Origin of the sequence: Pseudomonas sp. GL-R-19 (assembly GCF_019956375.1) — a bacterium.
Classification (GTDB): Bacteria; Pseudomonadota; Gammaproteobacteria; order Pseudomonadales; family Pseudomonadaceae; genus Aquipseudomonas.
Genome location: NZ_JAHBDJ010000014.1, coordinates 56,897 through 101,966, shown reverse-complemented (window position 1 = coordinate 101,966; position 45,070 = coordinate 56,897). Strand labels below are relative to the sequence as shown.

38 protein-coding genes and 1 tRNA gene (1 of these 39 only partly in view) are annotated in these 45,070 nt (G+C 60.0%); 18 read left to right on the top strand and 21 right to left on the bottom strand.

All coding sequences use genetic code 11. The features are described 5' to 3' along the window. Nucleotides 1-42 precede the first annotated feature (42 nt). Entirely contained in the window at nt 43-1,983 is a 1,941-nt protein-coding gene (locus tag KGA83_RS09400) for a putative nucleotidyltransferase substrate binding domain-containing protein (RefSeq protein ID WP_108216947.1), read from the bottom strand. Nucleotides 1,984-2,236: 253 nt separating this feature from the next. On the opposite strand from KGA83_RS09400, the gene KGA83_RS09395 reads away from it, so the two are divergent. Further along, nucleotides 2,237-2,698: a response regulator gene (locus tag KGA83_RS09395; protein ID WP_108216946.1), complete on the top strand. Its 462-nt coding sequence runs from the start codon at nt 2,237-2,239 to the stop codon at nt 2,696-2,698. A 135-nt stretch (nt 2,699-2,833) separates the two neighbouring features. On the opposite strand, the gene KGA83_RS09390 is transcribed toward KGA83_RS09395, so the two are convergent. Beyond that, a complete protein-coding gene (locus KGA83_RS09390; protein ID WP_223529515.1) occupies nt 2,834-5,011 on the bottom strand; it encodes a malate synthase G in 2,178 nt (725 codons plus the stop codon). A gap of 545 nt (nt 5,012-5,556) precedes the next feature. On the opposite strand from KGA83_RS09390, the gene KGA83_RS09385 reads away from it, so the two are divergent. Further along, nucleotides 5,557-6,075: a glycine cleavage system protein R gene (locus KGA83_RS09385; protein ID WP_108216944.1), complete on the top strand. Its 519-nt coding sequence runs from the start codon at nt 5,557-5,559 to the stop codon at nt 6,073-6,075. A 215-nt stretch (nt 6,076-6,290) separates the two neighbouring features. Here the strand turns inward: KGA83_RS09385 and rarD are convergent, their stop codons facing one another. The 5 genes from rarD to KGA83_RS09360 form a co-directional block, all read right to left on the bottom strand. Next, nucleotides 6,291-7,178, bottom strand: coding sequence for an EamA family transporter RarD (rarD, locus tag KGA83_RS09380; protein WP_108216943.1), 888 nt, complete (start codon nt 7,176-7,178; stop codon nt 6,291-6,293). 216 nt (nt 7,179-7,394) lie between these two features. Next, nucleotides 7,395-8,369, bottom strand: coding sequence for a serine/threonine protein kinase (locus tag KGA83_RS09375; protein WP_108216942.1), 975 nt, complete (start codon nt 8,367-8,369; stop codon nt 7,395-7,397). Nucleotides 8,370-8,577: 208 nt separating this feature from the next. Beyond that, nucleotides 8,578-10,479 (bottom strand): PhoX family protein, encoded by a 1,902-nt coding sequence (locus KGA83_RS09370; protein WP_115947986.1) that lies wholly within the window; start codon nt 10,477-10,479, stop codon nt 8,578-8,580. A 67-nt stretch (nt 10,480-10,546) separates the two neighbouring features. After that, nucleotides 10,547-11,311: a TOBE domain-containing protein gene (locus KGA83_RS09365; RefSeq protein WP_108216940.1), complete on the bottom strand. Its 765-nt coding sequence runs from the start codon at nt 11,309-11,311 to the stop codon at nt 10,547-10,549. 63 nt (nt 11,312-11,374) lie between these two features. After that, nucleotides 11,375-12,115, bottom strand: a complete 741-nt coding sequence (locus tag KGA83_RS09360) for a ComF family protein (RefSeq protein WP_108216939.1) — start codon at nt 12,113-12,115, stop codon at nt 11,375-11,377. Nucleotides 12,116-12,208: 93 nt separating this feature from the next. Between KGA83_RS09360 and bioB the strand changes: the two genes are divergently transcribed. From bioB to KGA83_RS09310, 10 genes are all read left to right on the top strand, one after another. Beyond that, nucleotides 12,209-13,264 carry a biotin synthase BioB gene (bioB, locus tag KGA83_RS09355; RefSeq protein ID WP_110659825.1) on the top strand — a complete coding sequence of 352 codons (1,056 nt, stop codon included), beginning with the start codon at nt 12,209-12,211 and terminating at the stop codon, nt 13,262-13,264. 159 nt (nt 13,265-13,423) lie between these two features. Beyond that, entirely contained in the window at nt 13,424-14,602 is a 1,179-nt protein-coding gene (bioF, locus tag KGA83_RS09350; protein ID WP_223529513.1) for an 8-amino-7-oxononanoate synthase, read from the top strand. Next, complete coding sequence (locus tag KGA83_RS09345; RefSeq protein ID WP_108216936.1) at nt 14,595-15,326, top strand: alpha/beta fold hydrolase; 732 nt, start codon at nt 14,595-14,597, stop codon at nt 15,324-15,326. The genes bioF and KGA83_RS09345 overlap by 8 nt, the downstream gene beginning before the upstream one ends. Next, nucleotides 15,319-16,131, top strand: a complete 813-nt coding sequence (gene bioC, locus KGA83_RS09340; protein WP_108216935.1) for a malonyl-ACP O-methyltransferase BioC — start codon at nt 15,319-15,321, stop codon at nt 16,129-16,131. Before KGA83_RS09345 ends, bioC begins: the two co-directional genes overlap by 8 nt. After that, nucleotides 16,128-16,808 (top strand): dethiobiotin synthase, encoded by a 681-nt coding sequence (gene bioD / locus KGA83_RS09335; RefSeq protein ID WP_108216934.1) that lies wholly within the window; start codon nt 16,128-16,130, stop codon nt 16,806-16,808. Before bioC ends, bioD begins: the two co-directional genes overlap by 4 nt. A gap of 123 nt (nt 16,809-16,931) precedes the next feature. After that, nucleotides 16,932-17,228, top strand: a complete 297-nt coding sequence (locus KGA83_RS09330; RefSeq protein ID WP_108216933.1) for a pyrroloquinoline quinone biosynthesis protein PqqE — start codon at nt 16,932-16,934, stop codon at nt 17,226-17,228. 278 nt (nt 17,229-17,506) lie between these two features. Further along, nucleotides 17,507-19,312 (top strand): phenylacyl-CoA dehydrogenase, encoded by a 1,806-nt coding sequence (locus KGA83_RS09325; RefSeq protein WP_108216932.1) that lies wholly within the window; start codon nt 17,507-17,509, stop codon nt 19,310-19,312. 363 nt (nt 19,313-19,675) lie between these two features. After that, nucleotides 19,676-20,968 carry a GGDEF domain-containing protein gene (locus KGA83_RS09320; RefSeq protein WP_223529512.1) on the top strand — a complete coding sequence of 431 codons (1,293 nt, stop codon included), beginning with the start codon at nt 19,676-19,678 and terminating at the stop codon, nt 20,966-20,968. 85 nt (nt 20,969-21,053) lie between these two features. Then, a complete protein-coding gene (locus tag KGA83_RS09315) occupies nt 21,054-22,850 on the top strand; it encodes an acyl-CoA dehydrogenase C-terminal domain-containing protein (protein WP_223529511.1) in 1,797 nt (598 codons plus the stop codon). A gap of 213 nt (nt 22,851-23,063) precedes the next feature. Continuing rightward, on the top strand, nt 23,064-24,842 hold the full coding sequence (locus KGA83_RS09310) for an acyl-CoA dehydrogenase C-terminal domain-containing protein (protein ID WP_223529510.1): 1,779 nt from the start codon (nt 23,064-23,066) through the stop codon (nt 24,840-24,842). A gap of 227 nt (nt 24,843-25,069) precedes the next feature. Here KGA83_RS09310 and KGA83_RS09305 read toward each other — a convergent pair whose 3' ends face one another. Beyond that, on the bottom strand, nt 25,070-25,999 hold the full coding sequence (locus KGA83_RS09305; RefSeq protein ID WP_223529509.1) for a LysR family transcriptional regulator: 930 nt from the start codon (nt 25,997-25,999) through the stop codon (nt 25,070-25,072). Between the two features lie 169 nt (nt 26,000-26,168). Here KGA83_RS09305 and KGA83_RS09300 point away from each other — a divergent pair, with 169 nt between their 5' ends. The 4 genes from KGA83_RS09300 to KGA83_RS09285 all read left to right on the top strand — a co-directional run bounded on the left by KGA83_RS09300 (nt 26,169) and on the right by KGA83_RS09285 (nt 28,614). Further along, the gene (locus tag KGA83_RS09300) at nt 26,169-27,452 is read left to right on the top strand and encodes an aspartate aminotransferase family protein (RefSeq protein WP_115947990.1); all 1,284 of its coding nucleotides are present in this window, start codon (nt 26,169-26,171) and stop codon (nt 27,450-27,452) included. Between the two features lie 250 nt (nt 27,453-27,702). After that, a complete protein-coding gene (locus KGA83_RS09295) occupies nt 27,703-28,059 on the top strand; it encodes a type II toxin-antitoxin system RelE/ParE family toxin (RefSeq protein ID WP_108216926.1) in 357 nt (118 codons plus the stop codon). Continuing rightward, a complete protein-coding gene (locus KGA83_RS09290) occupies nt 28,052-28,372 on the top strand; it encodes a helix-turn-helix domain-containing protein (protein WP_108216925.1) in 321 nt (106 codons plus the stop codon). The genes KGA83_RS09295 and KGA83_RS09290 overlap by 8 nt, the downstream gene beginning before the upstream one ends. An 83-nt stretch (nt 28,373-28,455) precedes the next feature. Then, nucleotides 28,456-28,614, top strand: coding sequence for a YqaE/Pmp3 family membrane protein (locus KGA83_RS09285; RefSeq protein ID WP_003228885.1), 159 nt, complete (start codon nt 28,456-28,458; stop codon nt 28,612-28,614). Nucleotides 28,615-28,718: 104 nt separating this feature from the next. Here KGA83_RS09285 and KGA83_RS09280 read toward each other — a convergent pair whose 3' ends face one another. The 10 genes from KGA83_RS09280 to KGA83_RS09235 all read right to left on the bottom strand — a co-directional run bounded on the left by KGA83_RS09280 (nt 28,719) and on the right by KGA83_RS09235 (nt 39,693). Continuing rightward, nucleotides 28,719-30,545 (bottom strand): S9 family peptidase, encoded by a 1,827-nt coding sequence (locus KGA83_RS09280; protein ID WP_108216924.1) that lies wholly within the window; start codon nt 30,543-30,545, stop codon nt 28,719-28,721. Continuing rightward, nucleotides 30,511-31,683 (bottom strand): pyrroloquinoline quinone biosynthesis protein PqqE, encoded by a 1,173-nt coding sequence (gene pqqE, locus KGA83_RS09275; protein ID WP_108216923.1) that lies wholly within the window; start codon nt 31,681-31,683, stop codon nt 30,511-30,513. Before pqqE ends, KGA83_RS09280 begins: the two co-directional genes overlap by 35 nt. Further along, a complete protein-coding gene (gene pqqD / locus KGA83_RS09270; protein ID WP_108216922.1) occupies nt 31,655-31,930 on the bottom strand; it encodes a pyrroloquinoline quinone biosynthesis peptide chaperone PqqD in 276 nt (91 codons plus the stop codon). Before pqqD ends, pqqE begins: the two co-directional genes overlap by 29 nt. After that, nucleotides 31,927-32,679 carry a pyrroloquinoline-quinone synthase PqqC gene (gene pqqC, locus KGA83_RS09265; protein WP_008051584.1) on the bottom strand — a complete coding sequence of 251 codons (753 nt, stop codon included), beginning with the start codon at nt 32,677-32,679 and terminating at the stop codon, nt 31,927-31,929. Before pqqC ends, pqqD begins: the two co-directional genes overlap by 4 nt. A gap of 139 nt (nt 32,680-32,818) precedes the next feature. Further along, complete coding sequence (gene pqqB, locus KGA83_RS09260) at nt 32,819-33,730, bottom strand: pyrroloquinoline quinone biosynthesis protein PqqB (protein ID WP_108216921.1); 912 nt, start codon at nt 33,728-33,730, stop codon at nt 32,819-32,821. Nucleotides 33,731-33,808: 78 nt separating this feature from the next. After that, nucleotides 33,809-33,883 (bottom strand): pyrroloquinoline quinone precursor peptide PqqA, encoded by a 75-nt coding sequence (pqqA, locus tag KGA83_RS09255; RefSeq protein WP_003444522.1) that lies wholly within the window; start codon nt 33,881-33,883, stop codon nt 33,809-33,811. A gap of 158 nt (nt 33,884-34,041) precedes the next feature. Further along, entirely contained in the window at nt 34,042-36,471 is a 2,430-nt protein-coding gene (pqqF, locus tag KGA83_RS09250) for a pyrroloquinoline quinone biosynthesis protein PqqF (RefSeq protein ID WP_115947992.1), read from the bottom strand. A 48-nt stretch (nt 36,472-36,519) separates the two neighbouring features. Further along, complete coding sequence (locus KGA83_RS09245; protein WP_108216919.1) at nt 36,520-37,314, bottom strand: carbon-nitrogen hydrolase family protein; 795 nt, start codon at nt 37,312-37,314, stop codon at nt 36,520-36,522. A 12-nt stretch (nt 37,315-37,326) separates the two neighbouring features. Further along, on the bottom strand, nt 37,327-39,009 hold the full coding sequence (locus tag KGA83_RS09240) for a flavin monoamine oxidase family protein (protein WP_108216918.1): 1,683 nt from the start codon (nt 39,007-39,009) through the stop codon (nt 37,327-37,329). A gap of 222 nt (nt 39,010-39,231) precedes the next feature. Next, entirely contained in the window at nt 39,232-39,693 is a 462-nt protein-coding gene (locus KGA83_RS09235) for an Lrp/AsnC family transcriptional regulator (protein WP_007980298.1), read from the bottom strand. Between the two features lie 128 nt (nt 39,694-39,821). Here KGA83_RS09235 and KGA83_RS09230 point away from each other — a divergent pair, with 128 nt between their 5' ends. Then, nucleotides 39,822-40,502 carry a peptidase M41 gene (locus KGA83_RS09230; RefSeq protein WP_223529507.1) on the top strand — a complete coding sequence of 227 codons (681 nt, stop codon included), beginning with the start codon at nt 39,822-39,824 and terminating at the stop codon, nt 40,500-40,502. A 91-nt stretch (nt 40,503-40,593) separates the two neighbouring features. Here KGA83_RS09230 and KGA83_RS09225 read toward each other — a convergent pair whose 3' ends face one another. Further along, nucleotides 40,594-40,893, bottom strand: coding sequence for a DUF3077 domain-containing protein (locus KGA83_RS09225; RefSeq protein ID WP_108216916.1), 300 nt, complete (start codon nt 40,891-40,893; stop codon nt 40,594-40,596). A gap of 537 nt (nt 40,894-41,430) precedes the next feature. Between KGA83_RS09225 and KGA83_RS09220 the strand changes: the two genes are divergently transcribed. Then, a complete protein-coding gene (locus tag KGA83_RS09220; RefSeq protein ID WP_177413280.1) occupies nt 41,431-41,964 on the top strand; it encodes a hypothetical protein in 534 nt (177 codons plus the stop codon). A 219-nt stretch (nt 41,965-42,183) separates the two neighbouring features. Here the strand turns inward: KGA83_RS09220 and KGA83_RS09215 are convergent. Continuing rightward, nucleotides 42,184-42,260, bottom strand: a tRNA-Ile gene (locus tag KGA83_RS09215). A gap of 15 nt (nt 42,261-42,275) precedes the next feature. Continuing rightward, a protein-coding gene (locus tag KGA83_RS09210; protein WP_108216914.1) for a bifunctional diguanylate cyclase/phosphodiesterase crosses the window boundary here: on the bottom strand, nt 42,276-45,070 show its 3' portion. Its footprint extends 952 nt past the window's final position; only the last 2,795 of its 3,747 coding nucleotides appear in the window; its start codon lies off the right edge, out of view; the stop codon is at nt 42,276-42,278.

Below are 45,070 nucleotides of genomic sequence, written 5' to 3'. Positions count from 1 at the left end.
CTGGGAGGGTGGGACTCGCCGGGCGCAGCCATGAAAACAGGCTCATAACTGATACCGCAGGGTCAGGCTGCTTTGCAGGCGTTGTGCCTGGCGCAGGGACTCACGCAGGATGCGTCGGTCCAGATGATTGAGGCTGTCGGGGTCGACCCGATTAGAGTAAGGAAAATTCTCCCGGGTCTGTAGTTGATGTTGCTGCATGCGGGTTTGCTGGATGAAGTGATACGCCTCTTCGTACGCGGCGCCGTCCAGGGGATCGATGACCTCCTTGGCAACCAACTGGCGAAAACGCTCCAGCGTGTTGTTCGCTTCGATACCGTGGGCCAGGGCCAGCAACCGGGCGCCGTCGACGAACGGTGCCAGGCCCTGAATCTTCAGGTCCAGGGTGGCCTTCTCGCCATTTTTGCGCGCCAGCACGAACTCGCGGAAACGCCCTACGGGCGGGCGATTGCGCAGCGCATTCTCGGCCATCATGCGCTGGAACAAACGGTTGTCGCCGACCTGATCGAGAATGCCCCGGCGCAACTGCTCACAACCGTGCTCGCTGCCCCAGACCACGCGCAAATCGAAATAGATGCTCGAACTCAGCAGGTTCTCCGGGGTTGCCTCGCGGATAAACGCCGCAAAGCGCCGCGCCCATTCGGCCCGGGACAGGCACAGCTCGGGATTGCCGGCCATGATATTGCCTTTGCACAAGGTGAAGCCGCACAGCGCCAGGCTCTGGTTGATCTGCAGGGCGATGGGCAGCAGCTTGCCGCGAATCTCGGCGGCATGGGCCGCGTCCCTGGCTTCGAACAGAATGCCGTTGTCCTGATCGGTGTGCAGGGTCTGCTCGCGACGGCCTTCACTGCCGAAACACAGCCAGCTGAACGGCACGCCGGGGTCACCTTTTTCGGCGAGGGTCAGCTCGATCACCCGGCACACGGTGTGGTCGTTGAGCAAGGTGATGATATGGGTGATCTGCGTCGAAGACGCACCGTGGGCCAGCATGCGCTCGACCAGTTGACCGATTTCGCCCCGTAGCGCCACCAGGTTTTCCACCTTTTGGGCATTGCGGATAGTGCGCGCCAGGTGCACCAGGTCGACCCGCTGCAGGGAAAACAGATCGCGCTCGGAAACCACGCCGCACAAGCGTTGGTCCTTGACCAGGCAGACATGGGCGATGTGACGCTCGGTCATGGCAATCGCCGCGTCGAATGCACTGTGATCCGGCGACAGGAAGAACGGCGCCCGGGTCATGTGCCCTTCGATGGCTTCGCTGAAATCACAGCTGCCGTTAGCCACGGTCTGACGCAGGTCGCGCAGGGTGAAAATCCCCAGTGGCGCCTTGAGTTCATCGACCACCACGATGCTGCCGACCTGTTGTTCGTGCATCAACGTCACGGCCTCGCGCAACGGCGTGCGCGGGGCGCATGTCACCGGGTGGCGCATGGCCAATTCGCCCAGCCGGGTATTGAGCGAATACTGGGTGCCGAGGGTTTCCACGGCTTTTTGCTGCACTTGCTGGTTGACCTGATCCAGCAGGCTGCTGACGCAGCGCAGGGCGAAGTTGCGGAAAGTGTCCGATAGCGAAAACAGGCGGATGAACGCCGGTTTGTTCAATTGCAGGCAAAAGGTGTCCTCGCCAGCCAGGTGCTCGGTGCGGGTCGCCCGCTCACCCAGCAATGCCGCGAGGGGGAAGCATTCGCCGGTGGTGATCTCGAAGACCGTCTCGGTGCCACCTGTTGCCGTGTGCGGACGCTCGCCCACGACCCGGCCTTGCTTGACGATATAGAAGTGCTCGACCGGGCCATCGGCGGGTTTGATGATGCTCTCGCCGGGGGCGTAAAAACGCAGCTGACATTGCTCGACCAGATACGCCAGGTGAGCGTGTTCCATCTGGTTGAAAGGCGGGAAGCGCTGAAGGAATTGCAACGTACCCTGGATGTTCTGCAACACCGCGGTTTTCCCTGCCTGTGTGAAGGCGTCCGCTTTACTCATAACCATTACCGCAGTCTTTTTTGAATTGTTGTAGTCGGATGACCAGGACATGGTCGACCCCTGCGGTCGGGGTGCCCATTGGACGTAAGTCTAGGTAGGCAATCAGGGTGATGGAATGTCGGAAAAACCTTACGCAACTGTGAGAAAAACCTCTCTATCCTGCTATTGGAAAAATATCCGACGGGGTGCACATTAATAGTTCGCTGAGCGATGTCTCACCGCTGTGCCAGGGAATTGTATTGAACATATAGGGAAAGCCATGCCTGACCACGACATTTTGAGTGACGCCGAGCGCGAAGCGCTAAGCGCCGTCATGCTGGAACCTGACCTGCCGTCGCAACGGGTGCTGATCGTCGATGACGATAAAGACGCCCGCGAGCTGCTGTCAGATATCCTCGCGTCGGAGGGTATTCGCTGCAAGACAGCAGCCAGTGGCGAATCGGCACTCAAGATCCTGGTGGCCGAGGCAGAGATCAAAAAGCCCACGATCGGTTTACTGATCACCGACCTGCGAATGGGCCACGTTGACGGTTTGGATCTGATCCGTCAGGTACGTGAATCGCAAAGGGCGGCATTGCCGATCATCATTGTCTCGGGTGACGCCGACGTGAAGGATGCAATCGCCGCGATGCATTTGAGCGTGGTGGATTTTCTGCTCAAGCCGATTGAAGTCGGGCATTTGCTTGAGTTGGTCAAGCGTGAGCTTGGGATAAAGCCTTAGTTCAAAGGTGTCGGCCCTTGCACAATCTCTGTGGGAGCGAGCCGGCTCGCTCCCACCAGGGGTCGCGGGCAGCCCAAAAAGAAAAAGCCCTGAGCTTTCGATCAGGGCTTTTTCATGTCCGGCGTAAACGCTCAGTTACAGGCCATTGGCAGCCTTGAACTCGCGACGACGACGGTGCAGGACCGGCTCGGTGTAGCCGTTCGGCTGTTTGGTGCCTTCGACCACCAGTTCGACGGCTGCCTGGAAGGCAATGTTGCTGTCGAAGTTCGGGGCCAGCGGACGGTACAGCGCGTCGCCGGCGTTCTGGCGGTCAACCACTGGCGCCATGCGCTTGAGGCTTTCCATGACCTGGTCTTCGGTGACGATGCCATGGCGCAGCCAGTTGGCGATGTGCTGGCTGGAAATACGCAGCGTTGCACGGTCTTCCATCAGGCCGACGTCGTTGATGTCCGGCACTTTCGAACAGCCGACGCCCTGGTCGATCCAGCGCACCACGTAACCGAGAATGCCCTGGCTGTTGTTGTCCAGTTCGTTCTTGATCTGCTCAAAGGTCCACTGCGGGTTTACCGCCAGCGGGATGGTCAGGATGTCGTCTACCGAGGCATGCGCACGTTTGGCCAGCTCGGCCTGACGGGCGAACACGTCAACCTTGTGGTAGTGCAGCGCGTGCAACACAGCAGCAGTCGGCGACGGTACCCAGGCGGTGTTGGCACCGGCCAGCGGGTGGGCGATTTTCTGTTCGAGCATCGCCGCCATCAGGTCAGGCATGGCCCACATGCCTTTACCGATCTGCGCGCGACCTTGCAGGCCGGTGCTCAGACCGATATCGACGTTGGAGTTCTCGTAGGCGCCGATCCATTTCTCCGCCTTCATGTCCGCCTTGCGCACCATCGGGCCGGCTTCCATGGAGGTGTGGATTTCATCGCCCGTGCGGTCGAGGAAACCGGTGTTGATGAACACCACGCGCTCGCTCGCCGCCTTGATGCAGGCCTTCAGGTTGATCGTGGTACGACGCTCCTCGTCCATGATCCCGACTTTGAGGGTGTTGCGCGGCAGGCCCAGCACGTCTTCGATGCGACCGAACAGCTCATTGGTGAACGCGGCTTCTTCAGGGCCGTGCATTTTCGGCTTCACGATGTAGATCGAGCCGGTGCGGGTGTTTTTGCGCGAGGTGTTGCCGTTCAGGTTGTGCATCGATGCCAGGCAAGTCACCAGGCCATCGAGAATGCCTTCCGGCACTTCGTTACCGTCTTTGTCGAGGATCGCGTCGATGGTCATCAGGTGACCGACGTTACGCACGAACAGCAACGAACGACCGTGCAGGCTCAGTTCACTGCCATCGACAGCGGTATAGGTGCGGTCGGCGTTCATGGTGCGGGTAAAGGTCTGACCGCCCTTGGCGACGCTTTCCGAAAGATTGCCCTTCATCAGGCCGAGCCAGTTGCGGTAGATCACCACTTTGTCATCGGCATCGACGGCGGCAACGGAGTCTTCGCAGTCCATGATGGTGGTCAGCGCGGCTTCCATCAGGATGTCTTTGACACCGGCTGCGTCGGTCTGGCCAATCGGGGTGCTGGCATCGACCTGGATTTCGAAATGCAGGCCGTTGTTTTTCAGCAGGATCGCACTCGGTGCAGCGGCATCGCCCTGGAAACCGATCAGTTGCGCGTCGTTGCGCAGGCCGGTGTTGCTGCCGCCTTTAAGGGCGACCACCAGTTTGCCGTCGACGATCTTGTAGCCGGTGGAGTCGACGTGGGAGCCGGCTGCCAAAGGCGCCGATTCGTCGAGGAAGGCACGGGCGAAAGCGATGACCTTGTCACCGCGCACCTTGTTGTAGCCTTTGCCTTTTTCCGCGCCATCGGCTTCGCTGATGGCGTCGGTGCCGTAGAGCGCATCGTACAGCGAGCCCCAGCGGGCGTTCGAGGCATTGAGCGCGAAGCGGGCGTTCATGACCGGCACCACGAGCTGCGGGCCGGCCATGCGGGCGATTTCTTCATCGACGTTTTGCGTCGTTGCCTGGAAATCGGCCGCTTCTGGCAGCAGATAACCGATGTCTTGCAGGAAGGCTTTATAGGCCGCGGCGTCGTGTAGCTGACCGGCACGCGCCTGGTGCCAGCCATCGATACGAGCCTGGAAATCATCGCGTTTGGCGAGTAGGGCTTTGTTCTTCGGTGCCAGGTCATGGATGACCTTGTCGGCACCGGCCCAGAACTTATCGGCGGTGAGGCCGGTACCGGGAATGGCTTCGTTGTTCACGAAGTCGAACAGGACTTTGGCGACCTGCAGGCCACCGACTTGAACGTGTTCAGTCATTGCTTGCCTCACTCTGCTCAGCTATTTCGCTTTTCAGCTCTTCAATTTAACAATGAAGCCTTTGGCCATTTAAACCACAAACCCCTCTACCAGTACATGCCCATTACGGGCGGCTGGGCTGGGACCGATCAACGGCTTGGGGCCTTGCTGACAGGGCTTTCAGGGTTGTGGACGTGCCTGCGGCAGACATCGATCCAACGTTATGTAGTGCGCGCTGCGGCATACTACATGATGAATTGCGGTTGTGAAAATCAGACTAATTACGTCGTTCTGCGACCCCATGACGCATTGCGGTCACGGCGCGGAGCGGGATGTTCTCAAAAAACCAGTAGATTGTTCCAGTTAAATATCGAAAGTTGTACACGATTTGCTTTTCATTTCGATCGGCGGTGCCTTCATTCGCGAGCAGGCTCGCTCCCACAAAGGCCCGCGCAACTCCTGTGGGAGCGAGCCTGCTCGCGAAGGCGCCGGACCTGTCAGCACAGGTTCAACCCTTGCCTATACTTGGTTCTCTATAACAAAAGTCATGACCAGAGGGCTGCGCCATGGACCACCTCGTACTCACCGTATTCGCACCGGACAAGCCAGGGCAAGTCGAGCGCATTGCCCAATGCATCGCCGAACACGGCGGTAACTGGCTGGAAAGCCGCATGTCGCGCATGGCGGGACAATTCGCCGGGATTCTGCGGGTGGGGGTGCCGGCCGAGGCCTACGACGAATTGGTCGATGCCCTGCAGGGCTTGTCCGCCCAGGGCATTCGCGTGTTGATCGCCGAAAGTAGCATCGAACAATCCTGCACCTGGAAGCCGATCGCCATGGAACTGGTGGGCAATGATCGTCCGGGGATCGTGCGTGACATCACACGCTTGTTGAGCGAGCAGGGGGTGAACCTGGAGCGGCTGGTCACCGAAGTGCGCCCGGCACCGATGAGCAGCGAGCCGTTGTTCCATGCCGAAGCGATTCTTGCCGTCCCGGTGACGTTGTCGCTGGACGTACTGCAATCGCGCCTGGAAACCCTGGCGGACGACCTGATGGTCGAGCTGGTGCTGCGCAGTGAACCCTGATCGGGTTATCCAAGATAAACGTGCACCTGCCTGTGGATAACCTGTAGAGACACCCCGCCAGGCCACACCGGCCGGGGGTCTTCAGGATCTGATCAAAAAACCAGCAGTTTCAGCCACTTGCGCACAAACGGCGGGGATCACGCTGTGGATAACCTTGGGAAGGAATGATGCAGGCCACGGGAGACGTGGCCTGTAGAGTTTTGTGTGTTTTTTGATCAGCTGCGGCGGCGCAAACTTATCCACGCATCGACGCTGTAAACCGCCAGGCCGGCCCAGATGAACATGAACGCTACCAGGGTGCTGGACGACAGGTGCTCGCCAAACAGCAGGACCGCTTGCAGCAGCACCAGTGTCGGTGCCAGATACTGGAGAAAGCCCAGTGTCGTGTAGGGCAAATGCCGGGCAGCCGCGTTGAAGCAGACCAGCGGTACCAGCGTGATCGGGCCGGCGGCCACCAGCCACCAGGCCTGGGAGGTGGTCCAGAATTCGGCCTGGGCGCTGCTGGCCGCCGGATTGAGCAGCAACCAGCCGAGGGCGATCGGCACCAGCATCCAGGTTTCCACCACCAGCCCCGGCAGCGCCTTGACCGGTGCCTGTTTGCGAATCAGGCCATAGAAACCGAAGGTCAGTGCCAGCGCCAGCGACACCCACGGCAGGCTGCCCACTTGCCAGACCTGCTGCGCCACACCCACGGCCGCCAGACCGACGGCAATCCATTGCATGCGCCGCAGCCGTTCGCCGAGGATCAGCATGCCCAGCAACACGTTCACCAATGGGTTGATGTAGTAACCAAGGCTGGCCTCCAGCATGCGGCCGTTGTTCACCGACCAGACGTAGGTCAGCCAGTTGGCCGCAATCAGTGCACCGCTCAGGGCCAGGGTCGCCATCCTTCGCGGGTTCTCCCGCAGTTCGCGCCACCAGCCGGGATGCTTCCAGACCATCAGCAACAAGGCGCCGAACAGCGCCGACCACAGTACCCGGTGGATGATGATTTCCACGGCGGGCACGCTGGCGATGGCTTTGAAATAGAGGGGGAAAAGTCCCCAGATGATGTAGGCACTCAGGCCCAGAATGTACCCGCGACGCGGGTTGGCGGCTTGCATGCAGAATCCTTGCTTAGGCAGCTAACAAAGAGAAGGATTGTAAGGAGATTTGTCCGCGAATGTCCTGACTGAATAGGTAGGTCATTTGTGAACATCGGTCTCTGTAGGAGCGAGCCTGCTCGCGAAGAACGCAAGGGCAACGCGTCTATCCAGACAGCACGCGTTATCGTTGACGTCCATCGCGAGCAGGCTCGCTCCTACAGGGGGGCGGGTGAGTCAGAAGAGTTTCAGTGGCTCTTCTTGGAGCGCCGCCAGCTGTTCGCGCAACGCCAACACCTGATCACCCCAATAACGCTCGGTGCCGAACCACGGGAAACTGCGGGGGAAGGCCGGATCGTCCCAGCGGCGGGCAAGCCAGGCGCTGTAATGCATCAGGCGCAGGGCGCGCAACGGTTCGATCAAGGCCAGTTCACGGGGGTTGAAGTCGTGGAATTCGTTGTAGCCGTCCATCAGTTCCGACAACTGGCTCAGGCAATCCTGACGATCGCCGGCCAGCATCATCCAGATGTCTTGCACCGCCGGACCCATGCGGCAGTCGTCGAGGTCGACGATATGGAACATCTCGTCGCGGCACATCATGTTGCCGGGGTGGCAGTCACCGTGCATGCGGATGTTCTGGTGCGGCGTGTTGTTATAGGCATCTTCCACACGTTTGAGCAGATCGCGGGCTACCGATTCGTAGGCCGGCAGCAGGCTGCGGGGGATGAAATTGCCGTCGAGCAACGTGGTCAGCGAATCATGGCCGAAATTTTTCACCGCCAGTGCTTCACGGTGCTCGAATGGCCGGGTCGAGCCGACCGCATGCAGGCGCCCGAGCAACTGGCCCAGGCGATACAGTTGATCGAGGTTGCCCGGTTCCGGCGCGCGGCCACCACGGCGGGGGAACAGGGTGAAACGGAAACCGTTGTGCTCGTGCAGGGTTTCACCGTTATGGATCAACGGCGCCACGACCGGCACCTCGCAGTCGGCGAGTTCGGCGGTGAACTGGTGCTCTTCCAGAATCGCTTCGTTGCTCCAGCGTTGCGGCCGGTAGAACTTGGCGATCAGTGGCTCGGCGTCTTCGATACCGACCTGATAGACGCGGTTCTCGTAGCTGTTGAGCGCCAGGATGCGCGCGTCGCTAAGAAAGCCGATGCTTTCGACGGCGTCGAGTACGAGGTCTGGCGTAAGGGTTTCAAACGGGTGGGCCATGCTGACTCCTGCGCGCAGCAGGCTGCTGCGTCCGGCCAGGCATGGTAGCGCAGACGGGCGCTCTTTAGGGGCAGGGTTGAGAGATGTGTTGCTCGGGCTGGCGCCTTCGCGAGCAGGCTCGCTCCCACAAGTGATCTCCTGTGTGTCACAGATCGTGTTCACTCGGAAAACCCCATGTGGGAGCGAGCCTGCTCGCGATGAGGGCCTGTCAGGCGCCGACGATCCCGCCATCTTCCCGCGAAATCGCCATCACCGAAGACCGCGGCTTGCCATTGGGCAGATGCTCGGGGAAGGTCGAACCACCGTTTTCACCCGGGTGCTGGATCCCGACAAACAGGGTTTTCTGATCCGGCGAGAAGCTGATGCCGGTCACTTCACATCCTACCGGGCCAACCATGAAGCGGCGAATCTCGCCGGTTACCGGGTCGGCACAGAGCATCTGGTTGTTGCCCATGCCGGCAAAGTCTCCGGCGTTGCTCGAATCGCCGTCGGTGAGAATCCACAAGCGTCCGGCCTTGTCGAAGCCCAGGCCGTCCGGGCTGTTGAACATGTTCTGCGGCGTGATGTTCGACGATCCGCCTTTGGGTGTGCCGGCGTGAACCCCCGGATTACCGGCGACGACGAACAGGTCCCAGGCAAAGGTTTTCGAGCCGTGATCGTCACGCTCGGTGCGCCAGCGCAGGATCTGCCCGTAGACGTTCTTCTCGCGCGGGTTCGGTCCGCCCGCCGGTTGCCCGTCTTCGCCACGTTTGGCGTTGTTGGTCAGCGTGCAGTAGACCTGGCCATCCTTGGGGCTGACCACGATCCATTCCGGGCGATCCATGCGCGTGGCTTTCACCACGCTGGCGGCGAGACGGGCGTGGATCAGCACTTCGGCCTGATCGGCAAAGCCGCTGCTGGCGTCGATACCGTTTTTGCCGTGGGTCAGCTCGATCCATTCACCCTGGCCTTTCGGGTGATCGGCGTTGCCGTCGCCGGCATCGAAACGCGCCACGTACAGGGTGCCGTGATCGAGAATGTCGCGGTTGGCCTTGGGATTCTTGTGGTCGATCTTGTCGCGGCTGACAAATTTGTAGATGAACTCACCGCGTTCATCGTCGCCCATGTACACCACGGCATGACCGTTGCCGGTTTCGGCCAGGGCGGCGTTTTCGTGTTTGAAGCGGCCCAGGGCCGTGCGTTTGACCGGCGTCGATTTCGGATCGAACGGATCGATCTCCACCACCCAGCCGTGACGGTTGAGTTCGTTGGGGTTCTTGGCCATGTCGAAGCGCTCGTCGTGCGGGTGCCAGTTGATCTCTTTGCTGGTGGCCACCACGCCGTAGCGTTTTTGCGCCGGGTCGAATTTCTGCTCGGCGTTGCTGCTGCCGAAGCAGTCGGTGAAGTTCTCTTCACAGGTCAGATAGGTGCCCCACGGTGTCTTGCCGTTGGCGCAGTTCTGGAACGTGCCCAGAACGTTCTTGCCGTGGGGATCGGCACTGGTTTTCAGCAGGGCATGCCCGGCGGCCGGGCCGCTCAGGCTGATCGGTGCATTGCCGTGAATGCGGCGGTTGTAGCGTGAGCCCTGGACGAATTGCCATTGGCCGTTCTTGCGCTGCACTTCAATCACCGACACACCTTCGCAGGCCAGCGCCTTGCGCACTTCTTCCGCTGATTGCGGCATGCCGCCGTGGGCGTAGAGGTAGCGGTAGTTGGTGTATTCGTTGTTGATCGCCATCAGCGCCCGGTCTTTTTCCCCGGGAAACTCGAACAGGCTCATGCCGTCGTTGTTGTCGCCGAATTGGGCTTCCTGATGTTCGGCGCTGCCGTTGCCGCTCGGGTCGAACGCCGGGCCGTCCTTGTGCAAAGGCTGGCCCCAGCTGATCAGCACCGAGGACTTGTAGCCCGGTGGCAGGGTGATGGAGTCAGTGGTGGCGGCGGCAATGCTGTCAAAGCCCAGCAACTGGCTGTTACCGGCGCTGACGCTGGCAGCCATCACGCTGCGGCTCAGCAGGTTGCCGCCGAGGAACATCGCGGCGCCGCACAAGGCACCTGCGCTGATGAAGCCACGACGACTGAGGCCGACCATGGTTTCGAGGTCGGTGGACTGGTTTTCTTCTAATAGGCTCATTTCAGGCTCCCTGCGGATTTTGCAAACACCTTAATGGTGAGTAATGAACCTTTTGTTGCAGTTTTGCTTATAGCGGTGTGCCCAGCAGAACCCTGGACGGCGAAAACTCGACGCGCACCGGTTTGCCGCAGGTCAACCGCGATGCTTGCAGATGACTCGGTTCGGCCAGGGCGCATAGGGTCAGACCGTTGGGCAGGGTGATGCGCACTTCGCTGGGGCCGTCGTCGGCATCGAGAATTTTTTCGATGATGCCGCTGAGACAATTGTTTCCAGGCGTTTCGACAGAGTCTATTTGCAGCACGTCGAGCCAACCGGCCTTGATCAATGCCACGACGTCGGTGCCGATTTGCAGTTCCAGGCGCTCGGTGCTGTCGTGGGTGATTTGCGCGTCGACGATCAAGCCTTTGGCGACCTCAAGGCGAATCAGGTCGTTGCGCCCCTGAGGTTCAATCGCGATCACCTTGCCGTGCAACTGATTGCGCGCGCTGGTGCGCAGCATCAGGCGCCCGAGCAGGTCGAGGTCGCTCGCGTCTTCAGCGGCTTCCAGCACCTGGGCCTGCAAGGCTTGCAACTTCTGGTACAGGCGCAACACTCGCTCGCCTTCGTTGGACAGGCGCGCACCGCCACCGCCCTTACCGCCGACAATCCGTTCCACCAGCGGTTTCTGCGCCAGGTTGTTCAGCTCATCGATCGCATCCCAGGCGGCCTTGTAGCTCAGGCCTGCGCTTTTTGCCGCGCGGGTGATCGAGCCTTGTTCGGCGATGTGCTGCAGCAGGGCGATGCGCTGCGGACGGCGGACAATGTGCTGGGACAACAAGGTAGGCAAGGACATGACAAGTCGCTTTGGGTGGTGACGATGGTGAGGACGTTGGTCGCTTGGGTCGCGCGAGTCAAGTCAGGGTGTCTCACCGGGTTTGGGCGTGCGGGCCAGGCAATAGACGTCGACCCTCGCCGCACCGGTGTCCATCAGCAGGCGAGCCAGGGCCTGGGCCGTGGCACCCGTGGTCAGGACGTCGTCGACCAGGGCCAGGTGCTGGCCTTTGACGACGGCGCCGGGCGCCAGGGCGAAAGCGTTGCGCAGGTTCTTTCGGCGGGCTTCGGCGTTCAAGGCCTGTTGGGCATCGGTGTCCTGGGTTCGTAGCAGCAGCCGTTCGTCGCAAGGGATATCGAGACTCGTACCCAGCCACTGAGCCAGCATCGCCGCCTGATTGAACCCGCGCTGGCGCAGGCGTCGGTTGGCCAGTGGCACCGGGATCAGCAAATCGGGTCGCTCCAGGTCGTCTTCGAAGCGATGTTGCAGGTATTGAGCGAGAAGTTCGGCGAGCAGGCGGCCAAACGGCCATTTTGCATTGTGTTTGAAACGGGTGATCAGGCTGTCTACCGGGAAGCTGTAGGTCCAGGGGGTAATCACTTGTTCGAAGGCCGGTGGCTGCTTCAAGCAATGGCCGCAGGTCAGTCCCGCGGCCGGGAGCGGCAGGGCGCAGGTCTGGCAGTGATCACCGAGCCAGGGCAACTCGGTTTCGCAGGCCGTGCAGACAGGGGAGATGCCGTCGGCCGTTTCATCGCACAAAAGACATGGCTGTTTGTTTTTTGACCAGATGTAAACCGGTCCTTTGTATCGCGGTTGACAGCGCATCGCTCTTCCTTAAATATGCCGAAACATCTGTGAAGCGACTGTGACATTCCATTACCCAGCCGCATGCCAAAGCATAATTCAAAGGAAACGCCCATGAGCGCCAGCACCACTGCAACCCTGCGTCATGACTGGACTTTGGCCGAAGTCAAAGCACTCTTCGTTCAGCCATTCAACGACCTGTTGTTCCAGGCGCAGACGGTGCACCGTGCGCATTTCGACGCCAACCGTGTCCAGGTGTCGACCCTGTTGTCGATCAAAACCGGCGCTTGCCCGGAAGATTGCAAATATTGTCCGCAGTCCGGTCACTACAACACCGGCCTGGAAAAAGAAAAGCTGATGGAAGTGCAGAAGGTCCTCGAAGAGGCCGCGCGCGCCAAGGCTATCGGGTCGACTCGTTTCTGCATGGGCGCGGCGTGGAAGCATCCGTCGGCCAAGGACATGCCATACGTGCTGAAGATGGTCGAAGGCGTGAAAGCCCTGGGCCTGGAAACCTGCATGACCCTCGGCCGCCTGGATCAGGACCAGACCGAAGCGCTGGCCAAGGCTGGCCTCGACTACTACAACCACAACCTCGATACCTCGCCGGAGTTCTACGGCAGCATCATCACCACCCGCACCTACGGCGAGCGCCTGCAAACCCTGGCGTATGTGCGTGAATCGGGGATGAAGATCTGCTCCGGCGGCATTCTTGGCATGGGCGAGTCGCTGGACGACCGCGCCAACCTGCTGATCCAGCTGGCCAACCTGCCGGAGCACCCGGAGTCGGTGCCGATCAACATGCTGGTGAAAGTCGCCGGCACGCCACTGGAAAATGCCGACGACGTCGACCCGTTCGACTTCATCCGCATGCTCGCCGTCGCGCGCATCCTGATGCCGCAATCCCACGTGCGCCTGTCCGCCGGCCGCGAAGCCATGAACGAACAGATGCAGGCCCTGGCGTTCTTCGCCGGCGCCAACTCGATTTTCTACGGCGAAAAACTGCTGACCACCGCCAACCCGCAGGCCGACAAGGACATGCAACTGTTCTCGCGCCTGGGCATCCTGCCGGAAGCCCGGGAAGAACACGCCGATGAAGTGCATCAGGCGGCGATCGAGCAGGCACTGGTGGAGCAGAAGAGCAGCGAGCAGTTCTATAACGCTGCGGTTTGAGTCGAGCATTCATTCCCCTGAAGGAATGCAAAACCCCTGTAGGAGCGAGCCTGCTCGCGATGGCGTCATGTCAGTCGACATCCATGTCGATTGTCAGTCCGCATCGCGAGCAGGCTCGCTCCCACAGAGGACATGTGTCATTTGATAGTCGAGGCCTGCATGTCTTTCGATCTCACCGCACGCCTTGCTGCCCGTCGTGCCGAAAACCTCTACCGTCAGCGCCCGCTGCTCGAAAGCCCGCAGGGGCCGCAAGTGGTGGTCGATGGCCAGCCGTTGCTGGCGTTCTGTAGCAACGACTACCTGGGCCTGGCCAATCATCCGCAAGTGATCGAAGCCTGGCGAGCCGGCGCTTTGAAGTGGGGTGTGGGCGGAGGGGCGTCACATCTGGTCATCGGCCATAGCGCCCCGCACCATGCCCTGGAAGAAGCATTGGCCGACTTGACCGGTCGCCCTCGCGCGTTGCTGTTCACCACCGGTTACATGGCCAACCTCGGCGCGGTCACGGCGCTGGTGGGGCAGGGCGATACGGTGCTCGAAGACCGGCTCAATCATGCGTCGCTGCTCGACGCGGGGCTGCTGTCCGGCGCGCGGTTCAATCGTTACCTGCACAACGATCCGGTAAGCCTGGCCAAGCGCCTGGAAAAAGCCACCGGTAATACGCTGGTGGTCACCGACGGCGTGTTCAGCATGGACGGCGATATCGCCGACTTGCCAGCGCTGGCCCGAGAAGCCAAGGCCAAAGGCGCCTGGCTGATGGTCGACGATGCCCATGGTTTCGGACCGCTGGGTGCCAACGGTGGCGGCATCGTCGAACATTTCGGTTTGAGCCAGGATGACGTTCCGGTGCTGGTCGGCACCCTCGGCAAAGCGTTCGGTACGGCGGGTGCCTTTGTGGCTGGCAGCGAAGAGTTGATCGAAAGTCTGATCCAGTTCGCCCGCCCCTACATCTACACCACCAGCCAGCCACCGGCGCTGGCCTGTGCCACGTTGAAAAGCCTGGAACTGCTGCGCAGCGAGCACTGGCGTCGCGAGCATTTGCAGGCGCTGATCCGCCAGTTCCGCCACGGTGCCGAACAGATTGGCCTGGAACTCATGGACAGTTCCACGCCGATCCAGCCGATCATGATCGGCGACGCCGGGCGCGCGGTGCGCCTTTCGCAAATGCTGCGCGAACGCGGGTTGATGGTGACCGCAATTCGCCCGCCGACCGTACCTGCCGGCAGCGCCCGACTGCGGGTCACGCTGACGGCTGCCCACAGCGAGGCCCAAGTACGGCTATTGTTAAACGGACTGGCCGATTGTTTTCAACAGCTGCAGCCGGAGCCAAGCCATGCGTGATCGTCTGATTCTGCTACCCGGCTGGGGCCTTGGCGTTTCACCGCTGGAGCCTTTGGCGGCGGCCTTGCGCGGTCTGGATGAGCATCTGCTCGTTGAGATCGAGCCGTTGCCGGAGCTGGAGTCGAGCGATCCTGAAGAGTGGCTCGATGAGCTTGATTCGACCTTGCCGCAAGACGCCTGGCTGGGCGGTTGGTCTTTGGGCGGCATGCTCGCCTGCGAGTTGGCGGCCCGGCGTGGCGATCGTTGTTGTGGTGTGTTCACCCTGGCCAGCAACGCTTCTTTTGTCGCTCATGAACAATGGTCAAGCGCCATGCCCGGGGAAACCTTCGATGCGTTTCTGGCGGGATGTGCAGCCGATCCACGCGCGACATTGAAACGCTTTTCACTGCTCTGCGCCCAAGGCGCCGAAGACCCGCGCGGATTGTCGCGGTTGTTGCTCGGTGGCGCACCGAACACCGCCGCGCCGGTGCTGCTCAGTGGCCTGCAAGTGCTCGCGCAATTGGATACACGGCAGGCATTGCAATCGTTCCGCGGTCCGCAACTGCATCTGTTCGCCGGCCTCGACGGGTTGGTGCCGGTGGAAGCGGCGGGCGAGTTGTTGGCATTGCTGCCGGATGTCGAAATCGGTCTGATTGAACAGGCCGGTCACGCGTTTCTTCTGGAGGATCCCCACGGTGTGGCGGGGGCGATCCAGGCCTTTTTGCATGAGTCCGGCGATGACTGATTTATCCCTTCCCAACCTGCCCGGCGGCTTGCCTGACAAGCGCCAGGTAGCAGCATCATTCTCCCGCGCGGCGGCAAGCTACGACAGCGTGGCCGAGTTGCAGCGTGATGTCGGCAGCCAATTGCTCGGGCGCTTGCCGCAGGACTTCGTACCGCAACGTTGGCTGGATCTGGGCTGTGGCACCGGGCATTTCAGTCGTGCGCTGGGTGATCAATTTGCAGGCAGTCACGGCGTGGCGCTGGACATTGCCGAAGGCATGCTCGACCACGCCCGGCCATTGGGCGGTGCCACGCACTTCGTGGCCGGCGATGCCGAGCGTTTGCCGTTGCAGGATTCGACCTGCGACCTGATCTTTTCCAGCCTGGCGGTGCAGTGGTGCGCGGACTTCGACTCGGTGCTCGGTGAAGCCTTTCGGGTGCTGAAACCGGGCGGCATCTTCGCGTTTGCCAGTCTTTGTGCAGGGACGTTGTTTGAACTGCGCGACAGCTGGCGGCAGGTCGATGGCATGGTGCACGTCAACCGCTTCCGGGAGTTTGGTGTTTATCAGCACTTGTGTGCGGCCAGTGGGTTACGTGTCGTCAGTCTGCAAAACCAGCCGCATGTGCTGCATTACCCGGATGTGCGCAGCCTGACCCATGAACTCAAAGCGCTGGGCGCACACAACCTCAATCCCGGTCGACCGGGTGGCTTGACCGGCCGGGCGCGGATTTTGGGTCTGATTGAGGCTTATGAGCAGTTTCGTCAGGCCCAGGGACTGCCGGCGACTTATCAAGTGGTGTACGCCGTATTGGAGAAACCCTTATGAGCGCAGCCTATTTCATCGCCGGCACGGATACCGATGTCGGTAAAACCACGGTCGCTGCCGGGCTGCTGCATGCGGCGCGTTCGGCGGGATTGAGCACGGCGGCGGGCAAGCCGGTCGCTTCCGGTTGCGATGTGACGCCCAAAGGCCTGCGCAACGCCGATGCGCTGGCCTTGCTGGCGGAGTGTTCGCTGCCGCTGACGTATGCACAGGTCAACCCGGTGGCCTTTGAACCTGCGATTGCACCGCACCTGGCGGCGCGAGAGGCGGGCGTGGCGCTGACGGTGCAGTCGTTGCTGGCACCGATGCGGCAGATTCTGGGCATGCAGGCGGACTTCACCCTGATCGAAGGCGCCGGCGGCTGGCGCGTGCCGTTGGCGGATCAGGACAATCTGTCGGATCTCGCCATCGCGTTGCAGTTGCCGGTGATCCTGGTGGTCGGCGTGCGACTGGGGTGTATCAGCCATGCCTTGTTGACCGCCGAAGCGATTGCCCGGGACGGTTTGCAACTGGCGGGATGGGTGGCCAACATCATCGACCCGAAGACCTCGCGGCTGGAAGAAAACCTGGCCACCCTTGCCGAGCGCATCCCGGCGCCGTGCCTGGGGCGTGTGCCTAAACTCAAGGCCGTCACGGCCGAGGCAGTGGCCGAGCACTTGCAACTGGACCTGTTGGACTGACGTTTTTGCAATGCAGGTTTTGCCTATGATAAGGCACTGTGCCATTAGTGTTTTTGTCGGGTGTTTTGCCGGCCACTCTGCTTCAATGGCCGCTGTTGATCCTTTGAAAGGACGAGTTTTCCCATGGAGATCTCAGGAAACAGTGCATTTTATGCAGGTTGGAGCACCCCTCAGGCAGGGCAGAACCGTGTCGATCAAGCCGCCGGGCAGATCGCCAACATGACGATCGAGCGATCGGTCACCAGCCAGTCCTCCGAGGCGCAGGTCGATCGTCTGCGATCGGTTGATCGCAGCCAGCAATCGGACCTGGTCAGCAACGTGGTCGAAATGGCCCAAGGCAAGATTCAGGCAGAACTGGGCGTGAAAGTCGCCAAGGCAGCCGATGAAGTGCTTGGAACGTTGATCGATACCTTCGCTTGATTCTTTAAAGAATCCGCACCCTCCAGCGCCGCGCCTGTTCGCGGCGTTTTTCTGCGTAAGTCTTTCTTGCTCAACTAATCTTTTCAGTGTTGCGGGCTGCTTCGAAAGCGCGGCTGCGCTGTTGTGTGCCTGTGTGTCCAAGCCTGCGATGACGAACGGCAAAAGATCGACGCTTGACAAGATTTGGGCGTAAACGTATGTTTCAAACAACTGTTTGATCGCAACAACGAATCAATGCGGTCGTTCATTCCCGGTTACATCAGCAGAGGTTTATCGCTATGCCTGACTACAAGGCCCCCTTGCGTGATATTCGCTTCGTTCGTGACGAACTGCTCGGCTACGAAGCGCACTATCAGAGCCTTCCGGCTTGTGCCGACGCAACTCCGGACATGGTTGACGCCATTCTTGAGGAGGGTGCCAAGTTTTGTGAACAGGTACTGGCTCCGCTGAACCGTGTGGGCGACATCGAGGGTTGTACCTGGAGCGAGTCCGGCGTCAAGACCCCGACTGGCTTCAAGGAAGCCTACAAGCAATTCGTCGAAGGCGGCTGGCCAAGCCTGGCCCACGACGTTGCGCACGGCGGCCAAGGCCTGCCGGAGTCCCTGGGTCTGGCGGTCAGCGAAATGGTTGGCGAGGCCAACTGGTCGTGGGGCATGTACCCGGGCCTGTCGCACGGTGCGATGAACACCATCTCCGAGCACGGTACCCCTGAGCAGCAAGAGGCTTACCTGACCAAGCTGGTATCCGGCGAGTGGACCGGCACCATGTGCCTGACCGAGCCGCACTGCGGCACTGACCTTGGCATGTTGCGCACCAAGGCCGAGCCTCAGGCCGACGGTTCCTACAAAGTCTCCGGCACCAAGATCTTCATCTCGGCCGGTGAACACGACATGGCCGACAACATCGTCCACATCGTACTGGCCCGCCTGCCGGATGCACCGGCTGGCACCAAAGGCATCTCCCTGTTCATCGTGCCGAAGTTCATGCCGAACGCTGATGGTTCGGTTGGCGCGCGTAACGCCGTGTCCTGCGGTTCCCTGGAACACAAGATGGGCATCCATGGCAACGCCACTTGCGTGATGAACTTCGACGGCGCCACCGGTTTCCTGATCGGCCCGGCGAACAAAGGCCTGAACTGCATGTTCACCTTCATGAACACCGCACGTCTGGGTACCGCGTTGCAGGGCCTGGCCCACGCCGAAGTCGGTTTCCAGGGCGGCCTGAAATACGCTCGTGACCGTCTGCAAATGCGCTCGCTGACTGGCCCGAAAGCGCCGGACAAAGCCGCTGACCCGATCATCGTGCACCCTGACGTACGCCGCATGCTGTTGACCATGAAGGCATTCGCCGAAGGCAACCGTGCGATGGTTTACTTCACTGCCAAGCAGGTCGACATCGTCAAGTACGGCGTAGATGAAGAAGAGAAGAAGAAAGCCGACGCGCTGCTGGCCTTCATGACGCCAATCGCCAAGGCCTTCATGACCGAAGTCGGTTTCGAATCGGCCAACCACGGGGTGCAGATCTACGGCGGCCACGGCTTCATCGCCGAGTGGGGCATGGAGCAGAACGTTCGCGACAGCCGCATCTCGATGCTGTACGAAGGCACCACCGGTATCCAGGCACTCGACCTGCTGGGCCGTAAAGTGCTGATGACCCAGGGCGAAGCTCTGAAAGGCTTCACCAAGATTGTCCACAAATTCTGCCAGACCAACGAAGGCAACGAAGCGGTTCAAGAGTTCGTCGCTCCGCTGGCGGCACTGAACAAGGAATGGGGCGAGCTGACCATGAAGGTCGGTATGGCCGCCATGAAGGATCGCGAAGAAGTCGGCGCGGCCTCCGTGGACTACCTGATGTACTCCGGTTACGCCTGCCTGGCCTACTTCTGGGCTGACATGGCGCGTCTGGCTGCCGAGAAACTGGCTGCCGGCACTTCCGAAGAGGCGTTCTACACCGCCAAGCTGCAGACTGCGCGCTTCTACTTCCAGCGCATCCTGCCGCGTACCCGCACTCACGTTGTCACCATGCTGTCGGGCGCCAACAACCTGATGGACATGAAAGAAGAGAACTTCGATCTGGGCTACTAAACCTTAACGAAGCACTTGAAAAAGCCGCTGCTCCTTCGGGAACAGCGGCTTTTTTTGCTTTAGAAGGTTGCCAATGGAATAAATGTTTGTGACGCCCTTTAAAGCGTGGGCACGCTCCTTTTGTAGGAGCTGGCTTGTCGGGTCGCCGCATCGCAGCGATGGTCGATAACGATAACGCGTGTGAACCGGATAAACGCGGCGTACTTGAGTTCATCGCCAGCAAGCTGGCTCCTACAGTTTCCCGGGATTGCGCGAAGAACCTTTAAAAAGTACCTCAGTAATTCACTCAACAACTCGGACGACCTGCCGTTACAGTGGTTGGCACATTGCCATCTATTGATCTGACCGGTCGGAGCTTTACCCTTGCCGCGCTCTTCCGCTGTGCGTTTCAGTCATTTCCTGCCCTCATTGCTGCTGTTGCTGGCGGGGCTTGCGGCTGCATACATCAAGGATCTGAACGTCTTCTTCACCTCGCTGTTCAACGTGCTGCCGACCCTGGTGTTATTGCTCGGTGGCGCCTATTGCGCGGTTTACCGACGCCAGCGTGAACTGTTTCTGATGGTCACGGTGTACATCGCCTACTTCCTGCTCGACACCCAGACCGACTTTTACCGCGACAACGGCAAAGTGCGTGACGATGCCGCCGTGGTCTTTCATCTGTGTTGCCTGCTACTGCCACTGCTGTTTGGTGTGTTCGCGGCGTGGCAGGAACGCACCCACCTGTTCCAGGACATGGTGGCGCGTTTCGCGGTATTGCTGGCGGTTGGCAGCGTGGCGCTGGGGCTTGAGCAAAGCTATCCGCACGCGCTGCTGGTCTGGCTGTCGGAGATTCGCTGGCCCGCCTTGCATGGCGCCTGGATGAGCCTGATCCAGTTGTCCTATCCGGTGTTCATTGCTGCGTTTGTGCTGCTGGCCTGGCAATACTGGCGCAACCCGCGACCGCTGCATGCCGCGCAACTGGTGGGGCTGCTCGGGCTGTTCTGGATGTTGCCGAAAACCTTCATTCTGCCGTTCACGCTGAACATCATGTGCAGCCAGGTGATGCTGATGATCGCCACCGCCGTTGCCCACGAAGCCTATCAAATGGCCTTCCGCGACGAACTGACCGGGCTGCCTGGCCGTCGTGCATTGAATGAACGCATGCAGCGGCTGGGGCGCAACTACGTGCTGGCGATGAGTGACGTCGACCACTTCAAGAAATTCAACGACACCCACGGCCACGATGTCGGCGATCAGGTGCTGCGGCTGGTGGCCAGCAAACTGTCGAAAATCGGCGGTGGCGGCAAGGCGTATCGCTATGGCGGCGAGGAATTTGCCCTGGTGTTTGCAGGCAAGACCCTCGAAGAGTGCCTGCCGCACCTGGAAGTCATCCGCGAGTCCATCGCCACTTACAACATTCAGCTGCGCAATCAGGAAAATCGCCCGCAGGACGATAATCAGGGGCGCCAGCGCCGTGCTGGTTCCGGGGCGTCGAGTGTGTCGGTGACGGTCAGTATCGGCGTTGCCGAACGGATCGATCAACGCAGCCCCGAAGAGGTGCTCAAGTCCGCTGACCAGGCGCTCTACAGCGCCAAGGGTGCCGGGCGTAACTGCGTGATGGCATTCGGGCAGAACCGCCGTGGAGCCGTACGCATGGACACCGCTACGGTTGAGTGATGATGACGCATTCAGCGAGCGCAAAGTGATTGTGAGGCGTGGTTGGCAGCAGTAGGTTGAAGAAATCTGCCGACGGAGAATGACCATGCCCGAGTACAAAGCTCCCTTGCGCGACATGCGCTTTCTGATCGACCACGTCTTCGACTTTCACGCTAACTACGCCGTGCTGGGGGCCACCGATGTCAGCCCGGACATGGTCAATGCGATCCTTGAGGAAGGCGCAAAGTTCTGCGAAAACGTGCTGTCGCCGCTCAACCGCAGCGGCGATGAAGAAGGCTGTCATTTCGACAATGGCGTGGTCACCACGCCGGCGGGCTTCAAGCAGGCATTCGCCCAATATGTCGAGGGTGGCTGGCATGGCCTGGCGGCGGATCCGGTTTACGGCGGTCAGGGGCTGCCGATCTCTCTGGGCCTGGTGATCAGCGAGATGGTGGGCTCCAGCAATACCTCATGGGGCATGTACCCCGGCCTGACCCACGGAGCCATGTCGGCGATCCACGCCCATGGCACCGAGGCGCAGAAGCAGACCTATTTGAAGAAGCTTACCGCTGGCCAATGGACCGGCACCATGTGCCTGACCGAAGCCCATTGCGGCACTGACCTGGGCATCATCAAGACCCGCGCCGTGCCTGCAGCTGATGGCAGCTACGCGATCTCCGGCAGCAAGATCTTCATCTCGGCCGGTGAGCACGACATGAGCGCCAACATCATTCACCTGGTGCTGGCCAAATTGCCGGACGCTCCGGCCGGGACCAAGGGCATTTCGCTGTTCATCGTGCCCAAGTTCCTGCCCGATGCGATGGGCGAAGCGGGCGAGCGCAACGGTGTGTCCTGCGGCTCGATCGAACACAAAATGGGCATCAAGGCCTCGGCCACCTGCGTGCTGAATTTCGACGAGGCCAAGGGCTTCCTGATCGGCGAGCCGAACAAGGGCCTCAACTGTATGTTCACCATGATGAACCACGCTCGGCTGGGCACTGGCATGCAAGGGCTGTGTCTGGGGGAGGCGAGCTTCCAGGGCGCGATCAAATACGCCAACGACCGTTTGCAGATGCGCGCGCTGACCGGCCCGAAAGCCCCTGAAAAAGCCGCCGACCCGATCATCGTGCACCCGGATGTGCGGCGGATGTTGCTGACCATGAAGGCCTTCAACGAGGGCAACCGCGCGCTGACCTACTTCACCGCGCAGTTGCTCGACGTTGCGCACCTGAGCGCGGACGAAACGGCGCGTCAGGATACCGAAGACCTGCTGGCGTTCCTCACGCCGATCTGCAAAGCCTTCATGACCGACACCGGGCTGGAGGTGACCAACCACGGCATGCAGGTGTTTGGGGGCCACGGGTTCATTCGCGAATGGGGCATGGAGCAACTGGTTCGCGACTGCCGGATCGCACCGATCTATGAGGGCACCAACGGCATTCAGGCGCTGGACCTGCTCGGGCGCAAGGTCCTCGGCAGCCAGGGCAAGCTGTTGCACGGTTTCACCAAAATCGTCCACAAGTTCTGTGCGGCGAACGCCGGGCATCCACAACTGGCCGGGTATGTGACGCAGCTCAATCAACTGAACCAGCAGTGGGGTGAGTTGACCACCCGGGTCGGCATGGCGGCGATGAAAAACCCGGACGAAGTCGGTGCCGCGTCGGTGGATTACCTGATGTACAGCGGTTACATCATCCTTGGCTACCTGTGGTTGCGCATGGCGCTGGTGGCTCAGGCGCAGCTCGATGCGGGCAGCGGCGATGGCGACTTCTGCAGGGGCAAGCTGGCGACCAACGAGTTTTACTTCAAGCGTCTGTTGCCACGCACAGCCGCTCATCGGGCAGCCATAGAGGCGGGTAGTGATTGCCTGATGCAACTGCCGGCGGAGTTGTTCGCGCTTTAATTAATTTTCAATCCTTAAAAGATCGCAGCCTTCGCCAGCTCCTACCTTAATTGGCGTAGGAGCTGGCGGAGGCTGCGATCTTTTTGCTGTGACTAAAAATAACAAAAACGTCATATGCTGACCCTATGTGTCGCAAAAGTTGTTGAGGTACACTCCGAACCAACGAAAACACTCTTCCTGTGAATCACCTGTATAGATCTTGCGAGGTTTGCCATGGCTGACTACAAAGCGCCCCTGCGCGATATGCGCTTCGTCCTCAATGAAGTTTTCGAGGTCGCCAGACTCTGGGCCGAGCTGCCTGCACTGGCCGAGACTATGGATGCCGAAACGGTAGAAGCCATCCTGGAAGAAGCCGGCAAAGTCACCAGCAAAAGCATCGCACCGCTGAGTCGTGCCGCTGACGAAGAAGGTTGCCATTGGGCGGACGGTGCTGTCACCACGCCAGCAGGTTTCCCACAGGCCTATCAGACATACGCTGAAGGCGGCTGGGTCGGTGTCGGTGGCGATCCGGCCTATGGCGGCATGGGCATGCCCAAAGCCGTTTCGGCCCAGGTTGAAGAAATGGTCAACTCTGCCAGCTTGTCGTTCGGTCTATACCCGATGCTGACCGCTGGCGCCTGCCTGTCGATCAACGCCCACGCCAGCGAAGAGCTGAAAGCCGCGTACCTGCCGAACATGTACGCCGGCGTCTGGGCCGGTTCCATGTGCCTGACCGAGCCACACGCCGGTACGGACCTGGGGATCATTCGCACCAAGGCCGAGCCTCAGGCCGACGGTTCCTACAAGGTCAGCGGCACCAAGATCTTCATCACCGGTGGCGAACACGACCTCACCGAAAACATCATCCACCTGGTGCTGGCCAAGCTGCCGGACGCACCGGCGGGGCCGAAAGGCATTTCGCTGTTCCTGGTGCCGAAGTTCATGGTCAATGCCGATGGCAGCCTGGGCGCGCGCAACCCTTTGAGCTGCGGTTCGATCGAACACAAGATGGGTATCCAGGCGTCCGCGACCTGCGTGATGAACTTCGATGAGGCCGTGGGTTACCTGGTCGGCGAGCCGAACAAAGGCCTGGCGGCGATGTTCACCATGATGAACTACGAGCGTCTGGGCGTCGGTATCCAGGGCCTGGCCACGGGCGAGCGCTCGTACCAGAACGCCGTGGAATACGCCCGCGACCGTCTGCAAAGCCGTTCGCCAACCGGCGCGCAGAACAAGGACAAAGTGGCTGACCCGATCATCGTCCACCCGGACGTGCGTCGCATGCTGCTGACCATGAAAGCCTCGAACGAAGGTGGTCGTGCATTTTCCACCTACGTGGCGATGCAACTGGACACCGCCAAGTTCAGCGAAGATGCAACCACCCGCAAGCGTGCGGAAGACCTGGTGGCGTTGCTGACCCCGGTGGCCAAGGCGTTCCTGACTGACCTCGGCCTGGAAACCACTGTTCACGGCCAACAGGTTTTCGGCGGCCACGGCTACATCCGTGAATGGGGCCAGGAGCAACTGGTGCGTGACGTGCGCATCACCCAGATCTACGAAGGCACCAACGGCATTCAGGCACTGGACCTGGTCGGGCGCAAGATCGTGGGTAGTGGCGGGGCGTTCTACAACCTGTTTGCCGACGAAATTCGTCACTTCACGGCGACCGCCAGCACGGACCTCGCCGAGTTCACCCAACCGCTGAACGACGCGGTGACCACCCTTGATGAACTGACCGCGTGGTTGCTGGACCGTGCGAAGAGCAATCCGAACGAAATCGGCGCGGCGTCTGTCGAGTATCTACAGGTGTTCGGCTACGTGGCGTACGCCTACATGTGGGCCCTGATGGCCAAGGCTGCTTTCGGCAAGGAAGCGCAAGACGATTTCTATGCCAGCAAACTGGGCACGGCGCGCTTCTATTTTGCCCGCCTGCTGCCGCGCATTCACTCGTTGAGCGCGTCGGTGAAGGCCGGTAGTGAATCGTTGTTCCTGCTGGATGCAGGACAATTCTGAGCAAGTAGTATTCTGTAAGTATTCTCTTACATAACGTGCTGCTGTTCTCCCATAGATGCAAATTGGATCCAGAGCTAATCTACTTCTCATGGACGTAGCGCAGGAAGCGCAAAGCAACAACAGGGACACGTAGGATTCTGCTAGGACGGCGGAGTGAAATGGATGTCAGGGAAACAGTCTGCAAAGCCCCGCTTCGGCGGGGTTTTCTTTTACCCAAAGAAAAGTTTCTAGCCCAACCCATCCAGAGCCTGCGCGCTGTTCAAGCGTCCATCCGGGCCGTTTATCACTTCTTCCAGCAATGTCCGCAGCAATGCCAGCGAGGCCTGCTGCCGTTGCACATCCCGACATACCAAACCGACTTTCAGCGGTACGCGTGGTTCGCTCAGGGGTTTCCACAGCAGTTCGTGATTGCCATGGGTCTTTTGCGAACGCCCAGGCAGGACCGTCGCCAGGCGCGTGTGCGGCAGGCTGTCGAGGATGCCGGCCATGTTGTTCAGTTCGGCTTGCACCTGTGGGCGACGTCCGAGGTTTGTCAGCTGTGCCTGCCAGATCTGCCTGATCTGAAATTCCTCGCCCAGCAGCAACATCGGCAGTTCGGCGGCCTGACTCATGGACACTTTCTTGAATTCACGCAGCGAATGCTCTGCCGGGATGACCAGGGTCAGTTCATCTTCGTACAGCATCACGCCATGCAAGCCAGGCTGGCGGGGCGGTAGATAGCCGATGCCGATATCCAGAGAACCGTTGAGCAGTCGCCGCTCGATTTCCAGCCCGGTCAGTTCATAGATCTGCACCACCAGATGCGGCTGCGCCTTGCGCACCCGCTCGAGCATTTGCGGAACGAGGCTGGTATGTACGGTCTGCAATACACCGATGGCCAGGGTGCGCAGTGCCTGACCCTTGAAGTTGCCGAGCGCTTCCCGTGCCCGTTGCAGGCCATCGAGCAGAGGCAGGGCGTGGTTGTACAGCGTGTGGGCCGCGAGGGTCGGCAGCAGGCGTTTGCTGCTGCGCTCAAACAGACTCACATCGAGGTTTTGTTCGAGGTGGCGGATTTGCTGGGACAGCGCTGGCTGGGATATGGACAGGCGCTCGGCGGCCCGGCCCACGTGGCCTTCTTCATAGACCGCGACGAAATAACGCAGCTGCTTGAAATCCATAAGTATTACTTATCAAAAATGCTGGGAAATCGAAATGGCTGAACGCCTCGCCTGAGCCTAGTCTAACCGCATTCACAGGGCTTACAGGGCCACAGAGTGCGATGAATATCCTTTGCTTCGATGGTGTTTACATAGGTAAGTCAAAAAACCTCAAAAGGGTGTTTTTCGAATGAATCTGTTCAGTCTGCGCCGCAGCCCTCCCTGTCTTGATGATCTGGTCATGGACGCCTCCCTGCCACCCCAAGGCGATAACATTTCCAGCGAGTACTTGATGCCCAGTGTCGAGCGGCCCAAACAGGTGTTTGTGCGTGGCCAGGGTTCATGGTTGTGGGACAGCGATGACCGTGCGTACCTGGATTTTTCCCAGGGCGGCGGGGCCAACAGTCTCGGTCATAGCCCTTCGGTAATTATCAACGCAATCACTGCCCAGGCTCAGTCGTTGATCAATCCGGGTTTCGGCCTGCATAACCGCGCAATGCTCAGCCTCGCCGAACACTTGTGTGCCAGCACCGGCAGTGATCAGGCCTACCTGCTCAATACCGGCAGCGAAGCCTGTGAGGCGGCGATCAAACTGGCGCGCAAGTGGGGTCAACAGCATCGCGGCGGTGCGTCGCGAATCATTGTGGCCAACAACGGTTGCCATGGCCGCAGCCTGGCGACGATTTCGGCGTCGGACAGTTCGACATTGATCAACCGATTCGAGCCGCAATTGCCAGGCTTCAGTCGCGTTCCTTTCAATGACCTGCCAGCGTTGCATGCGGCCGTGGATGAACGGACCGTAGCGATCATGCTCGAGCCAATCCAGAGCGAAGCCGGCGTGATCCCGGCCACCGCGCATTATCTCAAGGGTGTCGAACGCTTGTGTCGTGAACTCGGCATTTTGCTGATCTTCGATGAAGTGCAAACCGGTATCGGCCGTTGTGGCACCTTGCTCGCGGAACAGTCCTGCGGCGTCACGGCGGATATCGTCGTGCTTGGCAAAGGGTTAGGCGGTGGTGTGCCATTGGCCGCGCTGCTGGCGCGGGGCAAGGCTTGCTGTTTCGACATTGGCGAGGTGACAGGTACTCATCACGGTAATGCGTTGATGACCGCGGCAGGACTTTCGGTGCTCGATACCGTGCAGGACAAGGCTTTCCTCAAACACGTCGCACAAGCCGGTCAACACCTGCGTGAAGGGTTGGAGCGGTTGGCCCATCGTTACGATCAGGGCGAGTTGCGCGGACAAGGGCTGCTTTGGGGGCTGACGCTGTCGGACGGTTCCGCTGACGCGGTGGTCAAGGCCGCGCTCTACGAAGGCTTGCTGCTCAATGCCCCACAACCCGACTGCCTGCGCTTTACCCCGGCGCTGAATGTCAGCAACGCCAACATCGATGAAATGCTCCTGCGCCTGGCGCGCACCTTCTCCCGAGTACGCACCGCGCAATTGCAGTGCCGTAAAGGGATTGCCGTCTGATCAGACGCGCCCTGCACACATTCCAGAACCGTCTCGCGGTAATACGCACGCCCCACGCCCGATATTTTTGGCGTGGGGCGTTTTTTTGTGGCCGGGTTTTTCCAAAGGCAATTTCGGCTTGAGCGGTTAGTACATCAATGGCTTTCTAGCGTGCATCGGCAGGGAGTGCCAGTGCCAGCAAAACGGTATCACTGTCGCGTTGGTTTTGATTTATATACCACTGGGTGGTAGTTTTATGGAAGGGATGCCAATGTCACCAAGGCTGTTCAAGACAAAGCGCTTCGCAATGCAGGCTGCCAAGGCCTGGATCGGTGACGACGAGCTCCGGGAGGCATTCACCGAAATGCTCAATGGTCAGGCTGACAATTTGGGAGGCGGGGTTTGGAAGAAGCGTTTGAATGCCAACCGCCATCGTTCGATTATCCTGGCCAAAGGCGGTGCTTACTGGATTTATCAGTTCCTGTATGCGAAGAAGGATCAGAGCAACATCAATCAGGCCGAACTGATCGGATTTCGGAAGATGGCTAAGACCTATTGTGGGCTGACAGAAGTGCAAGTCCAGTACTTGCTGGATACGAAGGAGTTTGTGGAGATATCTGATGAGTAAGAAATTCAAAAGTGAAGCGTTTGAGTCGATACATGAGTCTGCCAGCGCCTTGTACGCCATTGGTGCAATCAGCAAGGCGACCATGCGTGAATTCGATGAATCCTGTCTTGCAAGGGTGCCGGATGCGATTCCCGCGCAGGAGATCAAGGCATTGCGCGAGCGCAACAATGTCAGTCAACCGGTGTTTGCGCGCTACCTGAACACCAGTGCTTCCACGGTCAAGCAATGGGAAGCAGGGGATAAGCACCCCAGTGGCATGGCGTTGAAGTTGTTGAGTATCGTGCAGAAACACGGTCTGGAGATACTGGCCTGAGGAATTGGGCTGAACCCTGACAAACGGTACAGGTCGATTAGCTGTAGGGCTCGAACGAGTCCACCCCAATCAGGAGCTGTCCCATGGACTTTATTCGCATCATCATCGCCATCCTGTTGCCGCCACTGGGTGTGTTTCTGCAAGTAGGATTTGGCGGGGCGTTCTGGCTGAATATTCTGCTGACGTTGTGCGGTTACATTCCGGGGATCGTGCATGCGGTTTACATCATCGCCAAGCGCTAAGACTTTGCGGCGTTAGATAGATCGCTTTCGCTGGCAAGCCAGCTCCTACGGGAGATCACGGTTCTGTAGGAGCCGGCTTGCCAGCGATTGGAATACCGCCGATTTCAGCTGGCGTGCTCCATCACCCGCCGATAAAACAACCACTCCTGCTCCAGCGCATGGGCCTGATTGCCGGCCTTGCGGAAACCGTGGCGTTCGTCCGCGTAGTAGTGCGCTTCGACCAGGATGCCGTTGTCCTGAAGCGCCGAGACCATGTCGCGGGTCTGCTGCGGGATGACCACGGCGTCCAGTTCCCCTTGAAAGAAGATCATCGGCACGCGGATGTTGCCCGCATGCAGCAGAGGCGTGCGGGCCGCGTAGCGTTCGGCATCCCGCAGAGCATCGCCGATCAACCAATCCAGATAATCGCTTTCGAATTTGTGGGTCGTGCGCCCCAGCGCCACCGGATCGCTGACCCCATACAGGCTGGCGCCGGCGCGGAACACGTTGTGAAATGCCAAGGCGCAAAGAGTGGTGTAACCGCCAGCACTGCCGCCGCGGATGAACGCTTTGTCGCCATCGATCAAGCCACGTTCGGCGAGATGGCTGACCACCGCGCAAGCGTCTTCGACATCCACATCACCCCAGCTCAAATGCAGCGCCTGACGATAGGCCCGGCCATAACCGCTGCTGCCGCGATAGTTGAGGTCGGCCACGGCGAAGCCCCGCTGTGCCCAGTACTGGATACGCGGATCGAGTATCGGGTAGCACGCCGACGTCGGTCCGCCATGGATGAATACCACCAGTGGAGGTTTCGTCTCGCCGGTCATCGCCGGGTAGAAGAAGCCGTGTGCTTCGCCTGAGCCACTCGGGTAGCGCAAGGTTTGCGGGCGGCTGATCTGGTCGGGAGGAAGTGGTGCAATGCCGCCGGCCAATACTTTCACTTGCCGGCTCTGGCGGTCGATGGCGATGACGGCGGTTGAACTGACGGGCGACGCCGCGATGCAATAGATGAACTGCTCATCCACGGCGAGATGGCGGAAGCGGCTGTAGTCACCGGTGAAGTCGGCGCTGGAGCTGCCGCCTATGCCCAATCGGCCAAACCCGCCCTCGGTCCAACTGGCCAGGTAGCTGTTTTCGTTCAGCGGCACCCAGGTGCAGCCGCCAAGTTGCCAGGGTGCGGGACCATGGTCCGCGGTGTTACATGGCAACGGATTCAGACCATTTGCAGATTCAACGAATGGCTGCCAGTAACCCGCGCGATCCGTCAGGCAATACAGGCGACCGCCAGCATCAAACCGCGGTTGTTGCACCGACTCTTCAGCGCCGTCGCCCGCCACACAACGGGCCTCGGCAAAGCCGCCGTTGGCGAGGCGTTCGGCAACCATCAAGCGGGTCGCTGTCCATGGCTGATTCGGGCGACTCCACTCGATCCAGGCCAGGCGTCGGGTATCGGGACTCAGTGTCGGTGCCGCGTAGAAATCAGCACCCTCGGCCAGCAGGTGACGAGCGCCATCGAGCAGATCGATCGCCACCAGTCGATGTTGATCGCGATGCTCCTCGACCGCCAGCACTTGCCCGTTGGCGAACTGCAGATCGCCATAGCGACACGCACTGGATGTCAGCCTTTCGGGCGCTTCGCCTTGCAGTGATTGCCGATACAGTTGCTGGTCTGCTTCGTTGACGAAAACGATACCGTCATCCGTCAGACAAAACGCTCCGCCGCCATATTCGTACACGCGACTGCGTACGCTGAACCCCAGTGGCGTCAGACATTTCGCTGCACCGTTATGCCAATGCCAGATCCGGCACGCCGCGTCTTCGGGTCGGTACTCGTTCCAGAACAGGCCCTGCCGACCGACTTGCAGTTCGGCAAAGTCGATACCGGCGGCCACGGCTTTGGCGGCGCTCAAAGGTTCAGCTTTTGGCGATGAGGCGTGAGTTTCGTTCATTGCGAAAGGCCAGTTGGTCGATGGTCTGGGTAGCGTGCCCGGCTTCTTCGCGAGCCTTGAGGATCACGCCGTGTTGTGGCGACTTGCTGCACACCGGGTCGGCGTTGCTGGCATCACCGGTGAGCATGAACGCCTGGCAGCGGCAGCCGCCGAAGTCTTTTTCTTTCTCGTCGCAGGAGCGGCACGGCTCGGGCATCCAGTCGTAGCCACGAAAGCGGTTGAAGCCGAACGAGTCATACCAGATGTGCTGCATGCTGTGGTCGCGCACGTTGGGAAACTGCACCGGCATCTGTCGGGCACCGTGACAGGGCAGGGCGGTTCCGTCTGGCGTGACCGTCAGAAAAATACTGCCCCAGCCGTTCATACAGGCTTTCGGGCGTTCTTCGTAGTAGTCCGGGGTGACGAAAATCAACTTGCACGGGTGCCCTTCGGCTTCCAGCTTGGCGCGGTACTCATTGGTGATGCGTTCGGCGCGCACCAGTTGCTCTTTGGTCGGCAATAACCCAACGCGATTGAGCTGCGCCCAGCCGTAGAACTGGCATGTGGCGAGTTCGACGAAGTCCGCTTCCAGGGCGATGCACAGCTCAATGATGCGGTCGATCTGGTCGATATTGTGCCGATGGGTGACGAAGTTCAGTACCATCGGATAACCGTGGGCCTTCACCGCCCGGGCCATTTCCAGTTTCTGCGCAAAGGCCTTTTTCGACCCGGCCAGCAGATTGTTCACCTGTTCGTCGCTGGCCTGGAAGCTGATCTGGATGTGATCGAGACCGGCCTTCTTGAAGTCGCTGATTTTCTGCTCGGTCAGGCCGATGCCGGAGGTGATCAGGTTGGTGTAGAAACCCAGTTTGCGGGCTTCGCCAATCAACTCGGCGAGGTCCTGGCGCACCAGCGGCTCGCCACCGGAAAAGCCCAGTTGCGCGGCGCCCATTTCCCGCGCTTCGCGGAACACCTTGATCCACTGTTCGGTGTTCAGCTCCTTGCCTTGTTCGGCGAAATCCAACGGATTGGAGCAGTACGGGCATTGCAGCGGGCAGCGGTACGTCAGCTCGGCCAGCAGCCACAGCGGCAGGCCGATTTCAGGTTTGGGCGGCACTTGCACCGATGAATCAGGCAAGGGTGATCCAGTGCTGCGCACGGGCAACCTCCATGAATTGCTCGATGTCGTCACCGAGCTCGGGCACGCCGGGGAACTGTTGGTCGAGCTCATTGATGATTGCCGCGACATCCCGTTCACCGTCAATCAAACCACCGATCAGCGCGGCACTTTCGTTGAGCTTGATCATGCCTTCCGGGTATAGCAGCACATGGCCTTTTTGCGCCGGTTCGTACTGGAATCGGTAGCCGGGGCGCCAGGTCGGGGTCTTGTTGCGATCGAAACTCATAAGGTGATTCCTTTGTGCCAGACCCGTTCCCCGGTCACGCTGTGATACGGCGGGCGTTTCAGTTCGTAGGCCATGCTCATGGCATCGAGCATGCTCCAAAGAATGTCCAGTTTGAACTGGAGAATTTCCAGCATGCGCTCCTGGCCTTCACGGGTGGTGTAGTGCTGCAACGTGATCGCCAGGCCGTGCTCGACATCCCGCCGTGCCTGACCCAGGCGTGTGCGGAAATACTCGTAGCCGGCCGGGTCGATCCATGGGTAATGCTGAGGCCAGCTGTCCAGGCGCGACTGGTGGATTTGCGGGGCGAACAGTTCGGTCAGCGAGCTGCTCGCGGCCTCTTGCCAACTGGCACGGCGGGCGAAGTTGACGTAAGCGTCCACGGCGAAACGTACGCCGGGCAGCACCAGCTCCTGGGAACGCAGCTGGTCCGGGTCGAGGCCCACGGCCTGGCCTAGACGCAGCCAGGCTTCGATACCGCCGTCTTCACCGGGCGCGCCGTCGTGGTCGAGCAGGCGCTGAATCCATTCGCGGCGGATCTCGCGGTCCGGGCAGTTAGCGAGGATCGCCGCGTCCTTCAGGGGGATGTTCACCTGATAGTAGAAACGGTTGGCGACCCAGCCCTGGATCTGTTCGCGGCTCGCCCGGCCTTCGTACATCGCCACGTGATAGGGGTGATGGATGTGGTAATAGGCGCCCTTGGCGCGCAGGGCGGCCTCGAACTCGGCGGGGGACATTGGGGTGTCGGTCATTGCGGTTCTCCGGGTAGGACCGGTGGATTCTTTGGTGCCTGAGCTGGCCTCTTCGCGAGCAGGCTCGCTCCCACAGTTGATCGCGTACCCCTGTGGGAGCGAGCCTGCTCGCGATAGACCGCGCAGCGGTCTCGGCTACTTACAACACAATACTCATGCCGTCATACGCCACTTCCACCTGGCGCCGATCCAGCTCAGCCCGCTGCGGCGAATTCTCATCGAGAATCGGGTTGGTGTTGTTGATGTGGATAAGTACTTTGCGCTGGTTGGGCAATTGCTCAAGCACTTCGAGCATGCCGCCAGGGCCGTTCTGCGCCAGGTGCCCCATCTCGCGACCGGTGCGGGTGCCTACGCCACGACGCTGCATTTCATCGTCGTCCCACAACGTTCCGTCAACCAACAGGCAATTGCTATCGGCCATGATTTCCAGAAGCGGTGGGTCGACCTTGCCCAGCCCCGGCGCGTAGAACAGTTTGCCGCCGGTGTTGAGGTCTTCGACGATCAGGCCGATGTTGTCGCCCGGATGCGGGTCAAAGCGGTGCGGCGAGTACGGCGGTGCGGCACTGCGCAAAGGCAGCGGGGTGAAGCGCAGGTTCGGGCAGGCGGGGATGGTGAAGCTTTGATCGAGTTCGATACGATTCCAGTTCAGCCCGCCGTTCCAGTGAGTCAGCATGTTGAACAGTGGGAAACCAGTGCTCAGGTCCTCGTGGACCATGTCGGTACACCAGACCTGATGCGGGCAACCCTCGCGCAGCATGAGCAGGCCGGTGGTGTGGTCGATCTGGCTGTCCATCAGGATGATCGCGCCGATCCCGGTATCGCGCAGGGCGCGGCCCGGCTGCATCGGGGCGAAGCTCTGGAGTTGGGCGCGGATGTCCGGGGAGGTGTTGCACAGCACCCAGTTCACGCCATCATCGGAAATCGCGATGGACGATTGCGTCCGCGCCTTGGCCCGCAGGCTGCCGTCACGAAAGCCTGCGCAGTTCAAGCAGTTGCAGTTCCACTGGGGGAAGCCGCCGCCGGCAGCGGAACCTAGAATCTGGACAAACATGGGCGCTCCATCATTTCAACGCTGAAAATAAAACGCCTCGGGATAACCGAGGCGTTAGCTGCAGTCTGCCAAGGCAGATTAGCGGCTGGCGAAGTACATGGTGACTTCAAAGCCGATACGCAGGTCGGTGTAGGCAGGTTTGGTCCAGGCCATAAGTTGAACTCCTTCAAGTGGGGTGGGACAGCGCTATCTATAGGTATAGTCCACCTCAAATCAGAGATGTTCCAGATAGTTAGGCGGCTATGTTACTCAAAATTTCAAAGGGATTGTCCGTGAAACTTTGAGAAAGCTCCTTGCAGCCCTGGTAATGATCATTTTGTCGTTTGCCATGGGGCGCCTGGTGCCGCGCTGTTGGCAAGGCACAGCCAGCCGCCTTCGGCCTGATTCAGGCGTTGGGCCGCAGCCAGTAGAGCGGTCCGGTCAATGCGCACAATGGCCTCGGGCAAGTGCGTCAGATATTCCGACGAACGGCCGGCCAGTTTACCCTGCCAGAGCAATTCGGCCGCTTGACCCGTGGTGAGCGCAGCGCTGCAAAACTGATCCGCCAGGGCTTGGCGTTGAGCGTTGAAGGTGGTGTCGTCGAGCGCGTGGATCAGCTCCGGCAATCGATTCAGGAATTGCTCGATGTGTTGCAGCAACTCCACCGGCGCAACGCTTGGCGATTGCACGCCGAACAGCAGCCCGGTTTGCCCGTGAATCTGTCGCAGGGCGCTGAACACCGCATAGCCGAGTTGCAACTCTACTCGCAGGCGTTGGTAGAAGGGTGTCTGGCAGACATGCGCGAGCAAACGCCACGCGGCTTCGTCGGCCATTTCCTGAGTGGCAGTCGGACAGAACAGCAGCAACGCGTGCTCGCTGGAGGCGGTATCGGCAGTGCTCCACAGATGCTGTGCAAGGATCAAAGAGGGCGGCGTCGGTTGATTGTCCGGCGTGCCGGGTATGCGGCTCAAGGCCAGGCCCATGGCCGCTTGAGTCTGAGCCGATAACCCGATGGCCAGCCCATCCCATCGCGCACTCGACCAGAGTTGCTGCAGGTCATCCGAGCTCGCGCTGTGCTCGAGGCAGCGTTCGGGCAATACCTTGAGCAGTTGTCGAATCGGTATTGGCGCAATGCTGGTCGATTCGGATTGTGAGACAGCGGCATCAGGTTTTGTCAGTTCTTTCAGCACATGCTCCAGGACGCTGGGCATCGGCTCCTGTAGCCCGGTCATTTTCAGCAGCCATTCGTTGCCCGACGCGCTGAAGGAAAAATCCACACCGGCCTGGTGCGCGTCTTCGCGCAACGGTTGCAGGTGGTTTTCCAGTCGTGATTGAAGATTGCTGCCGGGAGCCGAGTCCAGGCGCCAGCGCAGATAAATCGCACCTTCCGCGCCATTGTCCGGCCATGCCTGGCTGAATTGCATCGGCGAACGTTCACGACGGCTGCGCGAGCGATCCTGGGCAAAGGTGCGCAGGCCGCGGTGGGCGCTGGTCTGGCCGCGAATCAATCCGGCGTTGGCTGCCGGTGCTTCGCAGCGCAAGAACGGGTTGGGTGCTGGCAATCGCCAGGGGCCACTGAAGTTATCCACAGCGCCGATTTGTTTGAGGACTTGCTTGAGGGCTGTAACGCCTTGGTCAGATAACCCGCCTTCGCGTTGCTCGCTGTCCAGTCGGGCCAGTTGCAAGGCGCTGCTGATTTGCTGTTGGCGCTGGAGCAGGGTTGCGTATTCTTCGCGCAATCGGCTCCAGTCTTGCCTGGCGAAGAAGCCCAGCCAATCCATCAGCCGCTCGCGAATCCCGGTTGCCAAAGAGTTGGCGCACAATGTGAGCTCAAAGTGCAGCAAGGCTTGCCCAGCGAATTGATACAGCGACTCGGCCTTCAGCTTTTCGGCCAATCCGCGCTCACGCAAATCCGCCAGCAAACCGCCCGGTTTCTCGGCATTCAGCCAATGACACAGAAAGCCCAGTGCTTCGGCGGCGGAGTCGGGTAGCGCTTCGAGGGCAAACAGCAAATCCAGTCGTCGTTCGCCAGCCTGTTGATAACTGGCGTTTGAAGTCGCCATCAGCCGTGTCGGGGATTGTTGCGTGGCCTTTTCACCGCCGGCAATGACGCTGGCAAATGTCTCGGCCAAACCTCTTAGTTCATCGAAGCTCTGCGGCCCGGCCAGGCTCAAGGTCATCTGCCCGGTCTGGTAAAACCGCTGATAAAAATCCTGCAATGCCTGCTGAAATTCGGGTTGCGACACCGGGAGGCTGTCGCGATTGCCGGCATGGAAACCTCTCAGCGGATGCGCCTCGCAAAGCCCATCGAACAATGCCTGCCGTTGTTGCGCCACCGGATCCTGCGACCAGGCGACAAATTCCGCCTGCAGCACTTCCCGTTCCCGCTGTTGATCGTCCGGATTCATACGTGGATGGGCGAGCATGTCTGACAGACGCTCCAGCCCACCGGCAAACGCCTGGGGTGGCAGTTCGAAAAAGTAGTCCGTGGTGCGTTCGCTGGTCCGCGCGTTTACTTGGCCGCCATGACTCTGGACGTAGGCCATCAACCCTTGCCCTGCAGGAAAACGCTCAGTCCCAAGAAACAGCAGATGCTCAAGAAAATGCGCAAGGCCAGGCCACGCCAGCGGCACATCATGGCTGCCCGCGGCGACCCGCAGCGCTGCTGCGCAGCGCTTCAAATCAGGGGCATGACGCAGCGTCACCCGCAGGCCGTTGGCCAGGGTTTCAGTGTGGGGGCGAAGGGGATTCAGCGCGGGCATGGGCACTTCCAGAACAGTGAAGTGCCAATGCTAGCGGATTACAGTGGACTAGCGCTTGTTCAGGTCGCCGTAAAGCTCGGGACGACGATCGATCAGGTAGCGATTGGCGGCGCGGGAGTCGACCATCAACTGACGATCCAACTCACCGACAATCAATGCTTCATCAAGGCCTGCCTGAGCGATGCGGCTGCCATCCGGTGCGGCGATGCTGCTTTGACCGCAATAGTGGATGTCGCCTTCGTGGCCGCAGTAGTTGGCATAAGCCACATAGCACTGGTTTTCGAAGGCGCGGGAGCGCACGGTGACATCGGCGACGAAATCGAACGGAATCATGTTCGCAGTCGGCACCAGAATCAGCTCTGCACCAGCCAAGGCCAGGCGTCGGGCATTTTCCGGAAATTCCAGGTCGTAGCAGATCAGGAAACCGAGCTTCCAGCCGTTGAGTTCAACGATGGGAAACTCGTCTGAGCCGGCGCTGAACATCGAGTGATCCAGATCGCCGAACAGATGGGTCTTGCGGTAGTTGCACAGGCGCTCGCCATTGGCGTCGATCAACTGCACAGCGTTGTAGATCTGCCCGTCGGCGGTGCGCTCGGGATAGCCATACAAAATGGCGATCCCGGCAGCCTTGGCAATGCGCGCAATTTGCTGCGCCGATTCACCGTTATGCACTTCCGCCAGCACACTGACGGCATCGACGCCGATGTTGTAGCCGGTCAGGAACATCTCCGGCAGCACCAGCAGATCGGCGCCTTTTGCCTCCAGCGCAAGCTGCTGCACGCGTTGCAGGTTGCCGGCGACATCCAGCGGCAGTGGTGGACATTGGTAAAGGGCTACGCGCATTTCGGAATCCTCTTACTCGGGCAGGGCGATCGGTCCGATCTCGTTGAACACATCTCCTGGACCCGGATTCTCGGCGTGAGTTGCACCGCCGAAGTGTTTCATTATGCCCCACACTGCGTTGAGCGAGGTCTGCACCGCGCCTTCGACCCAGGCCGGCGTCCACGAAACATCGTCGCCGGCAATGAAAATTCCGCGTTGTTCGGCGGGCATGTCGTCCTGCATGAAGTGTGCGTACATACGCTGGTTGTAGCGGTAATGGCCGGGCAGGGCGCCTTTGAAGGCGCCGAGGAAATGCGGGTCGGCTTCCCACGAAACGGTGATCGGGTCGCCGATGATCCGCGCGGCGATGTCGACTTTCGGGTAGATTTTCTTCAACGCATCCAGCGCCAGCTTCACGCGTTTCTCCACCGGCTGCGGCAGCATTTTCAGCGCGTCGCTCATCCATGAGTACGACAGGCAAATCACCCCGGGCTTGTCGTCGCCGTTGTCGAACAGGTAAGTACCGCGGGTCAGGCGATCGGTGAGGGTCATGCTCATCAGGTCGCGGCCGGTTTCCGGATCCTTGTCCTTCCAGAACGGACGGTCGACCATCACGAAAGTCTTCGACGATTGCATGTAGCGAGTGCGGTCCAGGGCCATCCACATCTTTTGCGAGAACAGGGTTTCGTCGCATTCGATCTGGGTGGTCAGCAGCCAGCTCTGGCAGGTGGTCAGCACTGCGGCGTATTCGCGGGTGTCGCCCCAGTTGTCGGTGACGGCGAAACGGCCGCCCGGCGCGTGGGCGATTTTCTTCACGCCGGTACGCGGTGCGCCGTTGTGCAGGGAGCTGAGGCTGGTGCCCGCCGGCCAGTGCGCGCAACGCTCCGGCACATGGCGCCAGATGCCCAGGGGCACCTGCTCCACGCCGCCGACCACCAGGTGCTGGTGATCGTCGCAGTTGGTCATGACCACGCGGAAGATTTCCAGCATCGAGTTCGGGAAGTCCGAATCCCAGCCGCCGGTGCCGAAACCGACCTGGCCGAACACTTCGCGGTGATGGAAGGAGAGCTTGGCGAACGCCTTGGAAGTGGCGACGAAGTCGTAGAAGGTGCGGTCGTCCCACAACGGCACCAGGGTGTTCCACAGCTCTTTCAGGCGTGGCACATCACGATCACGGATGGCTTGCTGGATATCGGAGAACTGCGAACCGGCTTCCAGGGCATCGGCCCAGGCGTCAGCCACTTCCTGGAACAGTGCAGGAAGGTCCGACAGCTTCTGTGCGTAATGAGTCTGGCCTTCGAGGTCGATCACCGTGCTGCCCGAAGCCGGCGTCAGCGGGTTCGGAAACGGTTTGGTTTCCAGGCCGAGCTTGTCGACGTAGTGATAAAACGCGGTGGACGACACCGGGAAGCGCATCCCGCCCAGTTCGGCAATGATGCCTTCGGCGCCATTGAACGCCTGAGAGCGCAAGCGGCCGCCCATTTTCGAGGCTTCGTAGACGACCGGTTTCAGGCCCAGCTTCATCAGCTCATACGCCGCCACCAGGCCGGCGATCCCGCCGCCGACAATCGCCACTTCGGCACCGTGACTATGCTCGGGAATACTGCCCAGCCCGGCCGGGTGTTCGATCCAGTCGTCGAAGGCGAAAGGAAAGTCCGGGCCGAAAATGGTGACTGGTTTCTTACCGTCTGCAGGATGGCGATTGTTCTTGTTCATGGCTGACCTTACTGGCGACTCGACGCGGAATGCGCATCTGAGTATAGGAAAAGATGCCAGCCATTCTAGAGAGCGCGGAGCACGTTAATAAGACGCAAAGTGTCGTCGTTTTGCCAGTTAGATGATCAATATGACGATCTATTGATGCACACTGCCCACTGTAGGAGCGAGCCTGCTCGCGATGGCGTCAGCTCAGACACCCATGAAAGCTGAATTGGAATGTCAAACCGGCTGCCCCCGATCAATCTTGCTGCTCAAGATGATCGAGGTCGTGGTCTTCTCCACCCCATCCACACTGCCAATCTGATCCAGCAACTGATCCAGCTGCTCCGGTGAATCGGTGCGCAACCACGCCACATAATCAAACTCGCCACTCACCGCACACAACTGCTGCACCTGCGCCATTGCGCTCAGACGTCGCAACACCTCCTTGCCGGAGCGCGGTTGCACAGTGATCCCGACATACGCCTGCAACCCGCCATCCACCACCCGCTGACCGAGGCGCACACCGTAGCCGGTGATCACTTTGGCCTTTTCCAGCCGCGCCAGACGCGAGGTGACCGTGGTGCGGGCGATGCCCAACTGCCGGGCAAGCATGGCCACGCTCTCGCGGGCGTTGATCTGCAGGGCTGCGATCAGTTGGCGATCGATTTCGTCGAGAACAGGGGGGCGAGTGTCGGGCAACGGCGTGGCTCCAGAGGCGTGAATCAATGGTCCAGCATGTTACAGGCTCGTTCGACGCGACGCTTGTGGCCGAAAGAGAGTGGGCAATCGACTAAGATTGATGCAGTCGAGGGTGAGAGGCCAAGGACATGACAACAAAGCTACCTGCTGCTGTACGGGACCGTGCATTGCAGATCGCCCATCACGAAATGGGGCACTACGTGGTAGCCCGCGCCCTGGGATTTGAAACGGGCGGCGTGACCCTGACAGTGACCAAGGACTTGCGCCACCAGGGAGGGGCCTCCATTACGTTGGTGCGCCCCATTTCGTCGATGGAAGCCATGAAGGAACATCTGGAAGCCCGGATGATGGTGCTCCTGGCTGGCGCAATGGCGCAGACACTGCCTTCAAAACCTTCAGCCGCAAAACGCGTCGATAAGCCCAAAGCCGCCGCCATCCTCAAAGGCGAGCAGGGGGCGGAACAGGATTACGCAAAAATCAGGGAGCTTCAGCATCTGCTGCGTAATATCGCCTATCCCGATACCGATCCAGCGTCGTCTGAACGCATAACGGCGCAGCTCAAGGCGATGACTGATCGGCTGTGGGCTCGGACGCAAAAAATCATCGAGGATCAGGCCGGGACGATTGCCGAATTGGCCGGGGCGCTGGTGGACGCAATGGCCATCGTGGAGCAGTGGGGAAGGGCGGCGGATACGTATGAGGTTGTGTTGACGGGGCAGATGCTGGAACGGCTGCGGGCGGTGCAGGCCATACCTTCGTTACGTGTTTGGACTGACAGCTGCAGCGATGTCGTTCAGCACTGGAGGTAGCGAAGGGCGAAAAGTCTGGTGCTATCAGTCCCAAAAAGGGAACGCTTGGTCCCTTTTTGGGACTTTTCAGGCGGCGTGATTACGCGTTGTTCTATCGATCTGCTCCATCTCTCGTTTGAACAGACCGCCGCGTCAGCACCTTCACCACATCATCAATCACCGCTTTGCTCATCGTCGTCAGGTAATGCGCGGCCCAGGCGTGGCGGTCGGAGTCTTGGGCGTAGGCGGCGTCCACGGTGAGGGATTTGGCGAGGAACAGCAGGTCGGAGGCTTGGGCTAGGGCGTCGGCGATGGGGACGTCGCGGCAGACGTGGAACAGGGGTTGATTCGAGAGATACAGGAAGGGGGTGAAGCCGATGGTTTTGAGTTCTGAAGGTGTGGATGTGCTCATGTTCAAACTCCTAATTTTTTAAGGAGCTGTCACATTCGTTTCCAAGCGAATGGGTGGCAGCTGCGCGCAGGTTGGAAAACCGGGAAACTAGGAAACCGGCACGTCCATGGACGTCCCACGCACAGCCGCCATAACTCGAGATTGAGATGGGCAAACTGTTGCGTCTAATTTCGTCGGGTTTCCAAGCCCGATCACTGATTGGTCAGCGACGTCCGGAGACTATCCCGTCGAAGAAAAGCGCAACAAGGCGGCAAAGTGCCCAAATGCAAGATTCGGAGTTTGCCTACAAGGTCCTAAGGCGTCATCCGATAAAGCGAGTCCATAAGTAAACAAAACTAAACGTCAGACACGAAAAAGCCGCGCATTGCGCGGGTTTCATGTTTGGCTGCCTCTCCCCGAAAACAGATCTGCCTCAGGGCGATTGAGCAACATCTTTTTCGGAAATGCCTGACATACACGGCAGCGGTCTCTTGTCGATCATTCGTTCTTTTTCGTGACGTCGGACCTTGGTTCGAAGTTGGCGGAGTGGAGACGGAAGTGACCGCCTATTTTCCAGCACTGACCATTGGCGATCAGACCTACGATTTTGCTCACCTAGAACCATTCAACTTCACGATTTCGAGTCAGTTGGCCAAGCGTGACTTGCGGGTGCATGTCACTTTTTCGAATCACTGTTTCAGCCAGGGTTACGACGCAGAGACGCATCCAGTCGCAGAGCCAATCATTCTTGATAGTGCCGGACGACCGCGCACCTTCTGTTCAATCCGTTATCGGCTGTCATTAGCGCTGCCGGCAGTGATACATCGGTTAAATCATCCCCAGTCCAAGGTCCGTGAGACTGCGACGCGGCGCAATTGGGCTTTCTCTATGATGATTCTGGACCCGGCCGGGCCTTATCACGTGTTTTTTGAACTGCGTCGGGCCGCGGAGGAAAAACCGCAGGATCTGAATCTGGTGGTTGAAAGTGCATATCACCAAACCAGGCAACCGCCGAGGTTGCTGGGGAAGATCGGCTTTATGTTGCTGTGCGGTAAGGTTTATTTACGGCAACCGAGTTCGACCAAACGCTAGGGACAGAAACGAAAAAAGACGCCGCAGGCGTCTTCTTCGATTCGGTAAAACAGATCCGGACACCACTTGCGAACCGCCTTGCACGGTTACGGCTTTCGCCGCTGGGAAGCGCTCAATCTCATCCGGTCAGTCGCTTCGATGGGGCAAATCTAATGAAAGTTGCTACCCGCGTCAATCATCAGATCTGGCGAAAGCCGCGCAATGCGCGGCTTTCTTGTTTGGTGGGCCCACACGGACTTGAACCGTGGACCAAAGGATTATGAGTCCTCTGCTCTAACCAACTGAGCTATAGGCCCTCAGTAGGCCGCGGATTATAACGACGGTTTCGCGGCTGTGCTATCTGAAAAAGCCATTACGGTTGTACGAAGAAATGTCGCGGCAAATTCGTCCGCTGTCAGGGGCAGGCTGACGATGTAGCCCTGGATTTGCTCGCAGCCCTCGGCGGCGAGGAATTGTTGTTGCGCCAGGGTCTCGACCCCTTCGGCAATCACGGTGAATGGCATGCTGCGTCCGAGCGCAATGATGGCCCGTACGATCGCCGCATCATGGGGATCGTCCGGCAGGCCGCGGACGAAGGACTGATCGATCTTGAGGATGTCTAGCGGCAGGCGCTTGAGGTAACTCAGGGACGAGTAACCGGTGCCGAAGTCATCGATGGCCAGTTGCACGCCCAGATGTTTGAGTTGGTGCAGCACCGCCAGCGCTTCTTCGGCCTGGCTCATGATGAAGTTTTCGGTGATTTCCAGTTGCAGGAAGCCGGGGTTGAGGCCGTTGTCCTTGAGCAACTGCTCGATACGGCCCAGCAGGTTGGGTTGGCGCAATTGGGCACCGGCAAGGTTGACCGACAGCGGGCCGGGACTTCCGTACAGCCGGTGCCATTCGGCCATCTGCCGGCAGGCGGTTTCCAGGACCCAGTCGCCGATTTGCAGGATCATGCCGTTTTCTTCAGCCAGCGGGATGAAGTGTTCTCGCGGCACGTCGCCAAAGGTCGGATGGCGCCAACGGATCAGTGCTTCGGCACCGACCAGGCTGTAGTCTTCGAGGCTGATTTTCGGTTGGTAGCACAGGTGCAGCTCATTGCGTTCGATGGCGCGGCGCAGTTCGTGTTCCAGCGCCACGCGTTCACTGGCCTGAGCGGTGAGGTCGCGGGTGTAGCTTTCGACACGGTTGCGGCCCTTGGCCTTGGAGCGGTACATCGCGGCGTCGGCGTTCTTGATCAGTGTGGCAACGTCGCAACCATCCTTCGGATAGAGGCTGGTGCCGATGCTGGCGCTGATGAAAAACTCGTGTTCGCCAGCCTGGAACGGCGCGCCGAAACAGTTGAGCAACTTGGTGGCGATGTGGTCGGCATCGCTGGATTGTTGCAGGCCCGGCAACAGAATGATGAACTCGTCGCCACCCAGGCGCGCAACGGTGTCGATGTCACGCAGCTGCTCCTTGAGGCGTACGGCAATGCCCTTGAGCAGCAGGTCGCCGACCGGGTGGCCGAGGCTGTCGTTGATGTGCTTGAAGCGGTCAAGGTCGAGGAACAGCACGGCACCCTGGCCGCCGTTTTCCTGCTGGTTGTTGAGCGCCGTCAACAAGCGGCTTTCGAATAGCGTGCGGTTCGGCAGGCCGGTCAGCGGGTCGTGGTGTGCCTGATAGTCGAGTTTGGCCTGGGCATGCTTGAGGCTGGAAATGTCGGCGAATACTGCGACAAAGTGGGTGATGAACTTGTCGTGGTTGCGCACGGCACTGATGGTCAGCCAGCTCGGGTACAGCTCGCCATTCTTGCGTCGATTGGAAATCTCGCCTTGCCAATGACCTTCGGCGGTCAATTGATGCCACATGGCCGCATAGAATGCGCTGTCATGCAGGCCCGAGGCGAGCAGGCGCGGCGTGTGGCCCAGCGCTTCGCTTTCGCTGTAACCGGTGATTTCGGAAAACGCACGGTTGACTGCGCTGATGTGCTGCTGGGTATCGGTGATCAACACGCCTTCGGCGGTGCTTTCGAACACGGTGGCGGCCTGTTGCAGTTTTTCCTGCATCAGGTGTCGCTCGGTGATGTCCCGGGCGATGGTCAGCATGCAGTCTTCATCGCCAATCGGCAGCGGACGGCTGGACACTTCACAAAGGCGGATCTGCCCGTCGCTGCGGCGGATATGGCAACTGTAGTCGCGGACAAAACCGTCCCGGTGCAGCAGATCGAGCATTTGCTTGCGTTCATTGAGGTTGACCCAGATCCCCAGGTCCAGCGCCGAACGATCCACCGACATGGCGCTGTTGAACCCGGTGATGCGGCTAAAACCCTCGTTGACTTCCAACAGCAGGCCATCGCTTTGCCGCGACAGCAGCAAGCCGTCGGGGGAGGCATGGAAAGCCTTGGCGAATTTTTCTTCGGAAGTTTGCAGCTGTTGCTGGGTTTCCTTGAGTTGGGTGATGTCCCGCACCACGACCACCAGCGCCTGTGTCATGTCGAGGTTGAACGGTTCGGCGGAGATCAGTCCGGTAAACACCTGGCCGTTGCTGCGACGAAAGGGCATTTCCAGGTTGCGGATGCTGCCGGCCTGCAAGCGTTGCAACAGACCCGGCCCAACACCGGGAATCCCCCAGATGTTCAGGTTGGTGGCTGTCTGGCCAATGACGTCCTCGGCCTTGAGGCCGATCTGTTCTTCGAACGCTTCGTTGACTTCCAGCAGACAACCGTCGCTCAGGCGAGCGATCACCAGAATGTCCGGGCATTGCTGGAACACGGAAGCGAATTTCTGTTCCGACAGGCGCAGCGCTTCCTCGGTGCGCTTGGCGTCGGTGATATCGATCATCAACCCGCGCAGCACCGGCTCATGCCCGTGTTCGATCAGGCTGACGATATCGCGCACCCACAGGCAGCGGCCGTCGGCGGTGATCACCCGGTAGTCGAGGCGGTGATCGCGCCCGGCCAGTACTTCGTGATCGCAGAAGGTCTGGGCGCGGGTCAGGTCGGCGGGGTGAATGATGTTGCGCCAGAAGCCCGGAATCAGCCAATGGGACAGGGGATAACCGAGAAGGTCTTCGGCGTGGGGCGATACATAGCTGTAGGTGAAGTCGGTGACTTTTGCTTCCCAGGCGATGGCCGACAGGCTCTCCA

Excerpts from the sequence above, each read along its gene's own strand:
- pqqF (WP_115947992.1), bottom strand. The coding sequence starts at position 36,471 with ATGCCCGCGCTGAATCCCCTTCGCCCCCACACTGAAACCCTGGCCAAC.
- KGA83_RS09325 (WP_108216932.1), top strand. The coding sequence starts at position 17,507 with ATGCCTGACTACAAGGCCCCCTTGCGTGATATTCGCTTCGTTCGTGAC.
- bioC (WP_108216935.1), top strand. The coding sequence starts at position 15,319 with ATGACTGATTTATCCCTTCCCAACCTGCCCGGCGGCTTGCCTGACAAG.
- bioD (WP_108216934.1), top strand. The coding sequence starts at position 16,128 with ATGAGCGCAGCCTATTTCATCGCCGGCACGGATACCGATGTCGGTAAA.
- KGA83_RS09315 (WP_223529511.1), top strand. The coding sequence starts at position 21,054 with ATGCCCGAGTACAAAGCTCCCTTGCGCGACATGCGCTTTCTGATCGAC.
- KGA83_RS09225 (WP_108216916.1), bottom strand. The coding sequence starts at position 40,893 with ATGAGCACATCCACACCTTCAGAACTCAAAACCATCGGCTTCACCCCC.
- KGA83_RS09385 (WP_108216944.1), top strand. The coding sequence starts at position 5,557 with ATGGACCACCTCGTACTCACCGTATTCGCACCGGACAAGCCAGGGCAA.
- KGA83_RS09345 (WP_108216936.1), top strand. The coding sequence starts at position 14,595 with ATGCGTGATCGTCTGATTCTGCTACCCGGCTGGGGCCTTGGCGTTTCA.
- KGA83_RS09290 (WP_108216925.1), top strand. The coding sequence starts at position 28,052 with ATGAGTAAGAAATTCAAAAGTGAAGCGTTTGAGTCGATACATGAGTCT.
- KGA83_RS09305 (WP_223529509.1), bottom strand. The coding sequence starts at position 25,999 with ATGGATTTCAAGCAGCTGCGTTATTTCGTCGCGGTCTATGAAGAAGGC.
- KGA83_RS09395 (WP_108216946.1), top strand. The coding sequence starts at position 2,237 with ATGCCTGACCACGACATTTTGAGTGACGCCGAGCGCGAAGCGCTAAGC.
- KGA83_RS09240 (WP_108216918.1), bottom strand. The coding sequence starts at position 39,009 with ATGAACAAGAACAATCGCCATCCTGCAGACGGTAAGAAACCAGTCACC.
- KGA83_RS09280 (WP_108216924.1), bottom strand. The coding sequence starts at position 30,545 with ATGAACGAAACTCACGCCTCATCGCCAAAAGCTGAACCTTTGAGCGCC.
- KGA83_RS09285 (WP_003228885.1), top strand. The coding sequence starts at position 28,456 with ATGGACTTTATTCGCATCATCATCGCCATCCTGTTGCCGCCACTGGGT.
- KGA83_RS09360 (WP_108216939.1), bottom strand. The coding sequence starts at position 12,115 with ATGCGCTGTCAACCGCGATACAAAGGACCGGTTTACATCTGGTCAAAA.
- rarD (WP_108216943.1), bottom strand. The coding sequence starts at position 7,178 with ATGCAAGCCGCCAACCCGCGTCGCGGGTACATTCTGGGCCTGAGTGCC.
- pqqC (WP_008051584.1), bottom strand. The coding sequence starts at position 32,679 with ATGACCGACACCCCAATGTCCCCCGCCGAGTTCGAGGCCGCCCTGCGC.
- KGA83_RS09375 (WP_108216942.1), bottom strand. The coding sequence starts at position 8,369 with ATGGCCCACCCGTTTGAAACCCTTACGCCAGACCTCGTACTCGACGCC.
- KGA83_RS09390 (WP_223529515.1), bottom strand. The coding sequence starts at position 5,011 with ATGACTGAACACGTTCAAGTCGGTGGCCTGCAGGTCGCCAAAGTCCTG.
- KGA83_RS09245 (WP_108216919.1), bottom strand. The coding sequence starts at position 37,314 with ATGCGCGTAGCCCTTTACCAATGTCCACCACTGCCGCTGGATGTCGCC.
- pqqD (WP_108216922.1), bottom strand. The coding sequence starts at position 31,930 with ATGAGTTTCGATCGCAACAAGACCCCGACCTGGCGCCCCGGCTACCGA.
- KGA83_RS09365 (WP_108216940.1), bottom strand. The coding sequence starts at position 11,311 with ATGTCCTTGCCTACCTTGTTGTCCCAGCACATTGTCCGCCGTCCGCAG.
- KGA83_RS09295 (WP_108216926.1), top strand. The coding sequence starts at position 27,703 with ATGTCACCAAGGCTGTTCAAGACAAAGCGCTTCGCAATGCAGGCTGCC.
- KGA83_RS09230 (WP_223529507.1), top strand. The coding sequence starts at position 39,822 with ATGACAACAAAGCTACCTGCTGCTGTACGGGACCGTGCATTGCAGATC.
- KGA83_RS09400 (WP_108216947.1), bottom strand. The coding sequence starts at position 1,983 with ATGGTTATGAGTAAAGCGGACGCCTTCACACAGGCAGGGAAAACCGCG.
- KGA83_RS09310 (WP_223529510.1), top strand. The coding sequence starts at position 23,064 with ATGGCTGACTACAAAGCGCCCCTGCGCGATATGCGCTTCGTCCTCAAT.
- pqqB (WP_108216921.1), bottom strand. The coding sequence starts at position 33,730 with ATGTTTGTCCAGATTCTAGGTTCCGCTGCCGGCGGCGGCTTCCCCCAG.
- KGA83_RS09370 (WP_115947986.1), bottom strand. The coding sequence starts at position 10,479 with ATGAGCCTATTAGAAGAAAACCAGTCCACCGACCTCGAAACCATGGTC.
- bioB (WP_110659825.1), top strand. The coding sequence starts at position 12,209 with ATGAGCGCCAGCACCACTGCAACCCTGCGTCATGACTGGACTTTGGCC.
- bioF (WP_223529513.1), top strand. The coding sequence starts at position 13,424 with ATGTCTTTCGATCTCACCGCACGCCTTGCTGCCCGTCGTGCCGAAAAC.
- KGA83_RS09330 (WP_108216933.1), top strand. The coding sequence starts at position 16,932 with ATGGAGATCTCAGGAAACAGTGCATTTTATGCAGGTTGGAGCACCCCT.
- KGA83_RS09300 (WP_115947990.1), top strand. The coding sequence starts at position 26,169 with ATGAATCTGTTCAGTCTGCGCCGCAGCCCTCCCTGTCTTGATGATCTG.